The organism is Burkholderia sp. BC1, from assembly GCF_052683555.1.
In genome coordinates this window covers 1-56,358 of record NZ_JBQYLP010000025.1, presented here as the reverse complement: position 1 = coordinate 56,358, position 56,358 = coordinate 1, and the positions used below count along the sequence as shown (strand labels likewise).

At 67.3% G+C, this 56,358-nt stretch carries 49 protein-coding genes, 1 other RNA gene and 1 riboswitch (1 of these 51 only partly in view); of the genes, 30 read left to right on the top strand and 20 right to left on the bottom strand.

Annotated features, from left to right (window positions below; translation table 11 throughout):
* A protein-coding gene (pepN, locus tag ACSHSS_RS14570; protein WP_039225157.1) for an aminopeptidase N crosses the window boundary here: on the bottom strand, nucleotides 1-1,827 show its 5' portion. Its footprint begins 867 nt before the window's first position; only the first 1,827 of its 2,694 coding nucleotides appear in the window; its start codon is at nucleotides 1,825-1,827; the stop codon falls past the left edge of the window.
* A 185-nt stretch (nucleotides 1,828-2,012) separates the two neighbouring features.
* Here pepN and ACSHSS_RS14565 point away from each other — a divergent pair, with 185 nt between their 5' ends.
* A complete protein-coding gene (locus tag ACSHSS_RS14565) occupies nucleotides 2,013-2,711 on the top strand; it encodes a DUF4136 domain-containing protein (protein WP_105757326.1) in 699 nt (232 codons plus the stop codon).
* 64 nt (nucleotides 2,712-2,775) lie between these two features.
* On the opposite strand, the gene ACSHSS_RS14560 is transcribed toward ACSHSS_RS14565, so the two are convergent.
* The 7 genes from ACSHSS_RS14560 to ACSHSS_RS14530 all read right to left on the bottom strand — a co-directional run bounded on the left by ACSHSS_RS14560 (nucleotide 2,776) and on the right by ACSHSS_RS14530 (nucleotide 10,595).
* Nucleotides 2,776-3,348 carry a TMEM165/GDT1 family protein gene (locus ACSHSS_RS14560; protein ID WP_105801071.1) on the bottom strand — a complete coding sequence of 191 codons (573 nt, stop codon included), beginning with the start codon at nucleotides 3,346-3,348 and terminating at the stop codon, nucleotides 2,776-2,778.
* 39 nt (nucleotides 3,349-3,387) lie between these two features.
* Nucleotides 3,388-3,569: riboswitch (yybP-ykoY riboswitch) on the bottom strand.
* 94 nt (nucleotides 3,570-3,663) lie between these two features.
* Entirely contained in the window at nucleotides 3,664-4,983 is a 1,320-nt protein-coding gene (gene guaD, locus ACSHSS_RS14555) for a guanine deaminase (protein ID WP_006415402.1), read from the bottom strand.
* A gap of 312 nt (nucleotides 4,984-5,295) precedes the next feature.
* Nucleotides 5,296-6,321, bottom strand: a complete 1,026-nt coding sequence (locus tag ACSHSS_RS14550; RefSeq protein WP_445545159.1) for an adenosine deaminase — start codon at nucleotides 6,319-6,321, stop codon at nucleotides 5,296-5,298.
* Between the two features lie 17 nt (nucleotides 6,322-6,338).
* Nucleotides 6,339-7,349, bottom strand: a complete 1,011-nt coding sequence (xdhC, locus tag ACSHSS_RS14545; RefSeq protein WP_445545158.1) for a xanthine dehydrogenase accessory protein XdhC — start codon at nucleotides 7,347-7,349, stop codon at nucleotides 6,339-6,341.
* A 550-nt stretch (nucleotides 7,350-7,899) separates the two neighbouring features.
* Nucleotides 7,900-8,412 (bottom strand): disulfide bond formation protein B, encoded by a 513-nt coding sequence (locus tag ACSHSS_RS14540; protein ID WP_006400754.1) that lies wholly within the window; start codon nucleotides 8,410-8,412, stop codon nucleotides 7,900-7,902.
* Between the two features lie 118 nt (nucleotides 8,413-8,530).
* Complete coding sequence (locus ACSHSS_RS14535) at nucleotides 8,531-9,907, bottom strand: amidase (protein ID WP_035949680.1); 1,377 nt, start codon at nucleotides 9,905-9,907, stop codon at nucleotides 8,531-8,533.
* Nucleotides 9,908-9,914: 7 nt separating this feature from the next.
* Complete coding sequence (locus ACSHSS_RS14530; RefSeq protein WP_176158264.1) at nucleotides 9,915-10,595, bottom strand: GntR family transcriptional regulator; 681 nt, start codon at nucleotides 10,593-10,595, stop codon at nucleotides 9,915-9,917.
* A 257-nt stretch (nucleotides 10,596-10,852) separates the two neighbouring features.
* On the opposite strand from ACSHSS_RS14530, the gene ACSHSS_RS14525 reads away from it, so the two are divergent.
* A complete protein-coding gene (locus ACSHSS_RS14525; RefSeq protein ID WP_105841421.1) occupies nucleotides 10,853-12,076 on the top strand; it encodes a gamma-glutamyl-gamma-aminobutyrate hydrolase family protein in 1,224 nt (407 codons plus the stop codon).
* A gap of 431 nt (nucleotides 12,077-12,507) precedes the next feature.
* A complete protein-coding gene (locus ACSHSS_RS14520) occupies nucleotides 12,508-13,803 on the top strand; it encodes an MFS transporter (protein ID WP_006410412.1) in 1,296 nt (431 codons plus the stop codon).
* 60 nt (nucleotides 13,804-13,863) lie between these two features.
* On the opposite strand, the gene ACSHSS_RS14515 is transcribed toward ACSHSS_RS14520, so the two are convergent.
* On the bottom strand, nucleotides 13,864-15,711 hold the full coding sequence (locus ACSHSS_RS14515) for a tetratricopeptide repeat protein (protein WP_369715272.1): 1,848 nt from the start codon (nucleotides 15,709-15,711) through the stop codon (nucleotides 13,864-13,866).
* A gap of 130 nt (nucleotides 15,712-15,841) precedes the next feature.
* Between ACSHSS_RS14515 and ACSHSS_RS14510 the strand changes: the two genes are divergently transcribed.
* Nucleotides 15,842-17,491 carry an FAD-dependent monooxygenase gene (locus ACSHSS_RS14510; protein ID WP_105757333.1) on the top strand — a complete coding sequence of 550 codons (1,650 nt, stop codon included), beginning with the start codon at nucleotides 15,842-15,844 and terminating at the stop codon, nucleotides 17,489-17,491.
* Between the two features lie 4 nt (nucleotides 17,492-17,495).
* Here the strand turns inward: ACSHSS_RS14510 and ACSHSS_RS14505 are convergent, their stop codons facing one another.
* From ACSHSS_RS14505 to ACSHSS_RS14490, 4 genes are read right to left on the bottom strand one after another with little or no spacing between them, the layout of a single operon-like run.
* Nucleotides 17,496-17,747, bottom strand: coding sequence for a formate dehydrogenase subunit delta (locus ACSHSS_RS14505; protein ID WP_445545157.1), 252 nt, complete (start codon nucleotides 17,745-17,747; stop codon nucleotides 17,496-17,498).
* A 7-nt stretch (nucleotides 17,748-17,754) separates the two neighbouring features.
* Nucleotides 17,755-20,706 (bottom strand): formate dehydrogenase subunit alpha, encoded by a 2,952-nt coding sequence (gene fdhF / locus ACSHSS_RS14500; RefSeq protein ID WP_105767039.1) that lies wholly within the window; start codon nucleotides 20,704-20,706, stop codon nucleotides 17,755-17,757.
* Nucleotides 20,707-20,723: 17 nt separating this feature from the next.
* Nucleotides 20,724-22,301 carry a formate dehydrogenase beta subunit gene (locus ACSHSS_RS14495; protein ID WP_445545156.1) on the bottom strand — a complete coding sequence of 526 codons (1,578 nt, stop codon included), beginning with the start codon at nucleotides 22,299-22,301 and terminating at the stop codon, nucleotides 20,724-20,726.
* Nucleotides 22,298-22,798 (bottom strand): NAD(P)H-dependent oxidoreductase subunit E, encoded by a 501-nt coding sequence (locus ACSHSS_RS14490; protein WP_006413195.1) that lies wholly within the window; start codon nucleotides 22,796-22,798, stop codon nucleotides 22,298-22,300. Before ACSHSS_RS14490 ends, ACSHSS_RS14495 begins: the two co-directional genes overlap by 4 nt.
* A gap of 131 nt (nucleotides 22,799-22,929) precedes the next feature.
* Between ACSHSS_RS14490 and ACSHSS_RS14485 the strand changes: the two genes are divergently transcribed.
* The 3 genes from ACSHSS_RS14485 (at nucleotide 22,930) to ACSHSS_RS14475 (ending at nucleotide 25,018) form a co-directional block, all read left to right on the top strand.
* Nucleotides 22,930-24,036, top strand: coding sequence for a substrate-binding domain-containing protein (locus tag ACSHSS_RS14485; protein WP_217103554.1), 1,107 nt, complete (start codon nucleotides 22,930-22,932; stop codon nucleotides 24,034-24,036).
* A gap of 102 nt (nucleotides 24,037-24,138) precedes the next feature.
* Nucleotides 24,139-24,408, top strand: coding sequence for a hypothetical protein (locus ACSHSS_RS14480; RefSeq protein ID WP_006410405.1), 270 nt, complete (start codon nucleotides 24,139-24,141; stop codon nucleotides 24,406-24,408).
* A gap of 259 nt (nucleotides 24,409-24,667) precedes the next feature.
* Nucleotides 24,668-25,018, top strand: coding sequence for a DUF4148 domain-containing protein (locus tag ACSHSS_RS14475; protein ID WP_070553226.1), 351 nt, complete (start codon nucleotides 24,668-24,670; stop codon nucleotides 25,016-25,018).
* 249 nt (nucleotides 25,019-25,267) lie between these two features.
* Here the strand turns inward: ACSHSS_RS14475 and ssrA are convergent.
* The 4 genes from ssrA to ompA all read right to left on the bottom strand — a co-directional run bounded on the left by ssrA (nucleotide 25,268) and on the right by ompA (nucleotide 27,906).
* Nucleotides 25,268-25,637, bottom strand: a transfer-messenger RNA (tmRNA) gene (ssrA, locus tag ACSHSS_RS14470).
* 17 nt (nucleotides 25,638-25,654) lie between these two features.
* Nucleotides 25,655-26,371, bottom strand: a complete 717-nt coding sequence (gene gph, locus ACSHSS_RS14465; protein WP_006400738.1) for a phosphoglycolate phosphatase — start codon at nucleotides 26,369-26,371, stop codon at nucleotides 25,655-25,657.
* Nucleotides 26,372-26,384: 13 nt separating this feature from the next.
* Nucleotides 26,385-27,083, bottom strand: coding sequence for a bifunctional 2-polyprenyl-6-hydroxyphenol methylase/3-demethylubiquinol 3-O-methyltransferase UbiG (gene ubiG, locus ACSHSS_RS14460; RefSeq protein ID WP_006400737.1), 699 nt, complete (start codon nucleotides 27,081-27,083; stop codon nucleotides 26,385-26,387).
* 154 nt (nucleotides 27,084-27,237) lie between these two features.
* The gene (ompA, locus tag ACSHSS_RS14455) at nucleotides 27,238-27,906 is read right to left on the bottom strand and encodes an outer membrane protein OmpA (protein ID WP_006400736.1); all 669 of its coding nucleotides are present in this window, start codon (nucleotides 27,904-27,906) and stop codon (nucleotides 27,238-27,240) included.
* 523 nt (nucleotides 27,907-28,429) lie between these two features.
* On the opposite strand from ompA, the gene gyrA reads away from it, so the two are divergent.
* The 16 genes from gyrA (at nucleotide 28,430) to cysM (ending at nucleotide 46,226) form a co-directional block, all read left to right on the top strand.
* Complete coding sequence (gene gyrA / locus ACSHSS_RS14450; protein ID WP_445545155.1) at nucleotides 28,430-31,033, top strand: DNA gyrase subunit A; 2,604 nt, start codon at nucleotides 28,430-28,432, stop codon at nucleotides 31,031-31,033.
* A 103-nt stretch (nucleotides 31,034-31,136) separates the two neighbouring features.
* Entirely contained in the window at nucleotides 31,137-31,736 is a 600-nt protein-coding gene (locus ACSHSS_RS14445) for a DUF2059 domain-containing protein (protein ID WP_006413207.1), read from the top strand.
* 174 nt (nucleotides 31,737-31,910) lie between these two features.
* Entirely contained in the window at nucleotides 31,911-32,993 is a 1,083-nt protein-coding gene (gene serC / locus ACSHSS_RS14440; protein WP_006400732.1) for a 3-phosphoserine/phosphohydroxythreonine transaminase, read from the top strand.
* Nucleotides 32,994-33,028: 35 nt separating this feature from the next.
* On the top strand, nucleotides 33,029-34,111 hold the full coding sequence (gene pheA / locus ACSHSS_RS14435) for a prephenate dehydratase (RefSeq protein ID WP_006400731.1): 1,083 nt from the start codon (nucleotides 33,029-33,031) through the stop codon (nucleotides 34,109-34,111).
* A 183-nt stretch (nucleotides 34,112-34,294) separates the two neighbouring features.
* Entirely contained in the window at nucleotides 34,295-35,221 is a 927-nt protein-coding gene (locus tag ACSHSS_RS14430) for a prephenate dehydrogenase (RefSeq protein ID WP_039225187.1), read from the top strand.
* 13 nt (nucleotides 35,222-35,234) lie between these two features.
* Nucleotides 35,235-36,539 carry a 3-phosphoshikimate 1-carboxyvinyltransferase gene (gene aroA, locus ACSHSS_RS14425; RefSeq protein ID WP_175795096.1) on the top strand — a complete coding sequence of 435 codons (1,305 nt, stop codon included), beginning with the start codon at nucleotides 35,235-35,237 and terminating at the stop codon, nucleotides 36,537-36,539.
* A gap of 12 nt (nucleotides 36,540-36,551) precedes the next feature.
* Nucleotides 36,552-37,238 carry a (d)CMP kinase gene (gene cmk / locus ACSHSS_RS14420; protein WP_445545154.1) on the top strand — a complete coding sequence of 229 codons (687 nt, stop codon included), beginning with the start codon at nucleotides 36,552-36,554 and terminating at the stop codon, nucleotides 37,236-37,238.
* Nucleotides 37,239-37,379: 141 nt separating this feature from the next.
* On the top strand, nucleotides 37,380-39,092 hold the full coding sequence (gene rpsA / locus ACSHSS_RS14415) for a 30S ribosomal protein S1 (protein WP_006400727.1): 1,713 nt from the start codon (nucleotides 37,380-37,382) through the stop codon (nucleotides 39,090-39,092).
* 22 nt (nucleotides 39,093-39,114) lie between these two features.
* On the top strand, nucleotides 39,115-39,438 hold the full coding sequence (locus ACSHSS_RS14410) for an integration host factor subunit beta (RefSeq protein WP_006400726.1): 324 nt from the start codon (nucleotides 39,115-39,117) through the stop codon (nucleotides 39,436-39,438).
* Between the two features lie 212 nt (nucleotides 39,439-39,650).
* A complete protein-coding gene (locus ACSHSS_RS14405) occupies nucleotides 39,651-39,944 on the top strand; it encodes a lipopolysaccharide assembly protein LapA domain-containing protein (RefSeq protein ID WP_006400723.1) in 294 nt (97 codons plus the stop codon).
* A 54-nt stretch (nucleotides 39,945-39,998) separates the two neighbouring features.
* A complete protein-coding gene (lapB, locus tag ACSHSS_RS14400; RefSeq protein ID WP_217262497.1) occupies nucleotides 39,999-41,171 on the top strand; it encodes a lipopolysaccharide assembly protein LapB in 1,173 nt (390 codons plus the stop codon).
* 90 nt (nucleotides 41,172-41,261) lie between these two features.
* Nucleotides 41,262-42,662 (top strand): UDP-glucose dehydrogenase family protein, encoded by a 1,401-nt coding sequence (locus ACSHSS_RS14395; protein WP_445545153.1) that lies wholly within the window; start codon nucleotides 41,262-41,264, stop codon nucleotides 42,660-42,662.
* A gap of 7 nt (nucleotides 42,663-42,669) precedes the next feature.
* A complete protein-coding gene (rfaE1, locus tag ACSHSS_RS14390) occupies nucleotides 42,670-43,620 on the top strand; it encodes a D-glycero-beta-D-manno-heptose-7-phosphate kinase (RefSeq protein ID WP_006413209.1) in 951 nt (316 codons plus the stop codon).
* Nucleotides 43,621-43,668: 48 nt separating this feature from the next.
* Entirely contained in the window at nucleotides 43,669-44,661 is a 993-nt protein-coding gene (gene rfaD / locus ACSHSS_RS14385) for an ADP-glyceromanno-heptose 6-epimerase (RefSeq protein ID WP_006413206.1), read from the top strand.
* A 75-nt stretch (nucleotides 44,662-44,736) separates the two neighbouring features.
* Entirely contained in the window at nucleotides 44,737-45,114 is a 378-nt protein-coding gene (locus tag ACSHSS_RS14380; protein ID WP_445545152.1) for a ComEA family DNA-binding protein, read from the top strand.
* A gap of 209 nt (nucleotides 45,115-45,323) precedes the next feature.
* Entirely contained in the window at nucleotides 45,324-46,226 is a 903-nt protein-coding gene (gene cysM / locus ACSHSS_RS14375; protein ID WP_006413203.1) for a cysteine synthase CysM, read from the top strand.
* A gap of 81 nt (nucleotides 46,227-46,307) precedes the next feature.
* On the opposite strand, the gene mltB is transcribed toward cysM, so the two are convergent.
* Entirely contained in the window at nucleotides 46,308-47,642 is a 1,335-nt protein-coding gene (gene mltB / locus ACSHSS_RS14370; RefSeq protein ID WP_176158269.1) for a lytic murein transglycosylase B, read from the bottom strand.
* Between the two features lie 43 nt (nucleotides 47,643-47,685).
* Here mltB and ACSHSS_RS14365 point away from each other — a divergent pair, with 43 nt between their 5' ends.
* Nucleotides 47,686-48,609 carry a histone deacetylase family protein gene (locus tag ACSHSS_RS14365; protein ID WP_006400715.1) on the top strand — a complete coding sequence of 308 codons (924 nt, stop codon included), beginning with the start codon at nucleotides 47,686-47,688 and terminating at the stop codon, nucleotides 48,607-48,609.
* A gap of 21 nt (nucleotides 48,610-48,630) precedes the next feature.
* Here the strand turns inward: ACSHSS_RS14365 and ACSHSS_RS14360 are convergent, their stop codons facing one another.
* A complete protein-coding gene (locus ACSHSS_RS14360) occupies nucleotides 48,631-49,539 on the bottom strand; it encodes an alpha/beta hydrolase (RefSeq protein ID WP_445545151.1) in 909 nt (302 codons plus the stop codon).
* A gap of 217 nt (nucleotides 49,540-49,756) precedes the next feature.
* On the opposite strand from ACSHSS_RS14360, the gene ACSHSS_RS14355 reads away from it, so the two are divergent.
* The 5 genes from ACSHSS_RS14355 (at nucleotide 49,757) to ACSHSS_RS14335 (ending at nucleotide 54,189) form a co-directional block, all read left to right on the top strand.
* The gene (locus tag ACSHSS_RS14355; RefSeq protein ID WP_006414351.1) at nucleotides 49,757-50,791 is read left to right on the top strand and encodes a methionine ABC transporter ATP-binding protein; all 1,035 of its coding nucleotides are present in this window, start codon (nucleotides 49,757-49,759) and stop codon (nucleotides 50,789-50,791) included.
* Complete coding sequence (locus ACSHSS_RS14350; protein WP_217262500.1) at nucleotides 50,781-51,434, top strand: methionine ABC transporter permease; 654 nt, start codon at nucleotides 50,781-50,783, stop codon at nucleotides 51,432-51,434. Before ACSHSS_RS14355 ends, ACSHSS_RS14350 begins: the two co-directional genes overlap by 11 nt.
* Nucleotides 51,435-51,462: 28 nt before the next feature.
* Nucleotides 51,463-52,260, top strand: a complete 798-nt coding sequence (locus tag ACSHSS_RS14345; protein WP_012213834.1) for a MetQ/NlpA family ABC transporter substrate-binding protein — start codon at nucleotides 51,463-51,465, stop codon at nucleotides 52,258-52,260.
* 228 nt (nucleotides 52,261-52,488) lie between these two features.
* Nucleotides 52,489-53,238 carry an electron transfer flavoprotein subunit beta/FixA family protein gene (locus ACSHSS_RS14340; protein WP_039217101.1) on the top strand — a complete coding sequence of 250 codons (750 nt, stop codon included), beginning with the start codon at nucleotides 52,489-52,491 and terminating at the stop codon, nucleotides 53,236-53,238.
* A 15-nt stretch (nucleotides 53,239-53,253) separates the two neighbouring features.
* Entirely contained in the window at nucleotides 53,254-54,189 is a 936-nt protein-coding gene (locus ACSHSS_RS14335) for an electron transfer flavoprotein subunit alpha/FixB family protein (protein WP_060184410.1), read from the top strand.
* Between the two features lie 203 nt (nucleotides 54,190-54,392).
* On the opposite strand, the gene ACSHSS_RS14330 is transcribed toward ACSHSS_RS14335, so the two are convergent.
* On the bottom strand, nucleotides 54,393-55,679 hold the full coding sequence (locus ACSHSS_RS14330; protein WP_006400707.1) for a D-amino acid dehydrogenase: 1,287 nt from the start codon (nucleotides 55,677-55,679) through the stop codon (nucleotides 54,393-54,395).
* A 145-nt stretch (nucleotides 55,680-55,824) separates the two neighbouring features.
* Here ACSHSS_RS14330 and ACSHSS_RS14325 point away from each other — a divergent pair, with 145 nt between their 5' ends.
* Nucleotides 55,825-56,313 (top strand): winged helix-turn-helix transcriptional regulator, encoded by a 489-nt coding sequence (locus tag ACSHSS_RS14325; RefSeq protein WP_006400706.1) that lies wholly within the window; start codon nucleotides 55,825-55,827, stop codon nucleotides 56,311-56,313.
* Nucleotides 56,314-56,358 lie beyond the last annotated feature (45 nt).

The window sequence follows — 56,358 nt, the reverse complement described above, 5'->3', positions numbered from 1 at the left end:
CGTCAGCGGCTCGTTCGCGGCCGCGCGCGCAGCGAGCGTCAGCAGCGCGCGCGTCGCGAGCCGCTGGCCGGCTTCCCAGCGATTGAACGCGTCGCTGTCGTGCGCGAGCAGGAACGCGAGATCGTCGTCGCTGTAGTCGTATTCGACGATCACCGGCGCCGAGAAATTGCGCAGCAGCGACGGCAGCGGCGCTTCCGGCACGTCGACGAACGTGAACGTCTGTTCGGTCTCGGTGAACTCGAGCACGCGCGTCGTGCCCGCCGCAGCGGCCTCGCCGTCGAGACGCAGCGGCAGGTCGCGGCCGTCGCGGCCGATCAGCCCGATCGCGAACGGAATCAGCAGCGGACCCTGCTGTGTGTCGCGCGCGGCCGGCGACGCATCGCCGTAGCCCTGCGCGAGCGTGACGGTGTAGCGGCGCGCGGCGGCGTCATACGCGGTGCGCACGCTCACGCGCGGCGTGCCGGCCTGGCTGTACCAGCGCTCGAACTGCGCGAGATCGCGCCCGTTCGCATCGGCCATCGCGTGACGGAAATCGTCGCAGGTGACGGCCTGGCCGTCGTGGCGCTTGAAGTAGAGGTCCATCCCCTTGCGGAAGCCGTCGCGACCGAACAGCGTCTGATACATCCGCACGACTTCCGCGCCTTTCTCGTAGACGGTCATCGTGTAGAAGTTGTTGATCTCGACGTAGCTTTCCGGGCGCACCGGGTGCGCCATCGGGCCGGCGTCCTCGGCGAACTGCAGCTGGCGCAGCACGCGCACGTCCTCGATGCGCTTGACCGCGCGCGCGGCCGATTCGAGATCGTCGCCGGCGGCCATGTCGGCCGAGAACTCCTGGTCGCGGAACACCGTCAGGCCTTCCTTCAGGCTCAGCTGGAACCAGTCGCGGCACGTCACGCGGTTGCCGGTCCAGTTGTGGAAATACTCGTGGCCGACCACCGATTCGATGTTCGCGAAATCGACGTCGGTCGCCGTCTCGGGGTTCGCGAGCACGTACTTCGTGTTGAAGATGTTGAGCCCCTTGTTCTCCATCGCGCCCATGTTGAAGTCGCCGACCGCGACGATCATGAAGCGGTCGAGATCGAGCTCGAGGCCGAAGCGCCGTTCGTCCCAGCGGATCGAATGGATCAGCGAATCCATCGCGTGACGCGTCTTGTCGAGATCGGCCGGCTCGACCCACACCTGCAGCAGCTTTTCCTTGCCGGAGCCGGTCGTGATCCGCTCCTCGATCGCGACGAGCTTGCCCGCGACCAGCGCGAACAGATAGCTCGGCTTGCGGAACGGGTCTTCCCATTTCGCGAAGTGGCGGCCGTCGGGCAGGTCGCCCGAATCGACGAGGTTGCCGTTCGACAGCAGCACCGGATACGCGGCCTTGTCGGCGCGCAGCACGACCGTATACGACGCCATCACGTCGGGACGATCGAGGAAGTACGTGATGCGGCGGAAGCCTTCGGCCTCGCATTGCGTGAAGAAGTTGCCGCTCGATACGTACAGGCCCGACAGCGTCGTGTTCTGGTCGGGCGCGCACGCGCTTTCGAGCGTCAGGTCGAACGTGTCGGGCACGTTCTCGACGGTCAACCCGTGCTCGTGCGCGCGCACGGCGCCGTGCGGTGCGCCGTTCAGCTGGGCGCCGAGGAATTCGAGCGCCTCGCCCATCAGCTCCAGATGCGGTGCGGGCGCGGCATCGGGATTGCGACGCACGCGCATCGTATTCCTGACGATCGTACGGGCCGGCTCGAGATCGAATTCGAGCGCGACGGAATCGATGAGGAAGGCCGGCGGCGTGTAGTCGGCGCGGCGAATCACGGTGGAAGAGGCGTTGTCGGACATGGTCGTCGAGGTCGTGGAAAGGGGATCGGGCCCGCGGCGCGGACCTGGCGAACCGGCTCATTGTACAAAGGCTTGCGGCTGCGCGCCGCGCGAACTTTTTACCGGTTCGGACGGTCCGCGTATTATCGACATCCCGTCCGGTTCGCGCGGTGCGACGAACGGGAAACGGATCGACGAGGACGAACATGAAACGCGAATGGATTCATCGTGCCGCCGGCTGCATCGCGGCATTCGGCGCGGCGCTGCTGACGGGCTGCACTAGCTATGTGACGACGCAGGTCACGGCCTTTTCCGACTGGAGCGGCAGCGACGCGACGCGCACCTATGCGTTCACGCGCACCGATGCGCAGAAGAACAGCATCGAGCAGTCGACGTACGAGCCGATCGTCGCGAACGAGCTGTCCGCGTATGCGTTCCGGCAGGTGCCGCTTGCGCAGGCGCGCTATCTCGTCGGCCTGTCGTACAACGTCGGCAGCGATCTCGTGACGGTGCCGCAGCCGGTCTATTACGATCCGTGGTTCATCGGGCCGGGGCCGTACTGGCGCGGCGGCCCGTGGGGCCCCTGGGGGCCGTGGGGGCCGATGCCGGCCGGCTACGTCGCGCAGACGTATCGCGTGTTCGACTACACGCTCGGCATCCGCATCACCGAGCGCGCGACCGGCAAGGAGGTCTACAACGTGACCGCGCGCACGACCGGCGACAACGGCGCGATGCTCAATGCGATGCCGTTCCTCGCGCGCAGCGCGCTCGCCGATTTCCCGCTTGCGAACGGCGCGGTGCGCACGGTCCGCTTGCCGGTCGACAAGCGCGGCGGGCCCGCGATGCCGGCGTCCAACGAGCGTCCCGTGGCACCGGCGTCGGGCAGCGCGGCCGCGCCGAAATAATCGGCGGAATCCGGCGCGCGGGCGGACCGCCGCGGCCGGTCCGCCGCGACGTCCGCGCGTGCGATCAGAGGCCCACGCCCAACAGCGCCAGCACGCCGAGCACGACGAACAGCACGGCCGCGATGCCGTGCACGAGCTTGGTCGGCAGGCGGTGCGCAAAGCGGTCGCCGAGCAGGATCGCCGGCACGTTCGCGAGCATCATGCCGAACGTCGTACCGGCGACGACCCCGATGTAGTCCTGGAAGCGTGCGGCGAGTGCGACGGTCGCGAGCTGCGTCTTGTCGCCCATCTCCGCGAGGAAGAACGCGACGAACGTCGCGCCGAACACGCCGAGCCTCGAGCGGTTCGCGTTCGCTTCGTCCGCGTCGAGCTTGTCCGGCACGAGAATCCACAATCCCATCCCGACGAACGACACCGCGAGCGCCCACCGCATGATCGACGGCGTGACGAGCGCGCCGAGCCATTCGCCGAGCGCACCCGCGCAACCGTGGTTGACGAGCGTCGCGATGAGCACGCCGAGAATGATCGGCAGCGGCTTGCGATAGCGCGCAGCGAGGACGAGCGAGAGCAGTTGGGTCTTGTCGCCGATTTCAGCGAGAGCGACGGCGCCGGTGGAGATCAGGAAGGCTTGAGTCACGTACGGGGTTCCACGGGCCTTGTTATGCGTGCGAGCGACGATCCACCGCGCGCCGGGCCCTGATGCGGCGCGCGATGAACCATCGGTCTCGCCAGGCCTCGGTGGCTGCGTCCGCCATGGCCGAACGGCCAAGTCTGTTGACGGACGCCTCCGTCACGATCGACGCAGCGGTGCGACGGATCGAGCGGAGCGGCTACTCCCCAATGAGCGGCGCATTCTAGCATGGCGCGCGCAACGTGCAAATGTGCGTTGCGCGCGCATCGAATGGCGCTCGGCTGCCGGCCCGCGCGTGCTACGTGCCGGCGCGGGGCGTCGTCAGTTCGCCGCGACGCGGCGTGCGGCGCCGCGCTCGTGCACGAGGCGGCCGGCCGCATAGGTGCGATAGACCGCGCGGTCGTCGCCGAGCAGCGCGAACGCGAACAGCAGTTCCTCGAGCGATTCCGCGCGCTGCGTGCGCCGCGCGAGCAGCGGCGTGGCCTGCGGATCGAGCACGACGAAGTCGGCCTCGGTGCGCGGCGCGAGCGTGCCGATCGTATCGGCGAGATCGAGCGCCTGTGCGGCGCCCGCCGTCGCGAGCCAGAACATCCGCGTCGCGCTCAGATGATGGCCCGACAACCGCGCGACCTTGTGCGCCTCGTTCATCGTCTGCAGCATCGAGAACGACGTGCCGCCGCCGACGTCGGTCGCGAGCGTGACCGGCACGCCGTATTCGCCGGCCTTGTCGAAATCGAACAAGCCGCTGCCGAGGAAGAAGTTCGACGTCGGGCAGTGCGCGACGACCGTGCGCGTCTCGGCCATGCGGCGGCGGTCCTCGTCGTCGAGATGGATGCAGTGGCCGTACACGGCGCGCGGCCGCAGCAGGCCGTAGCGATCGTAGATGTCGAGATAGCTGCGATGGCCGGGGAACAGCTCGGCCGCCCATTTCACCTCGTCGACGTTTTCGGCGACGTGGCTCTGCACGAACACGTCCGGATGGCGGCGCGCGAGCTCGCCGCAGGCTTCGAGTTGCGCTTCGGTCGAGGTCGGCGCAAAGCGCGGCGTGATCACGTACATCTGCCGGCCGCGGCCGTGCCAGCGCGCGATCAGCTCGGCCGTGTCGTCGTAGCCGGACTGGGCGGTGTCGCGCAGGAACTCGGGGCAGTTGCGATCCATCATCACCTTGCCCGCGATCATCCGTAGGTCGCGCGCTTCGCTCGCCGCGAACAGCGCGTCGGCCGACTGCTTGTGCACCGTGCAGTAGACGAGCGCGCTCGTCGTGCCGCAGGCGAGCAGTTCGTCGACGAAGAAGTCCGCGACCTCGCGCGCATGCTCCGGGTCGCCGAACCGCCGCTCGGTCGGGAACGTGTACGTGTCGAGCCAGGGCAGCAGGCCGGGCGCCGGCGACGCGATCATGTCCGTCTGCGGGTAGTGGATGTGCGTGTCGATGAAGCCCGGCACGATCAGCTTGCCGCGCAGGTCGTGCACGACTGCGTCGCGCGCGAGCATCGGCGCGATGCGCGCATAGGGGCCCGCCGCGACGACCTTGCCGTCGTCGACGATCAGCAGACCGTCGGTCTCGTGAATCGCGGCCTGGCTCGATTGTGCGGGGTCGCCGTTGAAGGTCAGCAACTGGGAGCGAAAAGCGGTTTGCGTCATGACGAAGGGTCCTGCATCAAGGTAAGACAGACAGAAGAAAACGGCCGGCGCCGCAGCGGCGAAGGCGTCGACGAAGCCGTGCGCGTATCGGCGCAGCGGCGGTTCGCGCGATGCGATGCGCACGCGCGTGCATGGCGGTCATTCGCGATTGCGCCGCGTGCAGCGCGCACCGCGTCGCGCGTTGCCGATGCCGTGCGCGGCGAGCGCGCCACGTCGCACCGCATCGGCGTGCGGTGCGGCGCGCGTCCCGTCGTCGCGACATGCAGGCCGGTGCGATGCGTGATCATCTGTCCGTCGCCTCGATTGCAGCCGTCACGCGGCGCGCCAGTACGCGTCGAGCCGCGCGATCAGCGCGTCGCGCCGCGCGGCGTCGACGAACGACGCCTCGAAGCCGTTGCGGAGCACCGCATGCACGTCGGCGTCGCCGAGCTGCAGCGCCTCGACCGTCGCGAAATAGTTGTCGTTGACGTAGCCGCCGAAATAGGCGGGATCGTCGGAATTGATCGTCACGGCGACACCGCGGTCGAGCAGCGCCTTCAGCGTGTGCTTCGACATGTCGTCGAACACGCAGAGCTTCAGGTTCGACAGCGGGCACACGGTCAGCGCCGTGCGCGTGCGCGCGAGCCGTTCGACGAGCGCGCCGTCCTCGATCGCGCGCACGCCGTGGTCGATCCGGTCGACCTTCAGCACGTCGAGCGCTTCGTAGATGTACGCGGGCGGACCTTCCTCTCCCGCATGCGCGACGAGCTTCAGCCCGAGCGCCCGTGCCTTGTCGAATACGCGCGCGAACTTCGTCGGCGGATGGCCGAGCTCGGACGAGTCGAGGCCGACGCCGATCAGCCGGTGACGATAGCGCTCGAACAGCGGCAGCGCCGATTCGAACGTTGCGAGCGCATCTTCTTCCGGTAGATGGCGCAGGAAGCACAGGATCAGCTTGCTCGACAGCCCGCGCTTTTCCGCATCGGCGAGCGCGCGCTCGATGCCGGCGACCACCGTCTCGATCGGCACGCCGCGCGCGGTATGCGTCTGCGGATCGAAGAACAGCTCGGTATGGACGACGTTGTCCGTGAGCGCGCGTTCGCAGTACGCGGCGGTCATGTCGTAGAAGTCCTGCTCGGTCAGCAGCACGCTCGCGCCCGCGTAGTAGATGTCGAGGAACGACTGCAGATCGGTGAACGCGTACGCGGCGCGCAGCGCATCGATCGAATCGTAGGGAAGCCTCACGCCGTTGCGCTGCGCGAGCGCGAAGATCAGCTCGGGCTCGAGCGAACCTTCGATATGGATATGCAGCTCGGCCTTCGGCGCGCGAGCGATCTTGTTCTTGAATGTCGGAGTCATGGCGTCGTGATGGTCGGTCAGAGAGTAGGGGAAGCGTGCGCCGGCACCTGCGCGTTCGCCTCGACGGCCTGCAGCAGCTGCGCGGCCACCGAGATCGCGATCACTTCGGGCGCCTTGTCGACGATGCCTTCGACGCCGATCGGGCAGCGCATCCGCGCGACCTGAACGGGATCGATGCCGATCGCCGCGAGGCGATGATCGAACTGCACGCGTTTCGCGTGCGAGCCCATCATGCCGAAGTACGCGTAGTCGCCGCGCCGCAGGATGCGCTCGGCCAGCGCGAAGTCGAGCGCGTGGTCGTGCGTCATCACGACGAAGTACGTGTGCGGAGGCGCGGCGTCGACGGCCGTTGCCGGATCGTCGAGCGCATCGATCGCCAGATTGCCGATGCCGGCGAGCGCGTCGGCCACCGGGAACGCCGCGTCGCGCCGGTCGATCCAGCGCACGTGGCACGGCAGCGTCGCGAGCACCTTCACGAGCGCGGCGCCGACGTGGCCGGCGCCGAACAGCGCGACCGGGAACGCATACGGCGCGATCGTTTCGGTCATCAGCGACACGCCGCCGGTTTCCCACAACAGGCAGTCGGCGCGTGCGGCGGCCGGTTCCGGCTCGCTGAGCAGCGGCGCACCGGGCGAGGGGCCGAATGATACGCTACGCACGGTCGCCGCGCCGGCCGCGACGCGTTTCGCGAGCGACGTGATCCAGCCGAGATCGCCGACGTCGAGCCGCTCGAACGCGAGCACGACGGCGCCGCCACAGCACTGGCCGAGGCTCGGGCCGAGCGCGAGCCGTTCGAGCCGGCGCGCGTTCGGCACGTGCGCGCCGTCCTTCAGCAGATGCCTCGCGATTTCGATCGCCTTCCATTCCAGATGACCGCCACCGATCGTATGACGCGCCGTATCGCGCGTGACGAGCATCTTCGTGCCGGCCTCGCGCGGCGCGGAGCCGTCGGTGTGTGCGACCGTCACGAGCACGGCCGATTCGCCGTGCGCGAGCAGTTGCTGCAGATCGCCGAGCCACGCTTCCATCAGCGCGCTCCGATCGGGACGACGCTGCACGACGCGCGGCGCGGGCTGGCGGGCGCGGCGGCAACGGGAACGGTCGGGAGCGGTGCGCGCCCCGCAGGCGCGGGCCGCGTGCAAGCGGGGCGGCCGGACGTGCGGACGCCATGAGGGTGACGGATGCGGATGGTTTGCGTTGTCATGATGAATCCAGTCGACATTGCGGATCAGGCGCGCGTTACGCAGGGTGAGACCGCCCGGTCTCGCGCACGTAGATCGCCATCCAGCCGCGAAGATAGCATCGCGCGGCCGCGCGAACATGGCCGGACGGTGATGCGGGCTATCAGACGGCGATCATGTCGATCATAGGCCGACCGCGCGATGGCGGGGAGCGATGCGTGCGCATCGGCGCCGAAAGCCCGCGCGGCGGGCCGTATGCACGGCAGGGGCGCGAGGCGCGCGGGCGTCGCGCGACGGGGACGAAACGGCTAGGTGTTTACGCGCAGCGGCCGGCAGGGCCGCGCCACGTGCGAGCGGGGCCGCGGCGCGCGGCCGCCGCCCGCGCGGTGTGCAGGCCTCAGCCTGCGAGCTTGCGGCGATGCCGCCAGAGGTTCGCGGCGACCGCGACGAGGATCACGGCGAACGCGATCAGCGCCCAGCCGGGCAGCAGGATCCCGAGGATCGGCGGATAGACGGTTTCGCACAGCCCGGCGACCTTGAACATGCCGGGGAACCAGTGCGCCGGCGGCAGGCTGTCGACGATCGGCTGCAGCGTGTCGAAGCCGCAGCTGAAGCCCGGATTCATCTGGATCGAGAGGTGTCGCGCGGCCGTGCCGACGCCGGCGGCCGCCGCGATCGCGATCAGCAACTCGAGCACCCAGATCGCGCGCCAGTTGCGCATCCCGGCGGCGAGGAACGCGAAAATGCCGATCGCCGCGAAGAAGTAGCGCTGGATGATGCACAGCGGGCACGGATCTTCGTTCTTCACGTACTGCAGGTACAGCGCACCGGCGAGCAGGGCAATGCAGACCCATCCGAGCAGCATCAGCAGATGGCGTTGGCGGCGCAGCGCAAGCGTGGCTTCTTTCATGTCGGCAGGGGTCCTCGTCGGTCGGTACGGAAAACGATCGCGCGATTTTAGCGCGAACGGTCCGGCCCCCACCGGCCGCCGCGCCTGCGGCACCCCGCCGCATCCCCGCGCGCCGCGTTCAGCGGATCGTGTTCAGCACGGCCTCGACCGACTGGCCGATCGCGAGCAGCGCATCGTCGCGGTGCGGCGCGGCCGCGAGCATCAGGCCGACCGGCGCGCCGTCGCGCGGATGGCAGGGCAGCGACAGTGCGCAGGCATCGAGGAAGTTGAACGCGCTCGGATTGCGCAGGATCAGCGCATTGGTGCGCGTGAACGCGGCGTCGTCGGCTTCGAGCTCCGCGATGCGCGGCGGCACGATCGGCACCGTCGGCGCGACCAGCGCATCGAAGCGCGCCCACACCGTGTGCGCGGCTTCGTCGAGCATCGCGCGGCGCGCCGCGAGCAGATCGAGATAGTCGGCCGCGGTGGCCGGCTCGCCCTTCAGGATGCGCGTCAGCACGCGCGGGTCGTAGCGGTCGCGCTGCTCGGCGAGCAGCGGACGGTGCCACGCGTACGCCTCGATCGGCGAGAAGCCAAAGCGGTTGATCTCCGGCAGCCGGTCGAGCGCGGAGAACCGCACTTCGGTGACGATCGCGCCGGCCGCTTCCAGGTGCTTGAGTGCGGTATCGAGCGCGGCCGCGACGTCGGCGTCGACGCCGTCGGTCACGTAGTTCGTCAGCACGCCGAGCCGCACGCCTTCGAGCGGCCGCGCGGCCGGCACGCTCGGCTCGAGGCCGGCGAGCATGCGGTCGACGAGCGCGCAGCATGCGACGGTCACGCCGATCGGCCCGAACGAGTCGAGCGTCGTCGACAGCGGGACGCCGCCTTGCGTCGGCACGCGGCTCGCGGTCGGCTTGAAGCCGGTCAGCCCGCACAGCGCGGCCGGAATGCGGATCGAGCCGCCGGTGTCGGTGCCGAGCGCGACGGCCGCCATCCCGTCGGCGACCGACGCGGCCGCGCCCGACGACGACCCGCCCGCGATGCGTGCATCGCCCGGCACGTCGCGCCGATACGGCGACGCGGGCGTGCCGAAGTGCGGATTGAGCCCGAGCCCCGAGAACGCGAACTCGCTCATGTTGGTGCGGCCGACCAGCACCGCGCCCGCACGGCGCAGCCGCGCGACCGCGACCGCATCGGCGCGCGCGGGCGGCGCGTCGTCGAGCACGCGCGAGCCGGCGCGCGTGACTTGCCCGGCGACGTCGAACAGATCCTTGATCGACACCGGGATGCCCGCGAGCGGCGACAGCACGGTGCCCGCGGCCCGCAGCCGGTCGTGTGCGTCGGCGGCCGCGCGCGCGTTGTCCGCATCGACTTCGGTGAAGACGACGGCGCCCTGGCCGGACGGATCGGCGATCCGTTCGAGCGCGGCGTCGACGAGCGCGCGGCTCGTGGTCGTGCCGGCGGCGAGATCGGCGGCGAGCTGGGCGAGCGGGGGGAAGGGCGTGAAAGTGGTCATGAGCGGCTCAGGGGCGAAGATGTTGGACAAGCGTGGAGCGGAACGAATCGATATGACGTTCGACGGCCGCGCGCGCACCGGCGGCGTCGCGCGCGGACAGCCGCTCGAACAGCGCGCGGTGCTCGCGCTGGACGTCGGCCAGATGGTGCGGCTCGGACAGCGTGACGAACCAGAAGCGCAGCGAGCGATCGTGCAGCCCGCGCAGGATGTCGGCGAGCACCGCGTTGCGCGCGGCCGCCGCGATCGTCTGATGGAACGCGCGATCGAGCTCCATCATCCCTTCGACGTCGTGCTGCTCGGCGCACGCCTGGCCTGCGTCGAGCAGCGCGGCGAGCGCTGCGAGATCGTCGGGCGTCGCATGGCGCGCGGCGAGTTCCGCGCAATGCGCTTCGTTGATGCGGCGCACGTCGATCACGGCGACGATCTCGTCGAGCGACAGCGGCTGCACCATCAAGCCCTTGCGCGGAATCACGGACAGCAGCCCTTCGAGCACGAGCCGATGCACGGCCTGATGGACGGGCGTGCGGCCGATGCCGGTGCGCGCAACGAGGTCCGCCTCGTTCAGCGCGGCGCCGGGCTTCAGCCGCATCGTGACGATGTCGCGCCGGATCAGCGCGTACGCGCGCTCGGCCAGGCTCGTGGCGGTCGCATCGATACGGTCGCGCGGACGGTCGGTCGGGGCATTCATGCGGACGGCGGCGCGGCGGCCGGACGAGGCGCGATCATGGCGCGGGATCCCGGAAACGTGGCGAAGCGTCGATATTATTGTGATATATCACACGTGTCCAGCCGGCTGCGAACCGGATGTCGGACGTACGGCGACGCGCTTGCGATGGACTTGCAACAATCTCGACAGGATGTTGCAGGTTTACCGGACGATCGTGCACTGAAGCATAATGAATCCTCGTCTATCTACCCGCGTGAGCGACGCACCAGACCATCGTCATGAGCGAAAACACGCCTTCCCCGGCCGGTCTGCCCGGCACCTCGTCCGCTTCTTCCGATTCTCCCCGTTCCACCCCGGCCAAAGCCACCGACATGTCGGACACGTCGGCGGCGCAGGCGGCCGCTGCCGCGCAGGATGTCGCCGACGACGGCGCGTCGCCCGTCACGACGGCAACCGAGCCGGGCGCGCCCGGCTCGTCTGACACCGCTGCCGAGCCCGCGGCCGCGACGGCAGCGGCCGCCGCCGCTGCCGCGTCGAAACCCGGATCGCCGCCGCCCGGATTCGGCGCGCCGCCCGATTTCGACACGCCGCGCCCGCCGCCCGCGAGCGCGCAGAATGCGCCGCCCGCGTATCTGAAGCAGAGCGACACGCCGTGGTCGGTGTTCGGCCGCATTATCGCCGCGCGCGCACGCCGGCTGTTCGACCGCGCCGGCCAGCGCATCACGCAGCGCACGCTGCGCATCGGCGTGTCGGCACGGATCTTCCATCCGGAGCCGGGCGCGAAAGGGTTACGCGGCAAGACGCTGCAGTATCTCGAGGAATCGATCGCGCACTGGGTGATGTCGCGCGACGTGCTCGTGTTCATGATTCCGACCGTCGGCCACCAGGGAATGCTGCATCCGAGCAACATCCGACTGCGCGATTACGCGAAGCATCTCGACGGCCTGCTGCTGCAGGGCGGCGCCGACGTGTCGCCGCAGACCTACGCGGCGTCCGACGCGCGCCCCGAATGGCCCGGCGACCGCGTGCGCGACATGTACGAGCTCGAGCTGCTGCACGAGTTCGTCGAGTCCGGCAAGCCGGTGCTCGGCGTGTGCCGCGGCTGTCAGCTGATCAACGTCGCATTCGGCGGGTCGCTGTACCAGGACATCGCGACCGACGTGCCGACCGCCAATGCGCACGTGAGCGAGCATTACGACCAGCACCGTCATGCGATCCGCTTTCCCGATTCGTCGACGCTCGCGAGCATGTTCCCCGGCCGCAGCGAGGCGATCGTCAATTCGATCCACCATCAGGCGATTCGCGATCTCGGCCGCGATCTGAACATCGAGGCCGTCTCGTCCGGCGACGGGATCATCGAGGCGATCCGCTATCGGCGCGCGCCGTTCGTCGTCGGCGTGCAGTGGCACCCGGAGTTCCATCGCGCGGGCGGCTCCGAGCTGCTCGACTGCACGCCACTGCTCGACGCGTTCCTGCGCTCGGCACGCGAAACGCGTCTATAAGCGGCTTCGGCAGCGCCCGCGGAAGGCGGCGCGGGCGCGTCGCGGCGGTTCGCGAGACGATCGAGGCGTGTGCATCGATCGGTACGCGTTTCGGTTCGTACGCCGGCGCCGGCCTTCCCACGTTCTCGTTAGCTGGCACGGGCAACGGCGCGCCGTGCTGCCGTGATCATCGCGTCGATCCGATTTTTTGCGCGGGCGCATGCTTTCCCGCAGCGGCACGACCCGCGCGCGATCGCGGCCGTGGACGGCCACCAAAAGGCAAATGTCGGGTTCGCGTGGCATCATGGGCCGATCATGCCGGCCGCCGCCGCGTTCATCGTGCGCAGCGGCCGGCACGGCGCGAGCGTGCAGGTGTCGGGATCGGCACGGCGCACGCCGCGTCCGTTCATGCGCGCCGACGGTCGCGCGCCCTTCGAGATCGAGACAAGGACATGTCCACAGCATCGCAAGCCATCACGCAGGAATCGAAAGTCCGCACCGTGTTTCGCGTCGTCAGCGGCAACTTCCTCGAAATGTACGACTTCATGGTCTACGGCTATTACGCGTCGGCGATCGCGAAGACCTATTTCCCGAGCGGCAACGCGTTCGCGTCATTGATGCTGTCGCTGTCGGTGTTCGGCGCGGGCTTCCTGATGCGCCCGGTCGGCGCGATCGTGCTCGGCGCGTACATCGACCATCACGGACGCCGCAAGGGGCTGATCCTGACGCTCACGCTGATGGCGCTCGGCACGCTGACCGTCGCCGCGGTGCCCGGCTATGCGACGATCGGTGTGCTCGCACCGGTGCTCGTGCTGCTCGGGCGGCTGCTGCAGGGCTTTTCGGCCGGGGTCGAACTGGGCGGCGTGTCGGTGTATCTGTCCGAGATCGCGACCAAGGGGCACAAGGGCTTCTACACGTCGTGGCAGTCGGGCAGCCAGCAGGTCGCGGTCGTGTTCGCGGCGTTCGTCGGCGTGCTGCTGAACCGCACGCTGCCGGCCGAAGAAATGACGGCATGGGGCTGGCGCATTCCGTTCCTGATCGGCTGCCTGATCGTGCCGTTCCTGTTCCTGATTCGCCGCTCGCTGAAGGAGACGGACGAGTTCCTCGCGAAGCGCCATCGTCCGTCGATGGGCGAGATCATGCGCTCGATGCTCGACAACTGGGGCATCGTGATCGCGGGCATGGGCATGGTGATCATGACGACGGTGTCGTTCTACATGATCACCGCCTACACGCCGACGTTCGGCAAGGAAGTGCTGCACCTGTCGTCGCTCGACGCGCTCGTCGTGACGGTCTGCATCGGCGTGTCGAACCTCGTCTGGCTGCCGCTGTCCGGTGCCCTGTCGGACCGCATCGGCCGCCGCCCCGTGCTGATCGCGTTCACCGTGCTCACGCTGCTCACCGCGTACCCGACGGTGTCGTGGCTCGTCGCCGAGCCGTCGTTCCTGCGCTTGCTCGCCGTCGAGCTGTGGCTGTCGTTCCTTTACGGGTCGTACAACGGCGCGATGGTCGTCGCGCTGACCGAAGTGATGCCGGCCGACGTGCGCACGGCCGGCTTCTCGCTCGCGTACAGCCTCGCGACGACGATCGGCGGCTTCACGCCGGCGATCTCGACGCTGCTGATCCACGAAACCGCGAACAAGGCCGCGCCCGGGCTGTGGCTCAGCGTCGCCGCGTTGTGCGGGCTGATCGCGACGCTCGTGCTGTACCGGACGCCGGAGTCGCGTAATCAGTACAAGGCCGTCTGACGCGGCGCGGCGGCGCGGCCTGGCGGTAACGAAGGACGGAGCGCACGGCGCTCCGTTTTTTCATCCGCGCCCGGGCGAGGCGAGCGCCTGCGCGACGGCGGCGACGACGTCGTCCCAGGCGCCGGGCGAGGGCTGACGCACGAGCCGCGCACGCGGATACCACGGGCATTCGTCACCGGTGAACCAGCGCCAGTCGGCCGCGAACGGCAGCATGACCCACAGCGGCTTGCCGAGCGCGCCCGCGAGGTGCGCGACGGCCGTGTCGACGGTCACGACGCCGTCGAGCCGTTCGATCAGCGCGGCCGTATCCGCGAAGTCGTTCAGCCGGCCGTCGAGACGATACACGCGCGGATGCGCGTCGACGCGCGCGCGCTCGTCGTCGTCGAGCGACGGCTGCAGCACGATCCAGTCGATGTCGGGCAGCGCGAGCAGCGGCGCGAGCGCGTCGAACGGCATCGACCGATTGTCCTGCGCCTGACGGCGCCCCGACCATGCGAGCCCGAACTTGCGCTTGGCCTGGCCGCCGAGCGAACCGCGAAAGCGCCGTCGCGCGATGTCGGGCGCGTCGAGATAGCGCGTGCCGGACGCGATGTCGGCCGGTTGCAGCCCGAGCGCGAACGGCAGGCTCATCAGCGTGCAGGCGACATCGGCGGCCGGCAGCTTCGGCGCGCCTTGTGCGACGAGCGTCACGCGCCACTGCGCCGCGGCCGGCGCGAGCAGCGTGACGAGCGCCGGCTGCACTTCGAGCACGACACGCGCGCAACGCGCGCGCGCGAGCGGCACGAAGCGGACGAACTGCAGCGTATCGCCGAACCCCTGTTCCGCGCGAATCAGCAGCGTGCGCGACGCGATCGGCTCGCCTTGCCAGCGCGGCAGCCCGCCGAGCGGCGTCGCGCCCGGCGTGTCGTGACGCGCTTCGTAGGCGGGCAGCCCGCGCGTGAAGTCGCCGAGCGTCAGCAGCGTGACGGCGCGGTGCAGCTGCGCGAGCGTGAGGTCGGGCGCGACGCGCAGCGCCTGATCGAACGCGCGCAGCGCGCGCTCGTGCGCACCGAGCGCGTGATGCGCATTGCCGAGATTGAGCCAGGCGAGCGCGAACGACGGGTCGAGGCCGACCGCGCGCTCGTAATACGGCAGCGCGTCGCGGTGACGCGACTGCGCGCTGAGCGCGTTCGCGAGACCGAACAGCGCGAGCGGAAACGGCGGATGCAGCGCGAGCGCCGCCTCGAACGCGGCCGCGGCTTCCGCATGGCGGCCGACCGCATCGAGCGTGTTGCCGAGATTGAAGTGCGCGGCGACGAAGCGCGGCTGCGCGGCGATCGCGGCCTGGAAATGCGCGATCGCCTCGTCCGCGCGACCCATCGCGTTCAGCGCCATCGCGAGATTGTTGTGCGCGCCCGCGTGGCCCGGACGCAGCTCGAGCGCGCGGCGGAACGCGGCAAGCGCATCGTCGTGACGGCCGAGCGCATTGAGCGCGTTGCCGAGGTTGTTGTGGATCGACGCGTCGTCCGGCGTGAGCCGCAGCGCGCGGCGAAACGCGTCGACGGCGTCTTCGTGGCGCTGCAGCGCCGCATAGGCGTTGCCGAGGTTGTAATGCGCGAGCGGAAATTCGGGCGCGAGCGTGAGCGCGTTGCGGAACCGCTCGATCGCTTCGTCGAGCCGGCCGAGCGCCTTCAGCGCGTTGCCGAGATTCAGCTGCAGCGCGGCATCGCCCGGGCGCAGCGCGACCGCGCGGCCGACGAGATCGGCCGCTTCGGCATGCTGCCCCTGCTGATGCCGCAGCACGCCGAACAGGTGGAGTGCGTCGGCGTCGGCGGGATTGTCGGCGAGGGCGGTGCGGTAGCCGTGCTCGGCCTCGGCGAGGCGGCCCGCGCGATGCGCGGCGTACGCTCGGTCGAATGCGGAATCCATGACGCGAAAACTGGCGGAAAGCGCGTATTTTCCCACAGCGCGCAGGCACGCCGCCGCTCGGCCGTTCGGCATATGGCCCCGTCACGCGGAGCGGCGTAGACTGGCAGCGTCGTGTCCGATCGAGGAACTCATGGCTGACACCCTGCTCGACATCCCGCCAGTGCTGATCGTCGGCGCCGGGCCTACGGGCCTGGCTGCCGCGATGAGCCTCGCGCGTGCCCGCGTCCCGGTGCGCGTGATCGACAAGCTCGCGGCGCCGGCGCCGTATTCGCGCGCCATCGGCATCCAGGCGCGCACGCTCGAACTGCTGGAGCAGCACCGCGCCGTCGAACCGTTTCTCGCGCTCGGGCATCGCGCGCACGCGGCGGCGCTGCATGCCGACGGCCGCGTGATCGCGCGGCTCGATTTCGATCCATTGCAAACGCGCTATCCCTATCTGCTGCTGCTCGACCAGAGCGTCACCGAGCGGCTGCTGGCCGAGCATCTCGCCGAGCTCGGCGTGACGATCGAGCGCGGCGTGACGCTCGTCGAATGCGATACGGGCGGCGCGTCGCTCGACGTGACGCTGCGCGATGCCGGCGGCCGCGACGAGCGGTTCTCGCCGTCGTATCTGATCGCGGCCGACGGCGCGCACAGCACGGTGCGGCATCTGCTCGGCATCGGCTTCGCGGGCCGCGCGTTCGAACAGACGTTTCTGCTGGCCGATTTCGCGGCAATTCCCGACTGGCCGGAAGACGAGATCCATCTGTTCACGACGCCCGACGGCATCGCCGGGCTGTTTCCGCTCGGCAGCGGGCGCTATCGGCTCGTCGCCGACCGTCCGCCCGTCGGCGACGTGTCGCCCGACTCGCCGCCGCCGTCGCTGGCCGACTGCGAAGCGGTCGTGCGGGCCCGCATCGGCGCGTCGATCGCACCGAGCGATCTCGCGTGGTCGTCGTATTTTCGGCTGCACAGCCGCATGGTCGAGCGGCTGCGGCACGGCCGCGTGTTCTTTGCGGGCGACGCTGCACACATTCACAGCCCGGCCGGCGCGCAGGGAATGAACACGGGCGTGCAGGAGGCGTTCAACCTCGGCTGGAAGCTTGCGCGCGTACTCGCGGGTGGGGCGCCCGACCGGCTGCTCGACACCTATCACACGGAGCGTCATCCGATCGAGCGCGACGTGCTGCGGCAGACGAGTCTGGTCACGCAGATCGTCGAAGCCGATCATGGCGCGATGAAGCTGCTGCGCGATCACCTGATGCCGCTGCTGGTGTCGCTCGGGCCGCTGCGCGACGCGGTGCGGCGCAGTGTCAGCGAACTCGGCGTCCAGTACCGGAAGAGTCCGCTCACGCTCGAACGCGTGCTCGATGGCGGCCCGCGCGCGGGCGAACGCGCGCCCGATGCGTTGCTGCACGTGATCGACGGGCCGCTCGGTCAGGCGCCGGGCACCGCGCGGCTATACGACGTGCACGACCCGGCGAGCTTCACGCTGCTGCTGCTCGAGGCGCCGCCGAGCACCGGCCTCGACGACGTGCCGCCGCTGGCGGCCGACGCGCAAGCGCTGATCCAGCGCCTCGAACGGATCATGCCGGGCGCGGTGCGTGCCTGGCGCGTGACCGATGTCGAAGGCGACGGTGCGGACACGCTGGTCCAGGCCTACGGCCGCTCGCGTCCGGCGTTCTACCTCTTGCGGCCCGACGGCTACATCGCCGCACGCGGCCGCGCATCGAGCGACGCGAACGCGCTGCTGCGACATTGCGAAACCTGGTTCGCGGGCGTTCCTTCGCCGTCTGCCTAGCGCGCTAGGCCGTTGCGGCGGCCGGCACGAGCGAAGCGCGGCGCGTGGCTACCGCCTCGATCACGATAGGCGAGGCGCGCCGCGCCGCTTCGCTGGACGGATCGTCGAGCGAAGCGAGCAACGCGCGGCGCATGCGCGGTTCCCAGAAGCGCCGGATGTGATCGGCGATGCCGGTCAGCGCTTCCTCGCGATCGGGCATCGATTCGAAGAAGGCGCCGATCTGATTCGCCATGTCGATCAGGTGTGTGCTGTCCATCGATTCCTCACTTGCCTGTCGTCGCGGCGGCGGGCACGCCGGTCCGCTGCTCGAGCAGCGCGAGCTGTTCGGCGTTGAAGCGTGCATACGCGCGCTGCCAGTCGGACGGCTGCGCGACCGGCATCACCTGGACGGCCGTGACCTTGTATTCCGGGCAGTTCGTCGCCCAGTCAGAGCTCTCCGTCGTGATCACGTTCGCGCCCGATTCGGGGAAGTGGAACGTCGTATAGACGACACCGGGCTGCATGCGGTCGGTCACGAGCGCGCGCAGCACCGTCTGGCCCGCGCGCGACTCGATGCCGACCCAGTCGCCGGTGCGAATCCCGCGATCCTGCGCGTCGTGCGGATGGATCTCGAGCCGATCCTCTTCATGCCAGCGCACGTTCTCGGTGCGGCGCGTCTGCGCGCCGACGTTGTATTGCGACAGGATGCGCCCGGTCGTCAGGATCAGCGGATAGCGCTGCGTGACCTTTTCCGGCGACGGAATGAACTGCGTGATCACGAAGCGGCCCTTGCCGCGCACGAATGCGTCGACGTGCATCGTCGGCGTGCCTTCCGGCGCGTCCTCGTTGCACGGCCACTGGATGCTGCCGAGCGCGTCGAGCTTCTCGTAGCTCACGCCGGCGAACGTCGGCGTGAGCCGCGCGATCTCGTCCATGATCTCCGACGGATGCGCGTAGTGCATCTCGTAGCCGAGCGCGCGCGACAGCATCAGCGTGACTTCCCAGTCCGCATAGCCCGCGAGCGGCGGCATCACCTTGCGCACGCGCGAGATGCGGCGTTCGGCGTTCGTGAACGTGCCGTCCTTCTCGAGGAACGTCGAGCCCGGCAGCAGCACGTGCGCGTACTTCGCGGTCTCGTTGAGGAAGATGTCCTGCACGACGATGCATTCCATCGCCGACAGCGCGGCTGCGACGTGCTGCGTGTTCGGATCGGACTGAACGATGTCCTCGCCCTGACAGTAGAGCCCCTTGAAGCTGCCGTCGAGCGCCGCATCGAACATGTTCGGAATGCGCAGCCCCGGTTCCGGCTGCAGCGTCGCGCCCCATGCCTGCTCGAACTGCGTGCGCACCGTCGTATCGCCGATGTGCCGATAGCCGGGCAGTTCATGCGGGAACGAACCCATGTCGCACGAGCCCTGCACGTTGTTCTGGCCGCGCAGCGGATTCACGCCGACGCCTTCGCGGCCGACGTTGCCGGTCGCCATCGCGAGGTTCGCGATGCCCATCACCGTCGTCGAGCCTTGCGCGTGTTCGGTCACGCCGAGCCCGTAGTAGATCGCCGCGTTGCCGCCGGTCGCATACAGCCGCGCGGCCGCGCGCACCTGTTCGGCCGGCACGCCCGTCACGTCCGCGGTCGCTTCGGGCGAGTTCTCGGCGCGCGCGACGAAATCGCGCCACTGCTCGAACGCGCGCGTCTCGCAGCGCTCGGCGACGAACGATTCGTCGACGAGCCCTTCGGTCACGATCACGTGCGCGAGCGCGTTGACGATCGCGACGTTCGTGCCGGGGCGCAACTGCAGGTGATGGGCGGCCTTCACGTGCGGGCCGTCGACGACGTCGATGCGGCGCGGATCGATGACGATCAGCTTCGCGCCTTCGCGCACGCGCCGCTTGAGCCGCGAGCCGAACACCGGGTGGCCGTCGGTCGGGTTCGCGCCCATCACGACGATCACGTCGGCCTTGCCGATCGAGGCGAAGGTCTGCGTGCCGGCCGATTCGCCGAGCGTCGTCTTCAGCCCGTAGCCGGTCGGCGAGTGGCACACGCGCGCGCAGGTGTCGACGTTGTTGTTGCCGAACGCGGCGCGCACGAGCTTCTGCACGAGATAGGTTTCCTCGTTCGTGCAGCGCGACGACGTGATGCCGCCGATCGAATCGCGGCCGTATTTCTGCTGCAGCTTGCGGAATTGCGTCGCCGCATACGTGAGCGCTTCGTCCCAGCTCACTTCGCGCCACGGGTCAGTGATCTTCTCGCGGATCATCGGCTTCGTGATGCGGTCCTTGTGCGTCGCGTAGCCCCACGCGAAACGTCCCTTCACGCACGCATGCCCTTCGTTCGCGAGGCCGTTCTTGTGCGGCGTCATCCGCACGACCTGCGTGCCCTTCATCTCGGCCTTGAACGAGCAGCCGACGCCGCAGTACGCGCAGGTCGTGATCACCGAATGTTCGGCCTGGCCGAGCTGGACGACGGTCTTTTCCTGCAGCGTCGCGGTCGGGCATGCGGCGACGCACGCGCCGCACGACACGCATTCCGACTCCATGAACGGCTCGCTTTCACCGGCCGCGACGCGCGACTCGAAGCCGCGCGCGGCGATCGTCAGCGCGAACGTGCCCTGCGTTTCCTCGCACGCGCGCACGCAGCGGTTGCAGACGATGCACTTCGACGGGTCGTACGTGAAATACGGATTCGATTCGTCCTTGCGATCGTGCAGATGATTCGCGCCGTCGAAGCCGTAGCGCACCTCGCGCAGCCCGACGACGCCCGCCATGTCCTGCAGTTCGCAGTCGCCGTTGGCCGGGCAGGTGAGGCAGTCGAGCGGGTGATCGGAGATGTACAGCTCCATCACGTTGCGGCGCAGCGCCTGCAGCCGGTCCGACTGCGTGCGCACCTTCATGCCCGCTTCGGCGGGCGTCGTGCACGACGCCGGATAGCCGCGCCGGCCTTCGATCTCGACGAGGCAGAGGCGGCACGAGCCGAACGGCTCCAGCGAATCGGTCGCGCAGAGCTTCGGCACGTTGATGCCGGCTTCGATCGCGGCGCGCATCACCGACGTGCCGGCCGGCACCGTGACGGGCTGGCCGTCGATTTCGAGCGTGACGTCGGTGTCCGCATAGCGCTGCGGCGTGCCGTAATCGGTCTCGTCGAGCGGATCGCGCGTGCGCGCCTGTGCGGCGCTCTTGCACGCGCATTGGCCCGAGCCGCAGCCGCCTTGGCGGACGTTGTTCGTGTCGAGGGACATGCAGGGCTCCTTCTGGCTCAGGCCGCAGCCTTGACGGGCTTCGACGCGGCATCCGTGCCGGCGGCGAGCCCGAAATCTTCGGGGAAATGGTCGAGCGCGGACAGCACCGGATACGGCGTCATCCCGCCCATCGCGCACAGCGAGCCGGCGAGCATCGTGTCGCACAGGTCGCGCAGCAGCGTGATCTGCCGTTCGGACGTGTCGCCGCCGCGGATGCGCGCGATCGTCTCGACGCCGCGCGTCGAACCGATCCGGCACGGCGTGCATTTGCCGCACGATTCGATCGCGCAGAACTTCATCGCGTATTCGGCGAGCTCCGCGAGATTCGACGTGTCGTCGTGCAGCACGATGCCGCCGTGACCGACGACCGCGCCGATCGCCGTATACGCCTCGTAGTCGAGCGGCACGTCCCACTGATGCTCGGGCAGATAGGTGCCGAGCGGACCGCCGACCTGCGCTGCGCGCGCGGGGCGGCCGGTCGCGGTGCCGCCGCCGAAGTCGAACAGCAGCTCGCGCAGCGTGACGCCGAACGCGAGCTCGACGAGGCCGCCGTAGCGGACGTTGCCGGCGAGCTGGAACGGCAGCGTGCCGCGCGAGCGGCCCATCCCGTAATCGCGATAGAACGCCGCGCCGCGCGCGAAGATCACCGGCGCGGTGGCGAGCGTGATCACGTTGTTGATGACGGTCGGCTGGCCGAACAGGCCCGCGAGCGCGGGCAGCGGCGGCTTCGCGCGCACAACGCCGCGCTTGCCTTCGAGCGATTCGAGCAGCGCCGTTTCCTCGCCGCACACGTACGAGCCCGCGCCTTTCGCGACGTGCAGCTCGAATGCGTGCGCGGAGCCGAGCACGTGCTCGCCGAGCCAGCCGGCTTCGCGGGCGCGCGCGATCGCCGCTTCGAGCGTCGCGATCGCGTGCGGGTATTCGCTGCGCACGTAGATGTAGCCGACCGTCGCGCCCGTCGCGACGCCGGCGATGATCATCCCTTCGATCAGGCAGTACGGATCGCATTCCATGAGCAGGCGGTCGGAGAACGTGCCGGAGTCGCCTTCGTCTGCGTTGCAGACGATGTATTTCTGTTTCGCGCTCGCCTGGCGCACCGTGCGCCATTTGATGCCTGCGGGGAACGCCGCGCCGCCGCGGCCGCGCAGGCCCGACTCGATCAGCGTCTCGCATGCGGCGTCGCCGTCGAGCGCGAGCGCGTTCTTCAGGCCGACGAGGCCGTCGTATTTCAGGTAGTCGTCGATCGACAGCGGATCGGTGATGCCGATGCGCGCGAACGTCAGGCGCTGCTGGCGCGCGAGATACGGCAACGCGTCGACGAGGCCGACGCCGCTCGGATGCGCACCGCCTTCGAGCCAGCCGGCGTCGAACAGCGCGGGGACGTCGGCGGCCGTCAGGTTCGCATAGCCGACGCGGCCGGCCGCGGTGCCGACTTCGACGAGCGGCTCGAGCCACAGCAGCCCGCGCGAGCCGTTGCGAACGAGTTCGATCGCGGCGCCGCGCCGTTCGGCCTCGGCGACGATCGCGGCGGCGAGCGCGTCGGCGCCGAGTGCGAGCGCGGACGAATCGCGCGGGACGTAGATACGGGTCGTCATGCGGCCTCCCCGGCGTGCGCGACCGCGTCGGCGAGCAGCGCATCGAATTTTTCCGGCGTGACCTTCGCGTGGAGCACGCCGTTGACCGTCATCGACGGCGACTGCGCGCACAGGCCGAGGCAGTACACCGATTCGAGCGCGACGGCGGGCGGCGCCGAGGCGTGCGCCGCGTCGTCGTGCGCGGCATCGAAGCGGCAGCCCGTACGCGTTTGCGCATGCTCGGCGAGCGCTTCGCAGCCCATGCTGCGGCACGCTTCGGCGCGGCACATCTGGATCGTCACGCGCGCCGGCGGCGCAGTGCGGAAGTGGTGGTAATAAGTCAGCACGCCATGCACTTCGGCACGCGACAGATTCAGCGCCTTTGCGAGCGGCGCGACGCAGCCCGGCGGCACGTAGCCCGCGTCGTCCTGGATGGCGTGCAGAATCGCGACGAGCGACCGGCCGGCGCGCGCATGGCGCTCGACCAGCGCCTCGGGCGCGTGGGAATTCGGGGACATCGGTTATGCTCCTCCAAAGTCTCATATGCGACTGAACTTCATATAGTCCGCATGGCGACTTCGTTCTGATTGATTTTGGTCAACGATAAGCGGAAGCTTTCGACGTCGCAATAGGAAATCGGAGTACATAATTGATTCGAATCGAATGCGACGCGTATCTGACCGTACGCGACACGGAAGGGCGCGCGGCGAGCCTCTCGGAGGTCGCGCCGCTGCTCGAACTGGTCGCCGAAACGGGCAGCATCGCGCAGGCCGCGCAAGCGAAAGGGCTGTCGTACCGTCATGCGTGGGGGATGCTTCGTGCGCTCGAGGCCTGCGTCGGCGGCGAGCTGATCGAAACCGCGCGCGGCAAGGGTTCGACGCTGTCCGAACTGGGGCAGGCGATCGTCGACGCGCAGCGCCTCGCGCGCAGCCGCCTCGACGGCAACCTGCGCGCGCTCGCGGCCGAAGTCGCGAGCGATCTGAACCGACGGCTCGCGCAGCGCGACGGCGCCGTACGGATTCACGCCTCGCACGGCTATGCGGTCGCGACGCTCGTGTCGGCGCTCGTCGATGCGCAGGCGGCCGTCGACATCAAGTATCGGGAAAGCGTCGAGGCCGTGCGGGCGCTCGCGCGCGGCGAGTGCGAACTGGCCGGCTTTCACCTGCCGCGCGGCGCGTTTCGCGCGCAGTGCGCGCAGATCTACCGGCCCTGGCTCGACGACGGCCGCCATGTGCTGATTCATCTGACGCGCCGTCAGCAAGGGCTGTTCGTGCCGCGCGGCAATCCCAAGCACGTGAAGGGGCTCGCGGATCTCGCGCGCGACGACATCCGGTTCGTGAACCGCCAGCCCGGCTCGGGCACGCGCATGCTGCTCGAACTCGCGCTGAGCGCGATCGGCATCGATCCGGCGCGCATCAACGGCTATGCGTCGGCCGAGCTCACACATTCGGCGATCGCCGCGTTCGTCGCGAGCGGGATGGCCGATCTCGGTTTCGGCGTCGAGCCGGCGGCCCATCATTTCGGGCTCGACTTCATTCCGGTCGTCGACGAAGACTATTACTTCGCCTGCGAGCGTGCACGGCTCGACGCGCGGCCGCTCGCAGGCGTGCTCGGGCTGTTGCGCGATGCGCGCTTCATCGAGCGCGTCGGCGATCTCGACGGTTACGATCCGGCCGCCTGCGGGACGCTGGTCGACGTCGCGGCCGGGCTCGCGGGCGACGACCTTGCAGCCGCGGAGGGCGGCAATGCGCGGTAACACGCGGGCCGCCGGGTCGCGCTGCAGCAGTGGGGGAATTGCGCTACGCTTGCCGCTTGACCAACGTTCCAACAAGCACGCCGTTCAGGCGTCATTCCCGCCATGAAACTTTCCGTTTCCCTCTCCGCGGCAGCGTTGACCGCGGGGTTCCTGATCGCCGTTTCGCCGCTCGCACTCGCGCAGAATTCGCCGGGCGTGCCGGGCGGCATCCTCAGCGACCAGTTTCGTCTGAACGAGCATCCGCAGATGCCGTTCGCGGCATCGGAGCCGTCCAGGAAATATCAGAGCGGCAAGAAGTCGGCATTGCGCCGCAAGGGCGACATGGGCGATCCGAACGGCTGCAACCTGAAGTGCCCGATGGACAGTCAGTGACACGCTGATCGCGGCGTCGCGCGTGCGTCGACGCCCGATTCCGCAGACAGGCAGACGAGCCCCGCGCAGCCACGGTGTTGCGCGGGGCTCATACGTTTCGGGCGGTACGTCGGCTTCAGATTCGGGTTAACCCGAATTCAGGAAGGATATGTTCCTGAAACCTGCCTTATTCTTAAGCATTCGCCTACATAAACTTCGGACTGTCAGCGATGAGCGAGGTGTTCATCGCGAAATCGGACAAATCTGGAGGTAGGTCATCATGAAGTCGCTCGTTCAAGCCGTTGTCGTTGCCGCAGCCGTCGTTGCGCCGGTCGTGTCGTTCGCGCAGCCGGGCTCGACGATCACGCGCGAGCAGGTGCGCGCAGAATTGATTCAACTGCAGCAGGCCGGCTACAACTCGGCGCGCGGCGAAGATCCGCATTACCCGGAAGCCATTCAGGCGGCGACGGCCCGCGTTGCGGAACAGCAGCGCGCTGCGCTGGCGCAATCGCAAGGCGCGGATACCAGCGGTTATGGCGCGCAGGCGCAAGGCGCATCGGCGTCCGGTTCGCGCGCGATCGTGCGCCCGGCGAGCGACGAGGAAATGAAGTCGCTGTATCGCGGCAGCTAAGCGGTGCGGCCGGTGTGGGGTGCGGCGATGAGTCGCGGTCGCAGGGCGGCGTAGCGTCCGCGGGCACCCACGCAGAGACAGGCGCCGGCCCAACGTGCGTCACGTCCTGCTGCCGGGATGCCGGCGGCATGCGGCCCGGCTCGCGTAGGGCCGGGCGCTATTTCGGCCGCAGACGCGCGGGCTTGCGTCGGCAACAAAAAACCCCGCAGACGCGATGTCGTGCGGGGTTGTTGCGCGTGACGCTGAATGTGGTGGAGGCGGCGGGAATCGAACCCGCGTCCAGAAGCGCTCTACGACTAGTTCTACATGTTTAGTTCAGTCTTTTGATTTAACCGCAGCGACGCGGACGAACACGCTGCGCTACGGCGATTCGCTAAATTTTCGACCCGGCCGTCGCGACGCCGGCAAGGCTTAACTGACGTATATGACCTCTGGCGGTATTGCTACCGGTCTTGCGACGCTAGCCCGTCAGTGAACTAGGCAGAGGACGGCGGCCCTTAGGCTGCCAGTGCGAACGTATCGTCGTTTGCAGTTACGTTTTTCCCATTGATTAACGAGGTGACGGGTCCTCGACATGCCCTAGCCGCTTCACAACCCCTGTCGAAACCAGGTCGCCCCCGCGGATAAGATTAATCATTATAGCGCAACATCGCGCAGCAGATCGCGCAGCTCGCCGGTCGTGCCGACGAGGTGCTGCGCACGCCAGTCGCCCGGCGCGGCGCCGTCGCCGCAGTAGCCGTACGCGGCCGCGACCGTCGCCATCCCGGCTGCGTAGCCGGCCTGAATGTCGCGCAGGTCGTCGCCGACGTAGACGATGCGGTCCGGCGCCAGTGCGAGCAGGCCGGCCGCGTGCAGCAGCGGAGCGGGATGCGGCTTCGAGTGCGGCGTCGTGTCGCCCCCCACCACGCAGGCCGCGCGCGACGCGAGGCCCAGCAATTCGACGAGCGGCGCGGTCAATCGCATCGCCTTGTTCGTGACGATCCCCCAGCGCACGCCGCGCGCTTCGAGTTCGTCGAGCACTTCGGCAATGCCGGGGAACAGCGTCGTCTGAACGCAAATATCGGCGGCGTAGTTCGCGAGGAACTCGTCGCGCATCGCATCGTAGCCGGGCGTCTCGGGCGTGATGCCGAACGCGCCGCCGAGCAGGCCGCGCGCGCCCGCGGACGCGAGGCGCCGCAGCGCGTCGAGCGGCGTTTCCGGCAGGCCGCGCACGCGCTGCATCTTGTTGACGGCCGCCGCGAGATCGGGCGCCGTGTCGGCGAGCGTGCCGTCGAGGTCGAACAGCACGGCTTCGCAGTGCTGCAGGCGCGGTGCGTCGAGCACGTCCCGCGCGGGCGAAAGGGGAGTCGTCATGCGGGTCGGCAGGTTACGCGGCGCGGCGGCACGCGACCAGATAGTTGATGTCGGTGTCGTTCGACAGCGCGAAGCGCTTGCCGAGCGGATGATAGGTGATGCCCTTGATCTCGACGATGTGAAGATCGGTCGCGCGCACGAAGCCCGCGAGTTCCGACGGGCGGATGAAGCGTGCGTAGTCGTGCGTGCCCTTCGGCAGCATCTGCGCGATGTATTCGGCGCCGATCACGGCGAACAGGTACGACTTCAGGTTGCGGTTCAGCGTCGAGAAGAACACCCAGCCGCCCGGCTTCACGAGCGTCGCGCATGCGGCGACGATGTCGGCCGGCGACGGCACGTGCTCGAGCATCTCCATGCAGGTGACGACGTCGTAGGTACCGGGCTCGCGCGCGGCGATCGCTTCGGCCGCGATCGCTTCATAGTCGACGGTGATTCCGCTCTCGAGGCTGTGCAGATCGGCCACGCCGAGCGCTTCGGTCGACAGGTCGATGCCTTTGACCTGCGCGCCGAGCCCGGCCATCGATTCGGACAGGATGCCGCCGCCGCAGCCCACGTCGAGCGCGCGCTTGCCGGCGAGATGCGCATGCGAATCGATCCAGGCGAGCCGGACCGGGTTCAGGTCGTGCAGCGGCTTGAATTCGGCATTCGGATCCCACCACCGATGGGCGAGGTCGCTGAATTTCTGGAGTTCGTGCGGATCGGCGTTGGTCATGTCGGCAAACGGGATACGGGAGGAGGGCGGTGCTTCGGTTCGTCAGTCCCGAGTATATAAGATGCGGGCGAGCGGCGAACCGGCGAGCGCCCGGACGGGCGTCAATGAAAAAGCCCCGCCGGAGCGGGGCTTTGAAGCAGTCGAAAACCGCGGCTTACTGCGCCGGAACGGTCGTCTTCTGCACTTCTTGCGTACCGACCACTTCCACTTCCACGCGGCGATCCGGTGCGAGGCAGGCGATCAGTTGCTTGCGGTTCTTCTGGTTGCAGCCCGTCGTGACCGGGTTGCGCTTGCCCTTGCCTTCCGTGTAGATCTTGTTGGCCGGGACACCCTTGCTGACCAGGTACGACTTGACGGCTTGCGCACGGCGCAGCGACAGACGGTCGTTGTACTTGTCCGAACCGATGCGGTCGGTGTAGCCCGTTGCGACGACCACTTCCGTGTTCATGCCCTGGATCTTCGAAGCCAGTTCGTCGAGCTTCTGCTTGCCCAGCGGCTTGAGCGTCGCCTTGTCGAAGTCGAACAGTGCGTCGGCTTGATACGTGATCTTCTGGCTCGTGATGGCCGGAGCGACCGGAGCGACCGGCGGCTGCGGTGCCTGGGCGACCAGTGCGCCGTCGCACTTCGCGTTGGCGGTGGCCGGCGTCCAGAACGCGTCACGCCAGCAGAGCTCGTTCGTGCCGTTCATCCACACCCATTCGCCCGTGCCGTTCACCCAGTTGTCATTGACGGCTTGACGCGACGCCGGCACCGACTGTGCCGAAGCGGATGCAGCCATAACTGCGGTAGCTGCAATGAACGCGAGCTTTGAAAGTTTATTCATATTTCTCCTCTCGAAATTGAGATTACCGCAGGTTTACTGCGAGCCTGTTGACGGTGACAAGTCATACATTGCTCGAAGTATAACATTGGTGCGGCACAAAAAACGCGGCACCGCTCTGTGTAGACTTCGAGCAGCGTCTAACTTTCAGTGCGTTGGCATTTTGCCATATCGTTCCCTTCCTACGAAAAAAAATCCTCCCCACCCCAAGATCGCCTCCGCGATTGTGGTGCATGCGCAACACCGGCCTGCCGTAAGTTTCAGGAATTGTCAAGGGTGTACCCGCAAAATTGCGCGGGACGCGAAGGTCGTTTACCGGCGCGGGCGACGGCGCGACAGATCGCCGCACGACCGTGCGGTGCGCCGGCCGGGTGCGCGGCGGGCGCCGCGCAAATTTCCGCTATTTATATATAGAGGGGCGGCGAATTGGCGGCTGTTGGGCGCATGTTAGAATCTCGCGTTGCGTTGCGCATGCATCGCTCACGCGAAAGGCGTTCCCGTCTTCGCTCCGAAAAGATACGGATACATGGATCAATTCGCCAAAGAGACCCTGCCCACCTCCCTCGAGGAGGAAATGCGCCGTTCGTATCTCGATTACGCGATGAGCGTGATCGTCGGACGTGCCCTCCCGGATGTCCGCGATGGCCTGAAGCCCGTGCACCGGCGCGTACTGTTCGCGATGCACGAACTGAACAACGACTGGAACCGGGCCTACAAGAAGTCGGCGCGTATCGTCGGCGACGTGATCGGTAAATACCACCCGCACGGCGACAGCGCGGTCTACGAAACGATCGTGCGGATGGCGCAGGACTTCTCGCTGCGCTACATGCTGGTCGACGGGCAAGGCAACTTCGGCTCGATCGACGGCGACAACGCCGCCGCGATGCGTTACACCGAAATTCGCATGGCGAAGATCGGTCACGAGCTGCTTGCCGACATCGACAAGGAAACGGTCGACTTCGGTCCGAACTACGACGGCAGCGAAATGCAGCCGCTGATCCTGCCCGCGCGGATCCCGAACCTGCTGATCAACGGTTCGTCGGGCATCGCTGTCGGCATGGCGACCAACATTCCGCCGCACAACCTGAACGAAGTCGTCGATGCGTGCCAGCATCTGCTGAACAATCCCGAGGCGACGATCGACGAACTGATCGAGATCATCCCGGCGCCCGATTTCCCGACGGCCGGCATCATCTACGGCGTCGCCGGCGTGCGCGACGGCTACCGCACCGGGCGCGGCCGCGTCGTGATGCGCGCGGCCACGCACTTCGAGGAAATCGACCGCGGCCAGCGCATGGCGATCATCGTCGACGAGCTGCCGTACCAGGTCAACAAGCGCTCGCTGCTCGAGCGCATCGCCGAGCTCGTCAACGAGAAGAAGCTCGAAGGCATCTCCGACATCCGCGACGAGTCCGACAAGAGCGGCATGCGCGTCGTGATCGAGCTCAAGCGCGGCGAAGTGCCGGAAGTGGTGCTGAACAATCTCTACAAGGCGACGCAGCTGCAGGACACGTTCGGCATGAACATGGTCGCGCTCGTCGACGGCCAGCCGAAGCTGCTCAACCTGAAGGAGATCCTTCAGTGCTTCCTGTCGCATCGCCGCGAAGTGCTGACGCGCCGCACGGTCTACGAACTGCGCAAGGCGCGCGAACGCGGCCACGTGCTCGAAGGTCTCGCGGTCGCGCTCGCGAACATCGACGAATTCATCGCGATCATCAAGGCCGCGCCGACGCCGCCGATCGCGAAGCAGGAACTGATGGCGAAGGCGTGGGATTCGTCGCTCGTGCGCGAGATGCTCACGCGCGCCGAAGCCGAGAACGCGGCGGCCGGCGGCCGCGCGGCGTATCGGCCGGAAGGGCTGAACCCGGCGTTCGGGATGCAGGGTGACGGGCTCTACAAGCTGTCCGACACGCAGGCGCAGGAAATCCTGCAGATGCGTCTGCAGCGCCTGACGGGCCTCGAGCAGGACAAGATCATCGGCGAGTATCGCGACGTGATGGCGCAGATCTCCGACCTGCTCGACATCCTCGCGCGTCCGGAGCGGATCACGACGATGATCGGCGAAGAGCTGACCACGGTGAAGGCCGAGTTCGGTGACGCGCGCCGCTCGAAGATCGAGCTGAACGCGACCGAGCTCAACACCGAAGACCTGATCACGCCGCAGGACATGGTCGTCACGATGTCGCACGCGGGCTACGTGAAGTCGCAGCCGCTGTCCGAGTACCGCGCGCAGAAGCGCGGCGGTCGCGGCAAGCAGGCGACGCAGATGAAGGAAGACGACTGGATCGAGACGCTGTTCATCGCGAACACGCACGATTACATGCTCTGCTTCTCGAACCGCGGCCGCGTGTACTGGATCAAGGTCTACGAGGTGCCGCAGGGCTCGCGCAACTCGCGCGGCCGTCCGATCGTCAACATGTTCCCGCTGCAGGACGGCGAGAAGATCAACGTCGTGCTGCCGGTGAAGGAATTCTCGGCCGACAAGTTCGTGTTCATGGCGACGTCGCTCGGCACCGTGAAGAAGACGCCGCTCGAGGCATTCAGCCGTCCGATGAAGAAGGGCATCATCGCGGTCGGCCTCGACGAGGGCGACTACCTGATCGGCGCGTCGATCACCGACGGTGCGCACGACGTGATGCTGTTCTCCGACGCCGGCAAGGCCGTGCGCTTCGACGAGAACGACGTGCGGCCGATGGGGCGCGAGGCGCGCGGCGTGCGCGGCATGCAGCTCGACGAAGGGCAGCAGGTCATCGCGCTGCTGGTGGCCGGCAGCGAAGACCAGTCGGTGCTCACCGCGACCGAGAACGGCTTCGGCAAGCGCACGCCGATCACCGAATACACGCGCCACGGCCGCGGCACGAAGGGTATGATCGCGATCCAGACGTCCGAGCGTAACGGCAAGGTCGTCGCGGCGACGCTCGTCGACACCGAAGACCAGATCATGCTGATCACGACGGCCGGCGTGCTGATCCGCACGCGTGTGTCGGAGATCCGCGAGATGGGACGCGCGACGCAAGGTGTTACACTCATCAGTCTCGATGAGGGTACGAAGCTCTCTGGCCTGCAGCAGATCGCCGAGGCCGAGGACGGTGACGGCGAAGCCGACGAGGCGTCGGACGGCGAAGCCTGAACGGATGAGACTCTCGGGCCGCCGCACGCGTGCCGCGCAAGCGGGTGAGCGCAGCACGCTGCGATCGGCGAGAAAACATTCATATTTCCAAGAGGGAGTGATGATGCAAAAGCAATTCAAGCAACTGGTCCTGCTGGCTGCACTGGTGCCGACGTTCGCGATGGCGCAGGCGCTGTCGAATTCCGCACCGGCTGCACCCGCGGCAGCTGCGCCGATCGACGCCGACAAGAAGGCGGCGATCAAGGATCTGCTCGACGCGATCGACGCGCCGAAGCTCGTGTCGGCCATCGGCAACAGCGCCGAGATGCAGGCCAAGCAGCTCGTGCCGGCGATCCTGTCGGACGCGCTGTCCGAGAACAAGACGCTGAACGACAAGCAGAAGCAGGCTGCCGTTCCGACGCTGCAGAAGAACGCGGTGCCGAAGCTGGTCGACAGCGCAGGCAAGGTGTTCGGCACGCAGCAGTTCCAGAACGACGCGATGTCGGCTCAGTACGACGCGTACGCGAAGTACTACAGCACGTCGGAGATCAAGGATCTGACGACGTTCTACAAGAGCCCGACGGGCCGCAAGTTCATCCAGGTTCAGGATCAGGTCGGTCGCGACGTGGTCAACGGCCTGATGCAGAAGTACATGCCGCAAGCGATCCAGGCGACGCGCGCCCAGGCCGACAAGGAAGTCGCGGCCGTCAAGCCGGGCAAGTAAGCGGTCCGGGCACGCCGCCGGCCGATCGGCCGGGTTTGGCGGGAGCCTGATGACAGTGCGATAATGGCCGTTTGCGCGCGAGCGCAAGCGGCCATTTCTTTTCCGGCGCGGCTCATTGGCATTGCATGACAGGCGGCAAGCCCGCCGGTCGCGTCCCTCCCGAGGTTTTTCACGATGCGCGTCTTTAATTTCTCCGCCGGCCCCGCGGCGCTGCCCGAGGAAGTGCTGCGGCAGGCCGCCGACGAAATGCTCGACTGGCACGGCAGCGGCATGAGCGTGATGGAGATGAGCCATCGCGGCAAGGAATTCATGTCGATCCACGAGGCGGCGCTCGCCGACCTGCGCGAGCTGCTCGACGTGCCGGCGAGCCATCGCGTGCTGTTCCTGCAGGGCGGCGGCATCGCGGAGAACGCGATCGTGCCGATGAACCTGCTCGGCTCGCGCAAGACGGCCGACTTCGTCGTGACGGGCTCGTGGTCGCAGAAGTCGTTCAACGAGGCGAAGAAGTACTGCACGCCGCATCTCGCGGCAACCGGCAAGACGGACGCCGGCTTCACGCGCGCGCCGGCGTTCGCCGAATGGCAGCTGTCGGACGATCCGGCCTACGTGCACCTCTGCACGAACGAGACGATCGACGGCGTCGAGACGTTCGAGATCCCGGATCTCGGCGACGTGCCGCTCGTCGCGGACGTGTCGTCGCACATCCTGTCGCGCCCGATGGACGTCGCGAAGTACGGCGTGCTGTTCGGCGGCGCGCAGAAGAACATCGGGATGGCCGGCGTGACGGTCGTGATCGTGCGCGAGGATCTGCTCGACCGCGCGCTGTCGATCTGCCCGTCGGCGTTCGAATGGAAGACGGTCGCCGCGAACAACTCGCTGTACAACACGCCGCCCACCTATGCGATCTACATCGCGGGCCTCGTGTTCCAGTGGCTGAAGCGGCAGGGCGGCCTCGGCGCGATCGAGGCGCGCAACATCGAAAAGGCGAAGCTGCTCTACGACACGATCGATGCGAGCAGCTTCTATCTGAACAAGGTCGAGCCGGCGGTGCGTTCGCGCATGAACGTGCCGTTTTTCCTGGCCGACGAATCGCGCAACGAAGACTTCCTTGCCGGCGCAAAGGCGCGCGGGCTGCTGCAGCTGAAGGGCCACAAGTCCGTCGGCGGCATGCGGGCGTCGATCTACAACGCGGTGCCGCTCGAGGGCGTGAAGGCGCTCGTCGAGTACATGAAGGACTTCGAGCAGCGCTGCGCCTGACGGCGGCGCGCGGCTCAAACAGCACGGCAAAACGCATGGACGACGAACTGAATTCCCGCCTGAAACCGCTGCGCGACCGCATCGACGCGATCGACGCGCAGCTGATCACGCTCCTGAACCAGCGCGCCGCGGTGGCGCTCGAGGTCGGCGAGGTCAAGAAGCATTTCAACGCGCCGGTGTTCCGGCCGGAGCGCGAACTGCAGGTCATCGCGCGGCTGCAGGACATGAGCGCCGGGCCGCTCGCGAGCGAGCATATCAGCGCGATCTGGCGCGAGATCATGGCCGCGAGCCGCGCGCTCGAGCAGACGATCCACGTCGCGTTCCTCGGGCCGGTCGGCACGTACAGCGAACAGGCGATGTTCGAGTATTTCGGCCAGTCGATCGAGGGGCTGCCGTGTCCGTCGATCGACGAAGTGTTCCGCTCGGTCGAGGCCGGCGCCGCGTCGTTCGGGATCGCGCCGGTCGAGAATTCGACCGAGGGCGCGGTGTCGCGCACGCTCGACCTGCTGCTGCAGACGCAACTGCTGATCAGCGGCGAGCTCGCACTGCCGATCCACCACAACCTGCTCACGCAGAGCGGCACGCTCGACGGCGTGAAGCGCGTGTGCGCACACGCGCAGGCGCTCGCGCAATGCCAGCAATGGCTCGCGGCGAATGCGCCGCACCTCGAGCGGCAGGCCGTCGCGAGCAACGCGGAAGCCGCGCGGCAGGCGGCGGCCGATCCGACCGTCGCGGCGATCGCCGGCGATCGCGCGGCCGCGCATTACGGGCTGCAGATCGCGTTCTCGCTGATCCAGGACGATCCGCACAATCGCACGCGCTTCGTGATCATCGGCAAGCAGCCGGCCGGTCCGACCGGGTACGACCAGACGTCGCTGATCGTTTCCGTGAAGAACGAACCGGGTGCGGTGTTCAAGCTGCTCGAGCCGCTCGCGCGGCACGGCGTGTCGATGACGCGTTTCGAGTCGCGTCCGGCGCGCGTCGGCACGTGGGAGTACTACTTCTATATCGACATCGAAGGGCACCGCGACGACGCGCCGGTCGTGGCCGCGCTCGCGGAGCTCGGCCAGAAGGCCGCGTTCCTGAAGATACTCGGTTCGTATCCGCGCGCGCGCTGAGCGTGCGGCCGCGTCTCGCACGCGGCGCGCGTGTCGCGACGGCACGCGCAGCGCAGGCCGGGCGGCGCTGCGAAGGCGGGTTCGGGCGGCATCCGCGAGCGATCGCGCGGTGCGCGCCCGTTGCCCGGGATCTGGAATTCCGTGTGCGCGGCTGCGGCCCGTGCGCGTAACTTGGCTCTAGTCGTGTCAGGCTTTGCATTCAACAAACTGGTCATCTTCGGCGTCGGCCTGATCGGCGGATCGCTGGCCCGCGCGCTGCGCGAACGTGCGCCGGGCGGCGCGGGCGAGATCGTCGGCGTCGGTCGCTCGCGCGCCTCGGTCGAACGCGCGCTGGCGCTCGGCGTGATCGATCGCGCGGCGGCGCTCGACGACGACGCGCAGTTGCGCGACGCGCTTGCCGGCGCGGATCTCGTGCTGCTGGCCGCGCCGGTTGCGCAGACGGGCCCGCTGCTCGCCCGCATCGCGCCGTGGCTCGACGCCGCGACGATCGTCACCGACGCCGGCAGCACGAAATCGGACGTCGTCGCGGCCGCGCGCGACGCGCTCGGCGAGCGGATCGCGCAGTTCGTGCCCGGCCATCCGATCGCCGGCCGCGAATCGAGCGGCGTCGAGGCCGCGTTGCCCGATCTCTACGTCGGCCGCAACGTCGTGCTGTGCCCGCTGCCCGAGAACGCGCCCGCGACGGTGGCGCGCATCGACGCGATGTGGCGCGCGACGGGCGCCGACGTGCGCACGATGAGCACGGCGCAGCACGATCGCGTGTTCGCGTCGGTGAGCCATCTGCCGCATGTGCTGTCGTTCGCGCTCGTCGAGCAGATTCTCGGCGAGGCGGACGCCGAACTGAAATTCTCGTATGCGGCCGGCGGTTTTCGCGACTTCACGCGAATCGCCGCGTCGAGCCCCGAAATGTGGCGCGACGTGTGCATCGCGAACCGCGCGGCGCTGCTCGACGAGCTCGACGGCTACACGCGCGTGCTCGCGCGGTTGCGCGCGGCGATCGACGCCGGCGACGGCGCCGCGCTCGAAGCGGTGTTCACGCGCTCGCGCGCGGCGCGCCGTGCATGGCAGGAGCGCGGCGCCAAGCCCGCTGCCGAAGCGGACAAGCAATAACAGGACGATTCCCATGGACTATCTCGATCTCGGCCCGTATTCCAGTGCGTCGGGCACCGTGCGCCTGCCCGGCTCGAAGAGCATCTCGAACCGCGTGCTGCTGCTCGCCGCGCTCGCCGAAGGCGACACGACGATCACGAACCTGCTCGATTCCGACGATACGCGCGTGATGCTCGACGCGCTCGGCAAGCTCGGCGTGAAACTGGCGCGCGATGGCGACACGTGTGTCGTCAACGGCACGCGCGGCGCGTTTACGGCGAAGACGGCCGATCTGTTCCTCGGCAATGCGGGCACGGCCGTGCGGCCGCTGACGGCGGCGCTCGCGATCAACGGCGGCGACTATCGCGTGCACGGCGTGCCGCGCATGCACGAGCGGCCGATCGGCGATCTCGTCGACGGGCTGCGTCAGATCGGCGCGCAGATCGACTACGAGCAGAACGAAGGCTTTCCGCCGCTGCGGATCCGGCCCGCGACGATCTCGGTCGACGCGCCGATCCGCGTGCGCGGCGACGTGTCGAGCCAGTTCCTCACCGCGCTGCTGATGACGCTGCCGCTCGTGAAGGCGAAGGACGGCCGCAGCATCGTCGAGATCGACGGCGAACTGATCTCGAAGCCGTACATCGACATCACGATCCGGCTGATGGCGCGCTTCGGCGTGAACGTCGAGCGCGAAGGCTGGCAGCGCTTCACGGTGCCGGCCGGCGTGCGCTACCGCTCGCCGGGGCGGATCATGGTGGAGGGCGATGCGTCGTCGGCGTCGTACTTCCTCGCGGCCGGTGCGCTCGGCGGCGGCCCGCTGCGCGTCGAGGGCGTCGGGCGCGCGAGCATCCAGGGCGACGTGGGCTTCGCGAACGCGCTGATGCAGATGGGCGCGAACGTGACGATGGGCGACGACTGGATCGAGGTGCGCGGCATCGGCCACGACCACGGCAAGCTCGAGCCGATCGACATGGACTTCAATCTGATTCCCGACGCGGCGATGACGATCGCGGTCGCGGCGCTATTCGCGAACGGTACGAGCACGCTGCGCAACATCGCGAGCTGGCGCGTGAAGGAAACCGACCGCATCGCCGCGATGGCGACCGAACTGCGCAAGGTCGGCGCGACCGTCGAGGAGGGCGCCGACTATCTCGTCGTCACGCCGCCCGCGGCGCTCACGCCGAACGCCGCGATCGACACGTACGACGATCACCGGATGGCGATGTGCTTCTCGCTCGTCAGCCTCGGCGGCGTGCCTGTGCGGATCAACGATCCGAAGTGCGTCGGCAAGACGTTCCCCGACTATTTCGACCGCTTCGCCGCGCTCGCGAAGGCCTGACCGACTGACCTGATGAAATCCACCCGACCCTTTCACCCGACCCCCGTCATCACGATCGACGGCCCGACCGCTTCCGGCAAGGGCACCGTCGCGGCGCTGGTCGCCGCGCATCTCGGCTTTCACCTGCTCGACAGCGGCGCGCTGTATCGCCTCGCGGCGCTCGCGAGCATGCGTTACGACATCGCGGCCGAAGACGTCGACGCCCTTGTGAAACTGATCGACGATCTCCACATCACGTTTCGCGAAGGCTGTGCGCAGCTCGACGGCGTCGACGTGTCGAACGACATCCGTGCCGAGGCGGTCGGCAACCGCGCGTCGGCCATCGCGGTGCACGGGCCGGTGCGCACCGCGCTGGTGGCGCGCCAGCGCGCGTTCCGCAAGACGCCGGGCCTCGTCGCGGACGGCCGCGACATGGGCACCGTGATCTTTCCGGACGCGATGCTGAAGGTGTTCCTGACGGCCAGCGCGGAGGCACGCGCGGCCAGACGGCATAAGCAATTGATGCAAAAAGGTTTTTCTGCTAATATTGATGACTTGCTCCGGGATCTCCGCGAGCGCGACGCGCGCGACAGCAATCGCGCGGCCGCGCCGCTGAAGCCCGCGGCAGACGCCAAGCTGCTCGATACGTCGGCACTGTCGGTCGATGAAGCGGTCGACCAGGTGCTGCAGTGGTACCGGGCGCTCGGCCAGCCCACCTGATCCGGCGGGCGGCGGTAGGTGCTCCGCGCGCAAGCGCGGAGTGTGTGTTGAACCCTTAACCCCGTGTGGTTTTCGCTCTGGCCCTTTCAGTCAGCCATTCCGGCTGGCGCGGCACCGCGATCCACGCACAAACCGATTTTTATGTCCGACCTGCAAACCTCCAACCCGAATACCGAATCCTTTGCGGCTCTGTTCGAAGAGTCGCTGACCCGCCAAGACATGCGCGCCGGCGAAGTGATCTCCGCCGAAGTCGTGCGCGTCGACCACAACTTCGTGGTCGTCAATGCAGGCCTGAAGTCCGAGGCTTACATTCCGATCGAGGAATTCCTGAACGATCAGGGCGAGGTTGAGGTGCAGGCGGGCGATTTCGTGTCCGTCGCGATCGACGCACTCGAAAACGGCTACGGCGACACGATCCTGTCGCGCGACAAGGCGAAGCGCCTTGCATCGTGGCTGTCGCTGGAAAAGGCACTCGACAACAACGAACTCGTCACCGGCACGATCACCGGCAAGGTGAAGGGCGGCATGACCGTGATGGTCAACGGCATCCGCGCGTTCCTGCCGGGTTCGCTCGTCGACACGCGTCCGGTCAAGGACACGACGCCGTACGAAGGCAAGACGCTCGAGTTCCGCGTGATCAAGCTCGATCGCAAGCGTAACAACGTCGTGCTGTCGCGTCGTGCCGTGATCGAAGCGACGCAAGGCGAAGAGCGCGCGAAGCTGCTCGAAACGCTGAAGGAAGGCGCGATCGTCAACGGCGTGGTCAAGAACATCACCGACTACGGTGCGTTCGTCGACCTCGGCGGCATCGACGGCCTGCTGCACATCACCGACATCGCATGGCGTCGTGTGCGTCACCCGAGCGAAGTCCTGTCGGTCGGCCAGGAAGTCACCGCGAAGATCCTCAAGTTCGACCAAGAGAAGAACCGCGTGTCGCTCGGCATCAAGCAACTGGGCGACGATCCGTGGGAAGGCATCTCGCGCCGTTACCCGTCGGGCACGCGTCTGTTCGGCAAGGTCACGAACATCACCGACTACGGCGCATTCGTCGAAGTGGAATCGGGCATCGAAGGCCTGGTCCACGTGTCGGAAATGGACTGGACGAACAAGAACGTCGCACCGTCGAAGGTTGTCCAGCTCGGCGACGAAGTCGAAGTCATGGTCCTCGAGATCGACGAAGACCGTCGTCGTATCAGCCTCGGCATGAAGCAGTGCAAGCCGAATCCGTGGGATGACTTCAGCCGCAACTTCAAGAAGGGCGACAAGATCACGGGCGCAATCAAGTCGATCACCGACTTCGGCGTGTTCATCGGTCTGCCGGGCGGCATCGACGGCCTGGTCCACCTGTCGGACCTGTCGTGGAGCGAAGCCGGCGAAGAGGCCGTTCGCAAGTACAAGAAGGGCGACGAAGTCGAAGCGATCGTGCTCGGCATCGACGTCGAGAAGGAGCGCATTTCGCTCGGCATCAAGCAGCTCGAAGGCGACCCGTTCAGCAACTACGTTGCCATGAACGACAAGGGCTCGATCGTCGACGGCGTCGTGAAGTCGGTCGACGCGAAGGGTGCGGTCATCGCGCTGACGGGCGACATCGAAGGCTACCTGCGTGCGTCGGAAATCTCGCAGGATCGCGTCGAAGATGCGCGCAACGTGCTGAAGGAAGGCGACAAGGTCAACGCGATGGTGATCAACATCGATCGCAAGTCGCGCGGTATCAACCTGTCGATCAAGGCGAAGGATTCGGCCGAGCAGCAGGAAGCGATCCGCGGCCTGCAAGCCGACACCAGCGCTGCCGCGACCGGTACGACCAACCTCGGCGCGCTGCTGAAGGCGAAGCTCGACGGCCAGAACCAGTAAGCCTCACGAGGTCTGCTGAAGTATGACCAAATCCGAGTTGGTCGCGCAGCTGGCATCGCGATTTCCGCAACTTGTCCTCAAGGATGCGGATTTCGCGGTGAAGACGATGCTCGATGCGATGTCCGACGCTTTGTCGAAAGGGCATCGCATCGAAATTCGGGGTTTCGGCAGCTTCGGCCTCAACCGTCGTCCGGCGCGCGTCGGACGCAACCCGAAGTCGGGGGAGAAAGTGCAGGTGCCCGAGAAGTTCGTGCCGCACTTTAAGCCCGGCAAGGAGTTGCGTGAACGCGTCGACGGTCGCGCGGGCGAGCCGCTGAAGGCAGACGAGCCGGACGACGAGCGTTGAGCGTCGTGCGGCCGGCCCGGAACCCGTCCGGCAAAGGCTGAAGAAAAAAGCGCCCCTTCGTGGGCGCTTTTTTCGTTTCCGGCCGCCGTCGCGCAATAGCCGGCGCGCACGATCTGCGCTGACGCGCAAACGCTTCCTTTACAATACGGGTCGATTCGGCGCGGCGAAGGGGAGTCGCGCGCCGCGGCAAACCTCAACAAAGAGAGGGCTTCATGAAGTTTATCGTCTGGCTGATTCGGGTATTGGTGTTCGTGCTGCTGCTGGTGCTCGCACTGGCCAATACGCAGACGGCGACGTTGAATTTCCTTGCCGGCTATGCGTGGCAGGCGCCGCTGATCCTGATCGGGCTGGCGTTCTTCGGTGTCGGGCTGCTGGCCGGCCTGCTGTCCGCGTTGCCTGCGGTGTTTCGTCTGCGGCTCGAGAACGGCCGCCTGAAGCGCGATCTGCGCGCGGCGAGGGAAACGCCGGCCGTCGTCGATCAGCCGCCGATGCCGCCCGTCATTTAAACCCCGACACCGCGCGAGTCTCGCGCGGTTTTCGTCTCTGCTTCGATATTTCGCATGGATCTGGATTTCTGGTGGTTGCTCGCGATTCCGGTCGCTTTCGCGCTCGGTTGGGCGGCGTCCCGCTATGACCTGAAGAGTCTGCTGTCGGAGAGCGCGAACCTGCCGCGCTCGTATTTTCGCGGCCTGAACTTTCTGCTGAACGAACAACCGGACAAGGCGATCGACGCGTTCATCGAAGTCGCGAAGCTCGATCCCGAAACGGTCGAGCTGCACTTCGCGCTCGGCAACCTGTTCCGCCGCCGCGGCGAGACGGATCGCGCGATTCGCGTGCACCAGAACCTGCTGAGCCGCACCGACCTGCCCGTCAACGAGCGCGATCACGCGCTGTACGAACTCGGTCAGGACTTCCTGAAGGCCGGCCTGCTCGATCGCGCCGAGGAGGCGTTTCACAAGCTCGCCGACGGCGACTATGCGCTCGGTGCGCAGCGCGCGCTGCTGACGATCTACGAGATCGAGAAGGACTGGAACAAGTCGATCGATACCGCGAAGCGCATCGAATCGATGAGCGACAAGCCGCTCGGGACCGAAATCGCGCAGTTTCATTGCGAGCTCGCGCAGGATGCGCTGCAGCGCAAGAACGGCGCGGCGGCGGCCGAACAGCTGCGGCTCGCGCTCGCCGCGAACCCGCAGAACGTGCGCGCGACGATCCTGTCCGGCGATGCGGCCGACGCGGCCGGCGATCACGCGGCGGCAATCGAGCACTGGAAGCGCGTCGAAGCGCAGAATCCGGCCTATCTGCCGCTCGTCGCCGACAAGCTGATGAAGGCGTACATCGCGCTCGGCAAGGCGGCCGAGGGTGCGGAGCTGCTGATGGGCTACGTCGACCGCTATCCGTCGAACGACCTGCTCGACATCGCGTATCAGCACATCGCGGGCTTGCGCGGGCAGGACGCCGCGCATACGCTCGCGCGCACGCAGATGGAGAAGTCGCCGAATCTGTCCGGCATGCTGCATCTGCTCGATGCGCAGATCGCCGGCGCCGACGAGCCGCGGCGTAAGGAACTTGAAATGATGCGTGCGCTGATCAAGCAGCGCACCAAAAATCTGCCACGGTATACGTGCCAGAATTGCGGTTTCCGGGCGCGGCTCTTCTACTGGCAATGCCCGGGCTGCAGCGGCTGGGAAACCTATGCGCCGCGCCGCGTCGAACCTGCGATGCCGGGCTGATCCCGGCACACGGCGCCGACGCATCGCGGTCGTCGCCGGGCGAAGCCCGGCGGCCAAGTTAGTCTATTACCGGGAAGCACCGGAACATCTATGAAAATCACCATCATCGGCACGGGCTACGTCGGCCTCGTCACGGGCGCGTGTCTCGCGGAGATCGGCCACGACGTCTTCTGTCTCGACGTCGATCCGCGCAAGATCGAGATCCTCAACAACGGCGGCGTGCCGATCCACGAACCGGGGCTGCTCGAGATCATCGCGCGCAACCGCTCGGCCGGGCGCCTGCGTTTTTCGACCGATATCGAGGCCAGCGTCGCGCACGGCGAGATCCAGTTCATCGCGGTCGGCACGCCGCCCGACGAAGACGGCTCGGCCGACCTGCAATACGTGCTCGAAGCCGCGCGCAACATCGGCCGTCACATGACCGGCTTCAAGGTGATCGTCGACAAGTCGACGGTGCCGGTCGGCACCGCGCAGCGCGTGCGCGGCGTCGTCGAGGAAGCGCTCGCCGCGCGCGGCCTCGCGGGCAGCGTCGCGCATCGCTTCTCGGTCGTATCGAATCCCGAGTTCCTGAAGGAAGGTGCGGCGGTCGACGACTTCATGCGTCCGGACCGCATCATCATCGGCGTCGACGACGACGAGATGGGCACGGTCGCGCGCGAGAAGATGAAGAAGCTCTACGCGCCGTTCAACCGCAATCACGAGCGCACGATCTACATGGACGTGCGTTCGGCCGAATTCTCGAAATACGCGGCGAACGCGATGCTTGCGACGCGCATCTCGTTCATGAACGAGATGTCGAATCTCGCCGACAAGGTCGGCGCCGACATCGAGGCCGTGCGCCGCGGCATCGGTTCGGATCCGCGCATCGGCTATCACTTCCTGTACGCGGGCGTCGGCTATGGCGGTTCGTGCTTCCCGAAGGACGTGCAGGCGCTGATCCGCACCGCCGGTGAAAACGGCCAGCCGCTGCGCATTCTCGAAGCGGTCGAAGCGGCCAACCATGCGCAGAAGGACGTGCTGATCGGCAAGATCGAGCGGCGTTTCGGCGCGGATCTGAGCGGCCGCGAATTCGCCGTCTGGGGGCTCGCGTTCAAGCCGAACACCGACGACATGCGCGAGGCGCCGAGCCGCCGTCTGATCGCGGCGCTGCTCGCGCGCGGCGCGACCGTGCGCGCCTACGATCCGGTCGCGCTCGACGAGGCGCGGCGCGTGTTCGCGCTCGACCTCGGCGAAGGCTCGGACGCGCTCGCGCGGCTGCACTTCGTCGACACGCAGGACGCGGCGGTCATCGGCGCGGACGCGCTCGTGATCGTCACCGAATGGAAGGAATTCAAGAGTCCGGATTTCACGCGCCTGAAGGCCGAACTGAAGGCGCCGGTGATTTTCGACGGGCGCAACCTGTACGAGCCCGACGCAATGGCCGAGCTCGGCATCGACTACTACGCAATCGGGCGCCCCCATCTCGACCCGCAGGCCCACTCCCATGGATGAACGCACGATGACCACGCTTCGCGAAGTCGTTCCGGTTCCGCGCGACCAGATAGCTCGATCGCGCGTGCTCGTCGTCGGCGACGTGATGCTCGACCGCTACTGGTTCGGCAACGTCGACCGCATTTCGCCGGAAGCGCCGGTGCCCGTCGTGCACGTGCAGCGTCACGAGGAGCGGCTCGGCGGCGCGGCGAACGTCGCGCGCAACGCGGTGACGCTCGGCGGCCAGGCGGGCCTGCTCTGCGTGGTCGGCTGCGACGAGCCCGGCGAGCGCATCGTCGAGCTGCTCGACCATAGCGGCGTGACGCCGCATCTCGAGCGCGATCCGGCGCTGCCGACGACGATCAAGCTGCGCGTGCTCGCACGCCAGCAGCAGCTGCTGCGCGTCGACTTCGAATCGACGCCGACGCACGAAGTGCTGCTCGCGGGCCTCGCGCGCTTCGACACGCTGCTGCCGCAGCACGACGTCGTGCTGATGTCCGATTACGCGAAGGGCGGTCTCACGCACGTGACGACGATGATCGAGAAGGCGCGCGCGGCCGGCAAGCCCGTACTCGTCGATCCGAAGGGCGACGACTGGGCGCGCTATCGCGGCGCATCGCTGATCACGCCGAACCGCGCGGAATTGCGCGAGGTCGTCGGTCAGTGGAAATCGGAAGACGATCTGCGCGCGCGTGTCGCGAAGCTGCGCGCGGAGCTCGACATCGATGCGCTGCTGCTCACGCGTTCGGAAGAGGGGATGACGCTCTTTTCCGCGACGGGCGAGTTGCACGCGCCGGCGCTCGCACGCGAGGTGTTCGACGTGTCGGGCGCGGGCGACACGGTGATCGCGACGGTCGCGACCATGCTCGGCGCCGGCGTGCCGCTCGTCGATGCGGTGGTGCTCGCGAATCGCGCGGCCGGCATCGTGGTCGGCAAGCTCGGCACGGCCACGGTCGACTACGACGAACTGTTTCACTAAGCGAGTCGCGCCACGCGCGAACCGCTTCCTTTTCCAGGCAGGACGATCATGACTCTCATCGTCACCGGCGCGGCCGGTTTTATCGGCGCGAACATCGTCAAGGCGCTCAACGAGCGCGGCGAGACGCGCATCATCGCGGTCGACAACCTGACGCGCGCGGACAAATTCAAGAATCTCGTCGATTGCGAGATCGACGACTATCTCGACAAGACGGAATTCGTCGAGCGCTTCGCGCGCGGCGATTTCGGCAAGGTGCGTGCGGTGTTCCACGAAGGCGCCTGTTCGGACACGATGGAAACCGACGGCCGCTACATGATGGACAACAACTTCCGCTACAGCCGCGCCGTGCTCGACGCGTGCCTCGCGCAGGGCGCGCAGTTCCTGTATGCGTCGTCGGCGGCGATCTACGGCGGCTCGACGCGCTTCGTCGAAGAGCGCAGCGTCGAGGCGCCGCTGAACGTGTACGGCTATTCGAAGTTCCTGTTCGACCAGGTCGTGCGCCGCGTGCTGCCGAATGCGCAGAGCCAGATCGCGGGCTTCCGCTATTTCAACGTGTACGGCCCGCGCGAGACGCACAAGGGCCGCATGGCGTCGGTCGCGTTCCACAACTTCAACCAGTTCCGCGCGGAAGGCAAGGTGAAGCTGTTCGGCGAGTACAACGGCTATGCGGCGGGCGAGCAGACGCGCGATTTCGTGTCGGTCGAGGACGTCGCGAAGGTGAACCTGTTCTTCTTCGATCATCCGGAGAAATCGGGCATCTTCAACCTCGGCACCGGCCGCGCGCAGCCGTTCAACGACATCGCGTCGACGGTCGTGAACACGCTGCGCGCACTCGACAATCTGCCGCCGCTGACGCTGGCACAGCAGGTCGAGCAGGGGCTGATCGAATACGTGCCGTTCCCGGACGCGCTGCGCGGCAAGTACCAGTGCTTCACGCAGGCCGACCAGACGAAGCTGCGTGCGGCAGGCTACGATGCGCCGTTCCTGACCGTGCAGGAAGGCGTCGACCGCTACGTTCGTTGGCTGTCCGGCCAGGTTTAAGCGCGAGCGTTGCATCGCTAGACTGGGTCTCACGGTCGGCAGCCGCCGGCCGCTTTTCATCGGGAGATCCAGGACATGATCAGAAAGTGGTTTGCAGCGGCGGCGCTGTTCGGCGCATTCGCTTCCGCATGGGCTGCCGTCGACGTCAACAGCGCGAACGAAGACGCGCTGATGGGAATCAAGGGCATCGGTCCTGCGCGCGCGAAGGCGATTCTCGACGAGCGCGGCGCGCGCGGTCCGTTCAAGGATGCGGCCGATCTCGCGTCGCGCGTGAAAGGGATGGGCGGGCACACCGTCGAGCGCCTCCAGAAGGAGGGATTGACGGTGGGTGCGGTCGGCTCAGCTGCGGCCGGCTCAACTCCGGCTGGTTCGCCGGCGGCCGGCAAGGCCGCATCCGCATCGCCCGCCGCCGCAAAACCCGCAGGCGCAGCCACGCGCACGGCACAGAAGTAACGCGCCGGACGAAACGACAGGCTCCTTCAGTCGCCGTCGTTGCGACGGCTTCCCGCGGCATGCCGCGGGTTTTTTGCGTGGGCACGCTCGACGGGCGCACGCTGCGCGGCACGTCGCGTATTCCATCGTTGCAATGTGGGTTGCGGGCGCGGTGACGGGCGGTGGTTTACAATCGATCGATTGATCGGCCTCGCACTCACGGTATCTCCATGGCTTACAAAACTATCGAAGACACGATCGGCAACACGCCGCTCGTGCAACTGGTCCGCCTGCCGGACGACGAGATTCGCGCGCGCAACAACGTGATTCTCGCGAAGCTGGAGGGCAACAATCCGGCCGGGTCCGTGAAGGATCGCCCGGCACTGTCGATGATCAGCAAGGCCGAGGCACGCGGCCGCATCAAGCCGGGCGATACGCTGATCGAAGCGACGAGCGGCAACACCGGCATCGCGCTCGCGATGGCCGCCGCGATTCGTGGCTACAAGATGGTGCTGATCATGCCCGAGGATCTGTCGGTCGAGCGTCGGCAAAGCATGGCCGCGTACGGCGCCGAGATCATCCTGACGCCGGTGAAGGGCGGGATGGAACTGGCGCGCGATCTCGCGGAGCAGATGCAGCGCGAAGGCAAGGGCGTGATCCTCGATCAATTCGGCAATCCCGACAATCCGATCGCACACTACGAAGGCACCGGCCCGGAGATCTGGCGCGACACCGAAGGGCGCGTCACGCACTTCGTGTCCGCGATGGGCACGACGGGCACGATCATGGGCACGTCGCGCTATCTGAAGGAACAGAATCCGGCGATCGAGATCATCGGTGCGCAGCCGGAAGACGGCTCGCGCATTCCGGGCATTCGCAAGTGGCCGGAAGCCTATATGCCGACGATTTTCGATCGCAGCCGCGTCGACCGCGTCGAGAACGTGAGCCAGGCCGCAGCCGAAACGATGGCGCGCCGGCTCGCATCGGTCGAAGGCATTTTTGCCGGCATTTCGTCGGGCGGCGCATGCGAAGTCGCGATGCGCATCGCGCGTCAGGTCGAGAACGCGACGATCGTCTTCATCATCTGCGATCGCGGCGACCGCTATCTGTCCACCGGCGTGTTTCCGGCGTGACGCTGCGCGGCTCGCACGGGCCGCGCTTCAACAACAAAAAACGCCGCATGCAGCGGCGTTTTTTGTTGATGGCGGGCGGGATTACTGCGACGTCGACTGCGTGTCCGCATCGCTCGGCGGCAGTGCACCGCTCGCCTCCATCTGCGCCTTCACCGCTTCGCCGAGCTGATACACGGCGAGCGCATAGAAGAAGCTGCGGTTGTAACGCGTCAGCACGTAGAAATTCTTGAGGCCGAGCATGTATTCGGTCGCACTGCCTGGCGAGGGCAGGTCGACGACCGTAACGGGCGTGCCTGCTTCCGTCGTGATGTTGACCGTCGGCTCGTTCAGCGTCATGCCGGCGCGCAGCAGTTGCGACAGCGCCCAGTGCGGTTCCGGCTGACCGTCCGCGGCCGCCTGCGCGATGCCGAGGCTGCCCGTATCGGGCGTGATCTGCCACACCACGGGACGGTCGGTTTCCCAGCCGTGCTGCTTCAGATAGTTCGCAACGCTGCCGATCGCATCGGCCGGGCTGCTGCGCAGATCGACGCGCCCGGTGCCGTCGTAGTCGACCGCATAGTCGCGGATGCTGCTCGGCAGGAACTGCGGAATGCCGATCGCGCCCGTGTACGAGCCGAGCACGGTCGTCGGGTCGAGCTGGCTGTCGCGCGTCCACACGAGGAAATCCTCGAGGTTCTTGCGGAACGTCGCCTGACGGCTGTCGCGGTTCGGCGTGTCCGGATAGTCGAACGCGAGCGTCGTCAGCGCATCGAGCACGCGGAAGTTGCCCATGTAGCGGCCGTAGATCGTTTCGACGCCGATGATGCCGACGATCACTTCCGGCGGCACGCCGAACTCCTGCGACGCGCGCTGCAACGTCGCCTGGTTCGCCTTCCAGAACTTCACGCCCGCGTTGATGCGGATCGGCTCGATGAAGCGCGAGCGATAGACGCGCCAGTTCTTCACGGTCGGCGTCGGTGCGGGCCGCACGAGTTTGACGGCCGTCGCCGAGTAGCTGACGCGCGAGAACAGTGCATGCAGGCTCGCGGCGTCGAAACCGTTGCGGCTCGCCATGTCGTCGATGAACGCATCGATCTTCGGATTGTTCGCGTAGCGCTGCGGAACGATCTCTTCTTCGAAGGTCTGGCCCGGCTGTTGCGGCTGCGCCTGCGCGACGCGCATGCCGGGTTTCGCGGGCGCCGTCTGTGCGCCGGCGGGCGCCGCGCACAATGCGGCGACGGCAGCGACGACGAGCGGAAGGCGAGCGCGGAACAGCGCGGAGAGAAGGGCGGCAGGCTTGCTGAAATTCATGTCGAAGCGCTCGGACAGGGCGATTGTGTTCGGCGCAGTATACCCGACGCATCCCGCGCGCCGACGCGAAGCGGGCGCGCGATGTGGTAAGTTAGCGGCGAATTCGCGGCAGACGATGGACATCATTGAAGGAGACCTGCGGTGCATCCAGCGCTGCAGATGACACGTTATGGCAACCGCCTTCTATACGCACCCCGACTGCATGCTGCACGAGATGGGGCAGTGGCATCCGGAATGCCCGGCCCGGCTGTCGGCGATCCAGGATCAGCTGATCGCAAGCCGCATCGACGATCTGATCGTGCACGAAACGGCGCCGTTCGCGAGCGAAGTCGCGCTCGGCCGCGTGCATACGCAGGCGCACATCGACTATCTGCGCGGGCTGACGCCCGTCGACGGCTACGTCGAGATCGACCCCGATACGCTGATGAACCGCGACACGTGGCGCGCCGCATTGCGCGCGGCCGGCGCCGCGGTCGCGGCGACCGACGCGGTGATCGAGGGCCGCTACGCGAACGCGTTCTGCAGCGTGCGTCCGCCCGGCCATCATGCCGAGCCCGCGCGCGCGATGGGCTTCTGCTTCTTCAACAACGTCGCGGTCGCGGCGCGGCACGCGCTCGACGTGCACGGCCTCGAGCGCGTCGCGATCGTCGATTTCGACGTGCATCACGGCAACGGCACCGAGGCCGCGTTCGCGAACGACCCGCGCGTGCTGATGTGCAGCTTCTTCCAGCATCCGCTGTATCCGTTCTCGGGCGTCGATCATCAGGCGCCGAACATGGTGAACCTGCCGATGCCCGCGCGCAGCAACGGAATGGCGATTCGCGAGGCGGTCGACATGTTCTGGCTGCCGCGTCTCGACGCGTTCAAGCCGCAGATGCTGTTCGTATCCGCGGGCTTCGATGCGCATCGCGAGGACGACATCGGCAATCTCGGTCTCGTCGAAGCCGACTTTGAGTGGCTCACCGCACAGATCGTCGACGTTGCGCGCCGGCATGCGCAGGGCCGCATCGTCAGCTGTCTCGAGGGCGGCTACAACCTGTCGGCGCTCGGCCGCAGTGTCGTCGCGCATCTGCGCGTGCTCGCCGGCATCTGACGGCCCGCGCCCGGCGCGCACTCAGCGCGCCGGCACGCGCGCATCTATCCAGCCGATCAGCGCATCGATCACGCGCTCGCGCTCGATGTCGTTCATCGTTTCGTGAAATCCGCCTTCGTATAGCGTCAGCGTGCGGTCGGCCGAGCCGACGCGTGCGCCGAACGTGCGGCTGCCGTCCGGTTCGGTCAGCTTGTCCGCGGTGCCGTGGTAGACGAGCACCGGAACGCGCAGCGTATCGCGGCCGCGCTCGATGCGCGCCATCGCGTCGAGGATTTCCGCGCCCGTGCGCGCCGGCACGGGGCCGTGATGCACGAGCGGGTCCGCGCGATTCGCGGCGACGACGTCCGCGTCGCGGGACAGCAGCGCCGCGTCGATCCGGATCGCCGGGAAGGTCGGCCAGACCCGGCTGATCACGCGGCTGAGCGCGAGCATCCAGCGCGGCACGTCGCGGCCCGGCGCGAGCGCGGGGCTGGACAGCACGAGGCCGGCCAGCGTGCGCCCGCGCGCCGGCGCGCGCTCGATCGCGTACAGCGCGGCGATCGCGCCGCCCATGCTGTGGCCCATCAGGAACAGCGGCGTCGACGCGCGCGCGGCTTCGGCCACGAGCGCGTCGGCGTCGTCGAGGTATTCGTCGAAGCGCGCGACCCACGCGCGCTTGCCGGGCGAGCGGCCGTGGCCGCGCAGGTCGATCGCGAGCAGATCGATGCCGGCTGCGTTCAGGCGGGCTGCGAGCGGCGCGTAACGGCCCGCGTGTTCGGCCAGGCCGTGCAGCAGCGCGACCGTCGCGCGCGGCGCCGCCGCGCGGGCGTCGGCGGGCCAGCGGTACGACGCGAGCTCGAGTCCGTCCGCGGTGCGCAGCCGCCCGATGTGCGGCGCGGGCGCCGTGTGTGCGTCGGCCGGCGCCTCGGCCTGCGTGGTCGTGACCGTCATCTCGCGTGTCTCCCGTGGATTCGTCGGCGTGTCGGGATCATAGTCGCGCCGCCGCGTCGGCGCGCTCGCGGCGTTCCTCTAATATCGTGCGGTTATGAAAAGATCGAAATCGATTATTAAGTGGAATGAGACGTTTGCGGTAAAATCGCCGGCTATTCCAGATGCATCGGCGGCCGACTGGCGGGCCTGCTCGCCAGCCGGTCGCCGTTTTGTTTACATGATCGAATTACGCAATCTGTCGCAGCGTTTTCCGGGCCCGAACGGTTGGGTCGAAGCGCTGCACAACGTCAATCTGACGATTCCGCAGGGCGAGGTGTTCGGCATCATCGGCCGAAGCGGTGCCGGCAAGAGCACGCTCGTGCGCACCATCAACCTGCTCACGCGGCCGAGCGAAGGCAACGTGACGGTCGCGGGCCGCGATCTGACGCTGCTGTCGGCGGGCGAGCTGCGCGAGGCGCGCCGCCAGATCGGGATGATCTTCCAGCACTTCAATCTGCTGTCGTCGCGCACCGTGTTCGACAACGTCGCGCTGCCGCTCGAGCTCGCGGGCGCGAGCCGCGCCGAAATCGAGGCCGCGGTGCTGCCGCTGCTCGAGCTCGTCGGGCTGTCCGCGCAGAAGGACCGCTACCCGGCACAGATCAGCGGCGGCCAGAAACAGCGCGTCGGCATCGCGCGTGCGCTCGCGAGCAAGCCGAAGGTGCTGCTGTCCGACGAGGCGACGTCCGCGCTCGATCCGGAAACGACGCGCTCGATTCTCGACCTGCTCAAGCGGATCAACCGCGAGCTCGGGCTGACGATCGTGCTGATCACGCACCAGATGGAAGTGATCAAGCAGGTCTGCGATCGCGTCGCAGTGCTCGATGCCGGCCGCGTCGTCGAAGAGGGGCGCGTGATCGACGTGTTCCTGCAGCCGCATCATGAAGTCACGCGCGCGCTGATCGGCGACGTGATCGCGCAGGAGCTGCCGCCCGCGCTGAAGGCGCGCGTCGCCGAGCGGCTGAAGACGGGCAGCGGGCATCTGCTGCGCCTCGCGTTCACCGGGTCCGGCGTCGACCAGCCGATCCTGTCGGAGACGATCCGCCGCTACGAACTCGATTTCAATATCCTGCACGGCCAGATCGACGAGATCCAGGGGCAGGCGTTCGGTTCGCTCGCGGTGCTGGCCGGCGGCGAGCCGGGCAAGGTCGGACAGGCGCTCGCGTTCCTGCGCGAGCAAGGTGTGGTGGTCGAGGAGCTTTCGTATGTTGAGTGAGATGTTCGATATGTTCGTGCAGTCGTTCTGGGAGACGCTGATCATGGTCGGCATCTCCGGGGCGGTCGGCGCGCTCGTCGGGCTGCCGCTCGGCGTGCTGCTCTATCTGACCGACCGGCAGGGCGTGCTGCAGAACCTCGCGGTCAATCGCGTGCTCGGCGGTATCGTCAATGCGGTGCGCTCGACGCCGTTCATCATTCTGCTCGTGGCGGTGATTCCGTTTACGCGGCTCGTCACGGGCTCGTCGATCGGCACGGCCGCGGCGGTCGTGCCGCTGACGCTCGCGGCCGCGCCGTTCATCGCGCGGCTCGTCGAGACGGCGCTGCGCGAAGTCGATCGCGGGCTGATCGAAGCCGCGCAGTCGATGGGCGCGACGACGTCGCAGATCGTCTTCAAGGTTTTGCTGCCGGAATCGCTGCCGGGCATCGTCGCCGGGCTGACGATCACGTTCGTGTCGCTGGTCGGCTATTCGGCGATGGCAGGTGCGATCGGCGGCGGCGGGCTCGGCGATCTGGGCATCCGCTACGGCTATCAGCGCTATCTGCCGGAAGTGATGTGGACGGTCGTCGCGATCCTGATCGTGTTCGTGCAGGTCGTGCAGTCGTTCGGCGACTGGCTGGTCCGGCGCCTGAGCCACAAGTAAGCGACATTCATTCTCATCGGGGGAGACGATGCAACGACGCTTCATGCTGAAGTTCGCGGCGGCGCTCGGCGCAGCCGCGCTGTTCGCGGGCGCGCAAGCCGCGCAGGCCGAAACCATCAAGGTAGGCGTGACGGGCGGCCCGCACGCGCAGATCATGGAGGTCGTGAAGAAGGTCGCCGCAAAGAGCGGACTCGACGTGCGCATCGTCGAATTCTCCGACTACGTGCAGCCGAACGCGGCGCTCGCGGCCGGCGATCTCGACGCGAACAGCTATCAGCACGATCCGTATCTGCAGGCGCAGGTGAAGGACCGCGGCTACAAGCTGATCAAGGTCGCGGACACCGTCACGTTTCCGATGGGCATTTATTCGAAGCGCGTGAAATCGCTGGCCGAGCTGAAGCCCGGTGCGCGCGTCGCCATCCCGAACGATCCGACCAACGGCGGCCGCGCGCTGCTGTTGCTGCAGAAGCAGGGCGTGTTGAAGCTGCGCGCGGATGCGGGGCTCAAGGCGACGCCGCTCGACATCGTCGACAATCCGCGCAAGCTGAAGATCGTCGAGCTCGACGCGGCGCAGATTCCGCGTTCGCTCGGCGACGTCGACGCCGCGGCGATCAACACGAACTATGCGATGGAAGCGGGGCTGAAGCCGAAGCAGGACGCGATCGCGATCGAGGGTCCGAACGGCCCGTACGCGAACGTCATCGCGATCCGCGAGGCGGACCGCAACAAGCCGTGGGTCGCGAAGCTGGTCGCGGCCTATCATTCGCCGGAGGTGAAGCAGTTCATCGACGGCAAGTTCGGCGGCGCGGTGATCGCCGCCTGGTGACGCATTGCGTCTCGCGTGCCCGACGGTGATTAGAGTCGCTGATCGAAAACCCGGGCTTTGCGTCCGGGTTTTTTCTCTTTTAAAATAGAACGACCGTTCGCTATTGCCGGCGCGCCGCGGAGGAGCGTTATCCTCGACAGCCGCGATGGATTGGCCCGTTGGCCGCGCAGTCATGGGGCCTCGCTATAGAATGGCCTCTGGTCGTATTCGTAACTTTGGAGCGTGTGCATGAAAATCCTGGTGCCAGTGAAAAGAGTGGTCGATTACAACGTGAAGGTCCGCGTGAAGTCGGACAACACGGGCGTCGACATCGCGAACGTGAAGATGTCGATGAACCCGTTCGACGAAATCGCCGTTGAAGAAGCCGTGCGCCTGAAGGAAGCCGGCGTCGCGACCGAAGTGGTTGCGGTGTCGGTCGGTGTGGCGCAGGCGCAGGAAACGCTGCGCACGGCGCTCGCGATCGGTGCGGATCGCGCGATCCTCGTCGAGTCGAACGACGGCGTCGAGCCGCTGGCCGTGGCGAAGATCCTGAAGGCGCTCGTCGACAAGGAGCAGCCGCAACTCGTGATCCTCGGCAAGCAGGCGATCGACGACGATTCGAACCAGACCGGCCAGATGCTGGCCGCGCTGGCGGGTCTGCCGCAGGCGACGTTCGCATCGAAGGTGACGATCGCCGACGGCAAGGCGACGGTTGCACGCGAAGTGGACGGCGGCGCGGAAACGCTGTCGCTTCAACTGCCCGCAGTCGTCACCACGGATTTGCGTCTGAACGAGCCGCGCTACGTGACGCTGCCGAACATCATGAAGGCGAAGAAGAAGCCGCTGGAAACGGTGAAGCCGGAAGACCTCGGCGTGGATGTCGCGCCGCGTCTGAAGACGCTGAAGGTGGTCGAGCCGCCGAAGCGCGCGGCCGGCGTGAAGGTGCCGGACGTGAAGACGCTGGTCGAGAAGCTGAAGACCGAAGCCAAGGTGCTGTAAAGGGAGCGGAAAGAAATGACGATTCTGGTAATTGCAGAACACGACAACGCGTCGATCAAGGCCGCGACGCTGAACACGGTGGCGGCGGCGGCAAAGATCGGCGGCGACATTCACGTGCTGGTCGCGGGTCACAACGCGCAGGGCGCAGCCGATGCGGCCGCGAAGATCGCCGGCGTGGCGAAGGTGCTGCTGGCCGATGCCCCGCAGCTCGAAGCAGGCCTCGCGGAAAACGTCGAAGCGACCGCGCTGAACATCGCGAAGGACTATTCGCACATCCTCGCGCCGGCAACGGCCTACGGCAAGAACATCGCGCCGCGTATCGCCGCGAAGCTCGACGTCGCGCAGATCTCGGATATCACGGCGGTCGATTCGGCCGATACGTTCGAGCGCCCGATCTACGCCGGCAACGCGATCGCGACGGTGCAGTCGAGCGACCCGATCAAGGTCATTACGGTGCGTGCAACGGGTTTCGATCCGGTTGCAGCCGAAGGCGGCAGCGCATCGGTGGAGAAGATTGAAGCGGCGGCCGATGCAGGCGTGTCGCAGTTCGTGAGCCGCGAAGTGACGAAGCTGGACCGTCCGGAGCTGACCTCGGCGAGCATCATCGTGTCGGGCGGCCGCGGTCTGGGCAGCGGCGAGAACTATACGAAGGTGCTGGAGCCGCTGGCAGACAAGCTGTCGGCCGCACTCGGCGCCTCGCGCGCGGCAGTCGACGCGGGCTACGTGCCGAACGACTACCAGGTCGGCCAGACCGGCAAGATCGTCGCGCCGCAGCTGTACATCGCGGTCGGCATCTCGGGCGCGATCCAGCACTTGGCCGGCATGAAGGATTCGAAGGTGATCGTCGCGATCAACAAGGATCCCGAAGCACCGATCTTCAGCGTGGCCGACTATGGCCTTGTCGGCGATCTGTTTACGCTCGTGCCGGAGCTCGTCAGCGAGCTTGGCTGATGCGGCGTGACGCGACGCGGCGATAAGCAGCGTCAAGCAGCGAAACGAGGGGCGCGACGAGCGCCCCTTTTTCGTTTCGGCGGAAAGCGGCGGGGCGGTGGCGTGAATGTTCGTCGTGCCGTGCGTCTCGTCCGGCCAACAAAAAAGCGCCCTCAGGGGCGCTTTCTCGTCGCACGGCCGGCCGCTCGCGCGGCCGCCGCCGCTTATGCGTAGGCCGGACGCGTCTGGCCCGCGACTTCTTTCAGGTAGCGATGCACCGACAGGTCGTCCGCCTGGATCGCCGGCTTCTTGCCGGAGATCAGATCGGCGAGCAGCTGGCCGGAGCCGCACGACATCGTCCAGCCGAGCGTGCCGTGGCCCGTGTTCAGGAACAGGTTCGACACCGGCGTGCGGCCGACGATCGGCGTGCCGTCCGGCGTCATCGGGCGCAGGCCCGTCCAGAACGTGGCCTTCGACGTGTCGCCGCCGCCCGGGAACAGATCGTTCACGCACATTTCGAGCGTCTCGCGGCGTGCCGCGCGCAGCGTCTTGTCGAAGCCGACGATTTCCGCCATCCCGCCGACGCGGATGCGTTGGTCGAAACGCGTGATCGCGATCTTGTAGGTTTCGTCGAGCACCGTCGACACCGGCGCGGCCGCTTCGTCGACGATCGGCGCAGTGATCGAATAGCCCTTCAGCGGATAGACCGGGATCTTCATCAGATTCGCGACGAAATTCGTCGAGTACGAGCCGAGCGCGACCACGTACGCGTCGGCGCGCACCGTCTCGCTGCCGCACTGCACGCCGGCGATCTTGCCGCCCGCAATCGCGAGCCCGTCGATCGGCGTGTTGTAGCGGAACTTCACGCCGAGCGATTCGGCGAGCGCCGCGAGGCGCGTCGTGAACAGCTGGCAGTCGCCCGTTTCGTCACCCGGCAGACGCAGACCGCCGGTGAGCTTGTGCGAGACGGCCGCGAGCGCCGGTTCCGCGTTCTTCAGCTCGGCCGGCGACAGCAGTTCGAACGGCACGTTCGCTTCCCGCAGCACCGCGATGTCCTTCGCCGCGCCGTCGAGTTGCTGCTGCGTGCGGAACAGTTGCAGCGTGCCGCCCGTGCGGCCTTCGTACTGGATGCCGGTGTCGGCGCGCAGCGCCTGCAGGCAATCGCGGCTGTATTCGGCAAGGCGCACCATACGGCTCTTGTTGACCGCATAGCGCTCGGGCGTGCAGTTGCGCAGCATCTGCCACATCCACTGGAGCTGGAAGCGCGTGCCGTCGAGGCGGATCGCGAGCGGCGCATGCTTTTCGAACATCCACTTGACGGCCTTCAGCGGCACGCCGGGCGCGGCCCACGGCGCCGCATAGCCGGGCGAGATCTGGCCGGCATTCGCGAAGCTCGTCTCGAGCGCCGGGCCGGTTTCCCGGTCGATCACCGTGACCTCATGACCGGCGCGCGCGAGGTAATACGCGCTTGCCACGCCCACCACACCGCTGCCCAGAATGACGACTCGCATAGCTGCTCCCCATCGAAGAAATCAGCTCGAGGCCGGGCGCACCTGCGTCTCCGTGTAACCTCTGACTGATCTAGTTTTTTGCGCTATGGTATTGTCGAATCTGTAGGTTTTGTTATCGTATTTTTCAGGTTTTCAGCATAAACCAATGAGAACGCAACGCCAGCCAGTACGCACGCTCGACAAGCTCGACCGCCGCATCCTGAAACTGCTGCAGGAGGACGGCCGGATGGCGATGAAGGACCTCGCCGAGCAGGTCGGGCTGACCGTCACGCCGTGCATCGAGCGCGTGCGCCGCATGGAGCGCGACGGCGTGATCACGGGCTATCACGCGCGCGTCGATCCCGCGCAGCTCGGCGCGGCGCTGCTGGTGTTCGTCGAGATCACGCTCGGCCACAAGGGCGGCAACATGTTCGAGCAGTTCCGCCGTGAAGTCATGAAGATCGACGAGGTGCTCGAATGCCACCTCGTGTCGGGCGACTTCGACTATCTGATCAAGGCGCGCATCGGCGAGATGGCCGACTACCGGAAACTGCTCGGCGACATCCTGCTGCAGCTGCCGGGCGCCGTGCAGTCGAAGAGCTACGTCGTGATGGAAGAGATCAAGGAAACGCTGACGATTTCGGTCGGCGACTGAGTAACCGTCTACCAAGTCAAGCCTTATGGAGCGAATCGTCCCAAG

What these genes read in the sequence shown, in the direction of transcription:
- ACSHSS_RS14395 (WP_445545153.1), top strand. Translation starts at nt 41,262, where the DNA reads ATGAAAATCACCATCATCGGCACGGGCTACGTCGGCCTCGTCACGGGC.
- ACSHSS_RS14445 (WP_006413207.1), top strand. Translation starts at nt 31,137, where the DNA reads ATGCAAAAGCAATTCAAGCAACTGGTCCTGCTGGCTGCACTGGTGCCG.
- ACSHSS_RS14525 (WP_105841421.1), top strand. Translation starts at nt 10,853, where the DNA reads ATGAGCGAAAACACGCCTTCCCCGGCCGGTCTGCCCGGCACCTCGTCC.
- ACSHSS_RS14475 (WP_070553226.1), top strand. Translation starts at nt 24,668, where the DNA reads ATGAAGTCGCTCGTTCAAGCCGTTGTCGTTGCCGCAGCCGTCGTTGCG.
- ACSHSS_RS14520 (WP_006410412.1), top strand. Translation starts at nt 12,508, where the DNA reads ATGTCCACAGCATCGCAAGCCATCACGCAGGAATCGAAAGTCCGCACC.
- ACSHSS_RS14495 (WP_445545156.1), bottom strand. Translation starts at nt 22,301, where the DNA reads ATGACGACCCGTATCTACGTCCCGCGCGATTCGTCCGCGCTCGCACTC.
- ACSHSS_RS14535 (WP_035949680.1), bottom strand. Translation starts at nt 9,907, where the DNA reads ATGACCACTTTCACGCCCTTCCCCCCGCTCGCCCAGCTCGCCGCCGAT.
- ACSHSS_RS14510 (WP_105757333.1), top strand. Translation starts at nt 15,842, where the DNA reads ATGGCTGACACCCTGCTCGACATCCCGCCAGTGCTGATCGTCGGCGCC.
- ACSHSS_RS14350 (WP_217262500.1), top strand. Translation starts at nt 50,781, where the DNA reads ATGTTGAGTGAGATGTTCGATATGTTCGTGCAGTCGTTCTGGGAGACG.
- pheA (WP_006400731.1), top strand. Translation starts at nt 33,029, where the DNA reads ATGGACGACGAACTGAATTCCCGCCTGAAACCGCTGCGCGACCGCATC.
- ACSHSS_RS14540 (WP_006400754.1), bottom strand. Translation starts at nt 8,412, where the DNA reads ATGAAAGAAGCCACGCTTGCGCTGCGCCGCCAACGCCATCTGCTGATG.
- xdhC (WP_445545158.1), bottom strand. Translation starts at nt 7,349, where the DNA reads ATGGAAGCGTGGCTCGGCGATCTGCAGCAACTGCTCGCGCACGGCGAA.
- serC (WP_006400732.1), top strand. Translation starts at nt 31,911, where the DNA reads ATGCGCGTCTTTAATTTCTCCGCCGGCCCCGCGGCGCTGCCCGAGGAA.
- ACSHSS_RS14530 (WP_176158264.1), bottom strand. Translation starts at nt 10,595, where the DNA reads ATGAATGCCCCGACCGACCGTCCGCGCGACCGTATCGATGCGACCGCC.
- ACSHSS_RS14325 (WP_006400706.1), top strand. Translation starts at nt 55,825, where the DNA reads ATGAGAACGCAACGCCAGCCAGTACGCACGCTCGACAAGCTCGACCGC.
- fdhF (WP_105767039.1), bottom strand. Translation starts at nt 20,706, where the DNA reads ATGTCCCTCGACACGAACAACGTCCGCCAAGGCGGCTGCGGCTCGGGC.
- ACSHSS_RS14345 (WP_012213834.1), top strand. Translation starts at nt 51,463, where the DNA reads ATGCAACGACGCTTCATGCTGAAGTTCGCGGCGGCGCTCGGCGCAGCC.
- ACSHSS_RS14405 (WP_006400723.1), top strand. Translation starts at nt 39,651, where the DNA reads ATGAAGTTTATCGTCTGGCTGATTCGGGTATTGGTGTTCGTGCTGCTG.
- ompA (WP_006400736.1), bottom strand. Translation starts at nt 27,906, where the DNA reads ATGAATAAACTTTCAAAGCTCGCGTTCATTGCAGCTACCGCAGTTATG.
- ACSHSS_RS14330 (WP_006400707.1), bottom strand. Translation starts at nt 55,679, where the DNA reads ATGCGAGTCGTCATTCTGGGCAGCGGTGTGGTGGGCGTGGCAAGCGCG.
- lapB (WP_217262497.1), top strand. Translation starts at nt 39,999, where the DNA reads ATGGATCTGGATTTCTGGTGGTTGCTCGCGATTCCGGTCGCTTTCGCG.
- mltB (WP_176158269.1), bottom strand. Translation starts at nt 47,642, where the DNA reads ATGATGTCCATCGTCTGCCGCGAATTCGCCGCTAACTTACCACATCGC.
- ACSHSS_RS14480 (WP_006410405.1), top strand. Translation starts at nt 24,139, where the DNA reads ATGAAACTTTCCGTTTCCCTCTCCGCGGCAGCGTTGACCGCGGGGTTC.
- cysM (WP_006413203.1), top strand. Translation starts at nt 45,324, where the DNA reads ATGGCTTACAAAACTATCGAAGACACGATCGGCAACACGCCGCTCGTG.
- rfaE1 (WP_006413209.1), top strand. Translation starts at nt 42,670, where the DNA reads ATGACCACGCTTCGCGAAGTCGTTCCGGTTCCGCGCGACCAGATAGCT.
- ACSHSS_RS14360 (WP_445545151.1), bottom strand. Translation starts at nt 49,539, where the DNA reads ATGACGGTCACGACCACGCAGGCCGAGGCGCCGGCCGACGCACACACG.
- ACSHSS_RS14490 (WP_006413195.1), bottom strand. Translation starts at nt 22,798, where the DNA reads ATGTCCCCGAATTCCCACGCGCCCGAGGCGCTGGTCGAGCGCCATGCG.
- ACSHSS_RS14565 (WP_105757326.1), top strand. Translation starts at nt 2,013, where the DNA reads ATGAAACGCGAATGGATTCATCGTGCCGCCGGCTGCATCGCGGCATTC.
- ACSHSS_RS14340 (WP_039217101.1), top strand. Translation starts at nt 52,489, where the DNA reads ATGAAAATCCTGGTGCCAGTGAAAAGAGTGGTCGATTACAACGTGAAG.
- gph (WP_006400738.1), bottom strand. Translation starts at nt 26,371, where the DNA reads ATGACGACTCCCCTTTCGCCCGCGCGGGACGTGCTCGACGCACCGCGC.
- ubiG (WP_006400737.1), bottom strand. Translation starts at nt 27,083, where the DNA reads ATGACCAACGCCGATCCGCACGAACTCCAGAAATTCAGCGACCTCGCC.
- ACSHSS_RS14505 (WP_445545157.1), bottom strand. Translation starts at nt 17,747, where the DNA reads ATGGACAGCACACACCTGATCGACATGGCGAATCAGATCGGCGCCTTC.
- ACSHSS_RS14550 (WP_445545159.1), bottom strand. Translation starts at nt 6,321, where the DNA reads ATGACTCCGACATTCAAGAACAAGATCGCTCGCGCGCCGAAGGCCGAG.
- aroA (WP_175795096.1), top strand. Translation starts at nt 35,235, where the DNA reads ATGGACTATCTCGATCTCGGCCCGTATTCCAGTGCGTCGGGCACCGTG.
- guaD (WP_006415402.1), bottom strand. Translation starts at nt 4,983, where the DNA reads ATGACGCAAACCGCTTTTCGCTCCCAGTTGCTGACCTTCAACGGCGAC.
- ACSHSS_RS14365 (WP_006400715.1), top strand. Translation starts at nt 47,686, where the DNA reads ATGGCAACCGCCTTCTATACGCACCCCGACTGCATGCTGCACGAGATG.
- ACSHSS_RS14380 (WP_445545152.1), top strand. Translation starts at nt 44,737, where the DNA reads ATGATCAGAAAGTGGTTTGCAGCGGCGGCGCTGTTCGGCGCATTCGCT.
- gyrA (WP_445545155.1), top strand. Translation starts at nt 28,430, where the DNA reads ATGGATCAATTCGCCAAAGAGACCCTGCCCACCTCCCTCGAGGAGGAA.
- cmk (WP_445545154.1), top strand. Translation starts at nt 36,552, where the DNA reads ATGAAATCCACCCGACCCTTTCACCCGACCCCCGTCATCACGATCGAC.
- ACSHSS_RS14410 (WP_006400726.1), top strand. Translation starts at nt 39,115, where the DNA reads ATGACCAAATCCGAGTTGGTCGCGCAGCTGGCATCGCGATTTCCGCAA.
- ACSHSS_RS14515 (WP_369715272.1), bottom strand. Translation starts at nt 15,711, where the DNA reads ATGGATTCCGCATTCGACCGAGCGTACGCCGCGCATCGCGCGGGCCGC.
- ACSHSS_RS14335 (WP_060184410.1), top strand. Translation starts at nt 53,254, where the DNA reads ATGACGATTCTGGTAATTGCAGAACACGACAACGCGTCGATCAAGGCC.
- ACSHSS_RS14355 (WP_006414351.1), top strand. Translation starts at nt 49,757, where the DNA reads ATGATCGAATTACGCAATCTGTCGCAGCGTTTTCCGGGCCCGAACGGT.
- rfaD (WP_006413206.1), top strand. Translation starts at nt 43,669, where the DNA reads ATGACTCTCATCGTCACCGGCGCGGCCGGTTTTATCGGCGCGAACATC.
- rpsA (WP_006400727.1), top strand. Translation starts at nt 37,380, where the DNA reads ATGTCCGACCTGCAAACCTCCAACCCGAATACCGAATCCTTTGCGGCT.